The sequence below is a fragment of the Bradyrhizobium sp. 139 genome, from assembly GCF_023074175.1.
Classification (GTDB): Bacteria; Pseudomonadota; Alphaproteobacteria; order Rhizobiales; family Xanthobacteraceae; genus Bradyrhizobium.
Map to the genome: position 1 here is coordinate 1 of NZ_JADPKS010000163.1, position 57,671 is coordinate 57,671.

Here is a 57,671-nt window from a genome sequence, read left to right on the forward strand (position 1 = left end):
GTCCCGATGAAGTGCCGACCGCGATCTTGCTACGAAACGCAGCCCTCAAGGCTTCGGTGGGCATCGATCCGATCGATCGGCGGCCCAGCTCGGGTGGCCACCCGGGCTGGGCCATTCCTCACGGAACGAGGCCATCCTACCTCGGCGCGCTAATACAAGGGTGGGCAAAGGCGCACTTGCGCCGTGCCCACCATGATCCGCATCCGCGACGACAATGGTGGGCACGCTTCCGCTTTGCCCACCCTACGGCACCTTCCCTTGGGTAAACACTTAACCCTACCGCGAACAATCCTCACGGCCCCGGCCGCCCCACCCCATTTCTGCGCTACCTAATCGGCGCGGACACTCCCGCGTCCGCCGAAGGACGCGTCATGACCCTCAACCGCCGTCATCTCATCGGAGCCTCGGCCACCGGCATCGCCGGCGCGCTGGCCATGCCCGTCGATGCTGCGCGCGCAGCGCCGCTGACGTCCCTGCTCGGCCGCGATGCGACCCAATATGGCGTGCGTCCCGGCAGCAGCGAGGACCAGACCCGCGCACTCCAGCGTGCCATCGACGAGGCCGCGCGGGCGCAGGCGCCGCTGGCGCTGCCGCCCGGCGTCTACCGCAGCGGATTGCTGCGGTTGCCGAAAGGTGCGCAGCTGATCGGCGTGCGCGGCGCGACCAAATTCGTCTTCACCGGCGGAGCCGCGGCGATCCAGAGCGACAGTTCTGACGCAATCGGCCTCACCGGCATCACCTTCGACGGCGGCAGCATTGCGCTGCCGGCGCGACGCGGGCTGATCCATTGTGTCGGCGGCCGCGACGTACGGATCGTTGATTGCGAGATCAGAGGCTCCGGCGGCAGCGGCATCTGGCTTGAGCAGGTGTCCGGCGACATCTCCGGGAATATTTTCACCAACATTGCCGTGACGGCGGTAGTCTCGTTCGATGCACGGGGCCTCAGCGTATCCCGCAACACCATCGTCGGCACCAACGACAACGGCATCGAGATCCTGCGCACTGCAATCGGCGATGACGGCACGCTGGTCACCGACAACCGCATCGAGGACATCAAGGCCGGCCCCGGCGGCTCCGACCAGTACGGCAACGCCATCAACGCCTTCCGTGCCGGCAACGTGATCGTGCGCGGCAACCGCATCAGGAATTGCGACTATTCGGCGGTGCGCGGCAATTCGGCCTCGAACATTCAGATCACCGGCAACAGCGTCAGCGACGTGCGCGAGGTCGCGCTGTATTCGGAGTTTGCGTTCGAGGCCGCGGTTATCGCCAACAACACGGTCGATGGCGCCGCCGTCGGCGTCTCCGTCTGCAATTTCAACGAGGGTGGCCGCATCGCGGTGGTCCAGGGCAACATCATCCGCAATTTGATCCCGAAGCGGCCGATCGGCACCGCCCCCGACGACGATGCCGGCGTCGGCATCTACATCGAGGCAGACACCTCCGTGACCGGCAACGTGATCGAGAACGCGCCGTCCTACGGCATCGTCGCCGGCTGGGGCAAATATCTGCGCGACGTCGCGATCACGGGCAACGTGATCCGCAAGGCGCTGGCCGGCGTCGGCGTCTCCGTGGTTTCCGGCGCAGGCACCGCGCTGGTCAACAACAACATGATCTCGGAGACTCCGCGCGGCGCCGTGGTTGGGCTCGATCACGCGCGCGCGGTGACGTTGGATCTGTCGGCGGACGGCGCGCAGCGGTTTGCGCAGGTGGTGGTCGGTGGCAATGTGGTGCGGCGATAGGTGCAGCGCCTTGTATCTCGCTCCCAAACGCTAGAACGCGTTGCGCAGCAGCGGATATCTCGCTTCCAGGCCGTCGAGGCTGAAGGTGAATTCGACGACGCGCTCAGGGGCTGCGACGATTTCGGCGGCGGGCGGGGAGAACTGCGGCAGAAGCGTTGCCATCGCAGCAGGCGCCGTAGGCGGCGCCATGGCAGCGGGCACCTTGAGCAGTGTCACCGCAGCGGGCACGGCGAGCGGCGCTTCGGTGATTTCGGAAAGAACGTCCGGCTTGGGCTCGAGCCTGACCGGCACAGCGGTCTCTGCGGCGATGTGGACGGCCTTCGGCTGCACGGCCTGCGCCTGTTGCTCGCGCGGAAACATGCGGGGCATGGTCGCCGGCGACCAGCCGAATGCGGGAGAGACGCTCGCGGCCGCCGCGGCCACATCAGCGCCGGTCGCGAGCGCGCGCCAGGTCTGGACGGCGCGCTTGGCTTCCTGGATGTTTTCGAGGAATGCGATCTCGGAGTGATACCGGCGCCAGCGTCCGGTTTCGAACATTTCGGAAAGATGTTCCAGCCGCTGCTCGGCGAGAGCGCACCAGCGTGCCGCAATGGCGCAGCCACCAGCCACGTCGCGAACAGCCTCTTGGCGATGTGTCATAAACCAGCCCGTCAGGAGAAAGATACGGACGCGACGCAACGCACACGAATCAATTTAGAGGCGACATGAATATTTTGTGGAAAAGTTTTGACTTGTCCAGCAACGACGCGGCACTCGCCATCAAATACCGTAGTCGTGCGGAGATTTGCTGTGTTCTCGAGTCAAGCTCCGCACAAGCATAACCGGCTTGCGGGGCGCCCCACAGGACGCTGACCCTGGGCGCAGCCGCGATCGTTCAACCGGAAGCTGATCGCGCGCAGCGGTTCAAGAAATCAGCCCCCTAAAAAGAAAAGACCCGTCCGGGGGGACAACCGGACGGGTCGAGCCATATGGGCGCTTGGGGTGGATGGGCGCTCGCGCCTAATATGACTTATGGGGAGGGATGACCGCTCCCACATATTTTGGTCGTGGCAGGACGCTGAACGTTCAATGCGGCGATTGATTTTTTGGTCTTCGCGCCGCGTGCATCTTTGTCGCAGCCGCTATCGCGTCGCCGGCCTATCCGCCTGAGAAACCGTGGATTTATCGTCGGCGCTCGACAGCGGGGGTTGTTCAATTGCGCGGACGCCAGGCTCTTCGCGACGCTCCCGCATATCTTCACGTTTTGTTGTACCGGACGCAGCCGCAACTGGCGTCGCGCTGTCGGCGGGAACGGCCATGACCGCGGCAAACGCGTCAGCCTCACCGTCGCCGAAGAGATCATCACGCCCGGCTGAACCGAGGTCGCGCGCGGTCTTCGCCAGCGTCATGCGCAGCGCTTCCGGCTTCAGGGCGTAGTTGCGCTCGAGCAGCAGCGCCGCGACGCCGGAGACATAGGCGGCCGAAAACGAGGTTCCCGACGTCACCTGATATTTGCCGTCAGGCGCCGGCAGGAAGATGTCGACGCCAGGCGCCGCCAGCGCGATGTAATTGCCGCGGTTGGAGCCGGAGAACAGCTTGTCCTGCCGGTCGGTCGCGCTGACCGCGATCACGTTGGGATTGGCGGCCGGATAGAGCGGCGGCGATTTCGCGCCGGCATTGCCGGCGGCCGCGATCAGCACCAGCCCGCGCGCGGCAGTCGCCGCGATGGCGCGCTCGATCAGGGCATCCTTCGGACCGGCAAAGCTCATATTGACGATCTGCGCGCCGTGCTCGGCGGCGTAATTCAGCGAGCGCAGGATGATGTAGGACGAGCTCTGGGCTCCGCCCGTCGTGCCGCCGAAGGCGCGGATGGCGATGATGCGCGCCTCGGGCGCGCTGCCCATCAGCTTGGCATGCGCCACGATGGCGCCGGCAATGCCGGTGCCGTGGACATGCGGGCCGTCGCTGCTGCCGAGCGCATCAAAATTGTCGGCGACGGAATGGGCGAGCTCGGGATGATTGGCGTCGATGCCAGAGTCGATCACGGCAACGGTCACGTTGGCGCCGTGCGCCAACGTATGCGCCTGCGGCAGACGGAGCCTGGCCAGCGCATATTGCGCAGGATCGCCCTCGGTCGGCACGGACGATCTCTGGTCCTGCAGCAGGTAGCGGAAGTTCGGCTGGAGCGAGCGCACGCTGCCCTCGGCGGCAAACTCGCGCTGCACCGTCTCGGATGGCCGGCCGTCAGTGATGCGGAACAGGCCGAACGTCGCCCCAATCAGCGGGAAATTCTCGGATGCGACCCGCATCAAGCCGTGGCGACGCGCAAGCTCGTTGGCCTCGGTCACCGACAGCGCGCTGTCGATCTCGGCGACGAATTCATTGGCAAAGGTGCGCAAGTCGACGGCGGCGGGCATGTCGCGGCCCCGCCCCTTGCCGGCGCTCTTCTTGCCCGATTTGCCTGCGCCGTCGCCGCCTGCGTTCGGCTGCGCCAGGCATTCGCCGTCGGCATCGCGGTAGGGGGCGGTGCAGGCCGGATAGAGGTTCGGCGAATAGCGCGCATAGGGCAGGACCGGCGTCGGCCCCATCCGTGCGGTGACCCGGGGCGTCGTGGCAAGCGCACGCGGGCCGCGGTCGACACTGACCGCCCGCGCGGCAACACCGGGACCGATGCGCGGGGCGATGCCGGGAGAGATCGTCGGCATGCGCGAGGGGACGCTGATCGCCGGCGTGCGCATGATCGCCTGCGCCTGCGCAACCTCGGCGCCGAGACAGGCGGCGAGCAAGAGCGCAGCTCCAGCCGACGAAGCGTAGGCCCTGCCTCTTACCCCGCTCTCGGACTTGCGTGTCATCGGCCTGGAGGCGCCTTACGGCGCCGCGACGGCGAGATTGACGAACTTCTCGCGCTGCATCCTGCCGAGCAGCGAGGCGAGTTCGTCGTGGCTCATCGCCTTGTCGAACTGGAGACGGAACATGCCGCCCTTGGCATCACCGATGATCGAAGCCTGATAGCTGTCGAGCAGCGCGGTGATGTCCGCGACGCGCGCCTCGGGCGTGAAGCGCACCAGCGCGCGCGCGGGTGCAGCTCCAAGCTCGCGCGTGATCGGTGCGCCGACCGACAGCGAAGCGGTCTGGAAGGTCGCGGTCTGGGTCTTCATCAGCACGGCGCCGATGATGCCGGCCTGGAGCAGCAGCGCGACGGCACCCAAACTCGCCGACCAGGCCAGCGTGCGTGGCGACAGGCTCGCAAAGAAGGTCGCGATGCGCGCAGAGAGCGGCAGCGAACCGGCTGCCCGCGCCGGCTCGGCATCGATCGCAGCAAACAGCTTCTGCATCGCGCGCGCCGACGGAGCACCGAGGCTCTCGTTCAGATGGATGGTCTCTTCGTACTCGCCGCGGATCGCGGCATATTGCTTCGCGAGCTCGGGATCGCGCGCCAGCGCTTCCTCGACGCGGCGGGCATCGCGCGCGTTCAGCGTGCCGGCGGCGTGCCAGGGCAGCAGCAGTTCAATTTCACTGGGCTCGTGCTCCAGCATCTTCTTGCTCAATGCCATCATGGCCAGCCTCGCTCAACGCCGGCTGCCTTCAGCAGTTCGGCCAGTTTCTTGCGCGCATAGAACAAGCGCGTCTTCACAGTGTTCTCCGGGATGCCAACGATTTCGGCCACCTCTTCCACGGACTTCTCGTGGTAGTAGACGAGATCGACGATTTCCCGATGGTCCGGCGAGAGGCCCGTCAGACAGTCTCGCAACGCTTGACTGGTATCCTTCTTCTGCACCACCGTTTCCGGATCGTCGGACGTGTCCTCGATCGCGTTCGCGGCTTCGTCGTCCAACTCAAAATCCTTTCTGCGCCGGAGCGCAGACAGGGCCTTGAATCGGGTGATTGCCAGCAGCCAGGTTGAAACGGCGGACCGGCCCTCGAACTTGCCGGCTTGACGCCAGACGTCGAGAAACACCTCACTGATGAGGTCTTCCGCCGCCTGCTCGTTCCGCACGAGCCTCAGCCCAAACCTGTAAACCCTAACATGGTGCCGCCCGTACAGCACCTGCATGGCGAGGCGGTCACCTTGAGCGATCCTCGCGATCAGGACCTCGTCCGAAGCCGCCTGTGTCACGCTCAAAGCCCGTCTCGCAAAGTTGGTCGGGTCGACGCGGCGGACGGTTCGACGGGAGGAGCGAAATTCTTCAACCTACCGCAGTCACACGGGCGCTTGTGTGATCTACCCCACATACGCGAATTTTCCTTTTGCCACTCGCGGCGGTCGGCCGTATCGCCCGAGAACGGTAATATAGTAATGATGAACTTTCCTGCGCAGCGCTTCCGACATGATGGAACCATAGCAGCCCTGCACGACGTATGTCTCACCAAGCCTTGCCCTGTTGCGCGCTGCACCGTTTGGATTCGGTTACAAAGGATACCAAACCTAAAGGCTTGCCACGTAGATTTTTGGACTGACATCCACCATTGGCGGGACAATGAGCACGGCCGCGACGTCCTTACCGGAGAGGAATGCCGCTGAGGTCGCGGATCTCGTTATTGCGCCCGACGCAGCTGCACCCGAAGTGAGGGCACGCCGGGTCCGGCAGCGCCGGCAGATGTATGTCGGCCAGGTCGCAAGCTACTCGCTCGGCGCCTTCGTGCTGCTGCTCTATGCCCATGACGGCGCCATCCGGATCAACGTTCCGTCGCTGTTCTGGATCGGCGGCCTGATGATCATCGGCATCTTCGTCGTGATGTCGGAAGCCGGCGTCGGCGACGGTCACGCCGACCACTATCTCACCGTCTTCCAGATCTCGGCGCACATGGCGCTGCAGTTCATCTTCCTGGTGTCGGTGCCGACCATCGGCATCGCCTTCATCAGCGTGCTGTTCCTGATCTTCGCCTTCGGCACGCTGCGCATGACCTCGGCGCAGGCGATGTTGACCTGGGCGATCGCGACGGCCGGCCTCGCAGCCGTCTTCCTCGCCTCCGACCTGCCCATCGGCATGCCAGTTGCCACCAAGCTCCAGCGCACCGCCTCGATGCTGTGCTTCGTGCTGGTGATCGGCCAGTGCGCCACCCTCGGCCTGTTCGGCGCTACGCTGCGCAAGATCCTGTACCGGCGCAGCGTCGAGCTGAAATCCGCCTATCAGCGCATCGAGGAGCTCGCCGAGCTCGACGAACTCACCGGCTCCTACAACCGCCGCTGCATCATGCGGCTTCTCGACGCCGATATCGAAAAGTCGCGGCAGGCATCGACGCCTTGCGCGATCGCGCTGATCGACCTCGACTGGTTCAAGCGCATCAACGACACCCACGGCCACCCCGTCGGCGACGAGGTGCTGCGCACTTTCGCCATCACCATTTTTGCAAACATCCGCCCGGCCGACTGTTTCGGCCGCTACGGAGGCGAGGAATTTTTGCTGCTGCTGCCGGGCACCGACGGCGGCGCGGCGGCGCGCATGCTCGAGCGGCTGCGCGGCATCGTCGCCGATCTCGACTGGAGCGCATTTTCCCCCGGCATGCGGGTGACGATTTCCGCCGGCGTCGTGACGCTGCGCGACACCGATACTGCCGACACGTTTCTCGCACGCGCCGACAGGGCGCTTTATTCCGCCAAGGCGCAAGGGCGCGACCGAATTGCAACGAGCTGACCAATCCATTTCCTCCCGCCGCGTGAGAATCCGCCGCCGGGCCAAACGCTCCAGGACAGGGCAATGAGATCCAGATCCGCAAGACCATCGGAGAACCTGCTGGAGGAATTGCAGGCCGCGCTCTCGCACGGCACCGTCGCGCGCCGGGTCGAGGCCCTGCGCCGCGTCACCGATCTGTTCGTGGGCAACGCGATGGATTATTCCGACGAGCACATCAGGGTGTTCGACGACGTGTTCCAGTGCCTGATCGAGCGGATCGAGACCTCGGCGAGAGCGCTGCTCGCAGACCGTCTCGCGCCGATCGCGGCCGCCCCGCCCAAGATCATCCGCACGCTCGCGCTCGACGAGGTGATCGAGGTCTCCGGCCCCGTGCTCTCGAAATCGGAACGGCTGGACGAGGCGACGCTGATCGAGATCGCGCGCACCAGGGGCCAGGCGCATCTCAAGGCGATCTCGCTGCGGCGGGTGCTTTCGGAAGCGCTGACCGACGTGCTGGTGACGCGCGGCAACGAGGACGTGGTGCAATCGACTGCCGGCAATCCGGGCGCGCAGCTCTCCGAGGGAAGTCTCACCGACCTCGTCACGCGCGCCGAACGCGACGATGAGCTCGCCACCTGCATCGGCCTGCGGCCCGACCTGCCGCGCCATCACTACCTGAAGCTGGTCGCCAAGGCGTCCCTGAGCGTGCGCAGGAAGCTCGAGGCCGCGCATCCGGAGCTCGCGGACGAAGTGTCCAGCGTGGTCCAGGAAGCGACCCAGCGGGTCCGCGCCGCCGCCATGACCAAGCAGACCGAAATGGCGCGCGCGCTGGTGAAGTCGCTGCATGACGACGGCCGTCTCAACGAATTCCAGGTCACCACCTTCGCCGAGCAGGGCAAGTTCGACGAGACCAATGCAGGGCTCGCGGCACTCGCGGGCGTCGCGGTCGAGACCGCCGAAACCATGATGATCGAGAGCCGCACCGAGGGCGTGATGATCCTCGCCAAGGTCGCGGGCATGCAATGGTCGAGCGTCCGCGCGATCATCGCCATGCGCGAAAAGCTCTCGGGCGGCTCGCAAAGCGACATGCTGACGCTGCGCGATGCCTACGAGGCCCTGCGCAGCTCGACCGCGCAGCAGGTGCTGCGCTTCCACCGCATGCAGCAGGGCACGACGCCGGCGGCGTGAGGCCGGCGCGGCTAGTAGCGCAAGACTTTCGACCCCACCAGTGCACCAATCGCCGTCACCAACGCGGTCGCAAGCGTGTACCAGGTCGCGACGAACAGCGGGGAATCGTCGGTGCAGTGCGAGGCGTACAGCGTCGCGGCTAGGCCGGCTGACACCAGGCCGGCGAGCGCGCCGGCGAGCGCGGGGTGCGACGGCGCCCCGTGGCGCAGGCCGAACAGCGCCCCGGCAAGCAGCGGCAGCGACATCGCAGGGATCGCGAGCAGGCATACCCTGGAGTTCTTGCCCATCAGCCGCATCGTCATCGGCATCGCCGGGGCCATCATCGTCTCGCTGCCGATCGCAACCGCAAGCAGCCCGACGGGAAGCAGCAACAGCCAGCCCCAGCCGCGCATCAAGGCTTCGGGCCGCGACAGATGCAGGCTGACGATGATCGCAGGGATCGCGAGCGAGAGCGTGACCGCGAACTTCATGTCGAAGAACGGATTGTGCATCGCGCTCATCACGTCGTGACGCACGCCGAGAAACGTCGCGAAGATCAGGATCGACAGGGGCGCGGCGACCAGCAGCGCCATCGTCAGCACGGCGCCGACGCGCGGCGCGCGATGGGCGTTGTCGGCCGCGAGCGTGCGAATGAGTTGATCGGTATCCATGACTACTGGTCCCGCAGTTTGGCGGTCAGCGCCGCAAGTCCGCGATGCAGCGCGACCCGCACCGCGCCTTCGCTCATCGAATATTTCACGGCCGTGTCCTTGATCGATGCGCTGTCGACGGCGATCGACTGCAACACGTCGCGCTGGCGCTGCGGCAGCGTATTGAGCTGGCTGGCGACCTCGCCGGCCGAAGCGGTCTCGTGCGGCACCTCGCCCGGCAGCATCTCGGCGAAATCGTCGATGTTGACGAAGACCCGCCTGCCGCGCCGCCGGAGCGTATCGATCAGCTTGTTGCGCGCGATCGCAAACAGCCACGGGGCGAAGGGGGCTTCGCTGTCCCAGGTGTGCCGCTTCAGATGCACCGCCAACAAAATCTCCTGCACGATATCCTCGGCCTGATCGGGAGGCTGCCCGGCCCGCGCCAAGCCCCGCCTCGCGGCAGCGCGCAGCACAGGCGTGACCGCCTTCAACAGGCGATGATACGCCGCATCATCGCCCGCCATGGCCGACCGCATCAGGCCGGTCCACTCGTCCTCACGTCCGCGCACGTGCGCCCTCACCATGCAATTCGGCCGCTCTTTCAATTTGTTACGCCGGCAGCAGAAAAATCACGAATTCGTGATCTACGCGCGCGTCGTCACTCGATGCGGCCGCAAAACCCGCGACGGCTCATAACACCGATCGGTCCCGTCCGCATCCGGCGGCCGGCTGCGAGGGGCGGTTTGCCCCGCTTTTGCCCGGAGTAGCCCGAAGATTCCCATTTTCTGCCCCGCTGTGGTCACGCCCCAGGGTCTCTGTTCGGTCCCGGGACGGGCGGAATTGGGGAGATCGTCAACATGATGAAAGCCAGCGGGCGCGCGGCATTGATTCTTCTTGCCGGCCTTTTCGTGCTGTTCGGAGCCGCGGCACAGGCAGAACCGAACTCAGCGGCAAGCAGCAAATCGGACAACGCAGGCAAACAGGCCGAGGCAGTCAAGCCGAGCAAGCAGCGGCGCGATGCTTCGCGCCACCGCGACAGCGGCAAGACGGCGCAAAAGTCCGACGACAAGGCCGAGAAGCAGGACGGTGCGGCAAAGGCCGACAACGACGTGCCGGCCTCGAGCCAGATGCCGCCGGAAGTCGCCAACGCCAAGGCGCAGATCGCCGCAACCGATACGCCGACGGCTGCCGCTGCGTCCGCGATGACCGGCCGCGCCAACGACAACGTTCAGGCAGCGGCCGATAATACCGCCGCCCCGAATGACGAGACTCAAGTGGTGGCGCCCGATCAGCTCAATGACATCGACCGCGCCGTGCAACAGGGCAATCCGCCGGCACAGAAGGCGGCGATTGCCGCAGCCGACGCGCAGCCGCGGCCGGCCCCGGTGATGGCGAGTAGTCAGAACTCGGCCTGGGACCAGAGCTCCCTGATCGGCAAGATCTTCATCGGCGTCGGTACGCTGCTGACGCTGGCCTCTGCCGCGCGCATGTTCTTGGCCTGATTTTTGGCCTGAGGGGACCTCGTCCGGAACGCGCGTCTCGCCGCGTTCCGGCGGCCTTGTTCCGACGGCTTTGGACCCCCTTGAAGCTCACCGCGCCAGCGGGCACATTGCCTGCCCAATCAAAAGCGTGGGTGGAGCATGAGCACGTTCGAACACATCATCGTCGAGAGCAAAGGCGCGGTCGGCATTATCAAGCTGAACCGGCCGAAGATGCTCAACGCACTCTCCTTCGGCGTCTTCCGCGAGATCGCGGCGGCCGTCGAGGATCTCGAGGCCGATGACGCCATCGGCTGCATCGTCGTGACCGGCAGCGAGAAGGCCTTTGCCGCTGGCGCCGACATCAAGGAGATGCAGCCGAAAGGCTTCATCGACATGTTCTCCGAGGATTTCGCCGCGATCGGCGGCGACCGCATCGCGCGCTGCCGCAAGCCGACCATCGCCGCGGTTGCGGGCTATGCGCTCGGCGGCGGCTGCGAGCTCGCCATGATGTGCGACTTCATCATCGCCGCCGACACGGCCAAGTTCGGCCAGCCCGAAATCACGCTCGGCACCATTCCCGGTATCGGCGGCACCCAGCGGCTGACCCGCGCGATCGGCAAGTCGAAGGCGATGGACCTCTGCCTCACCGGCCGCATGATGGATGCGGCGGAAGCCGAGCGCAGCGGCCTCGTCAGCCGCATTGTGCCCGCTGACAAGCTCATGGACGAAGTCATGGCCGCCGCCGAGAAGATCGCATCGATGTCGCGGCCCGCCGTCGCCATGGCCAAGGAAGCGGTCAACCGCGCCTTCGAGACCACGCTCGCCGAGGGCATGAGCGTCGAGCGCAACCTGTTCCACTCGACCTTCGCGCTGGAGGACCGCTCCGAGGGCATGGCGGCGTTCATCGAGAAGCGTAAGCCGGTGAACAAGAACCGGTAACACCGCGAGCGGTCAGGCTAGTGTAAGACTCTGCCGCCCTCCTGCAGAAACCCTGTGACGCACCTGCAACAAGCACGGAATACATGGGGGTTTTCCCCGCGGCAGTTTGCCTGCGGGACCTCGGCTGGCTAAACAGTTAAGAGGGCGGCTGTCGGCGGGGGCGGACAGCCAGGATTTAGCGGGATTACATGATTGGGCGTGCCGCCAGAGCTGGTCGCGTGATGACGCGGCATCGATCGGGCGTGGGTGTTGTGCTTGCGACATGGACCACGCTGGCGCTCTGTTGCGCCCTGCCCTCCGCCGCACGGGCGGAAGCCCTGCCGGAGGCGCTCGCCAAGGCCTACCAGACCAACCCGCAGCTCAATGCCGAGCGCGCGCGGCAACGCGCCACGGATGAAAACGTGCCGCAGGCCCTCGCCGGCTACCGGCCGCAGATCGTGGCGAGCCTTAGCGCCGGCCTGCAATCGGTGCGCAATTTGCTGCCCGACAACACGATCCAGACCGCCAATCTGAAGCCGTGGGTCATCGGCGTCACCGTGACGCAGACCCTCTTCAATGGGTTCCGCACCGCCAACAGCGTACGCGCTGCGGAACTTCAGGTGCAGTCCGGCCGCGAGGCTCTGCGCAATGTCGGCCAGGGCGTGCTGCTCGACGCGGTCACCGCCTACACCAACGTGCTGGCCAACCAGTCACTGGTCGAGGCGCAACGCTCCAACGTCGCGTTCCTGCGCGAGACGCTCTCCGTCACCCAGCGCCGCCTCAACGCAGGCGATGTCACGCCGACCGACAGCGCCCAGGCCGAGGCGCGGCTCAACCGGGGGCTGGCCGATCTCAACGCCGCGGAAGTCGCGCTGGCGGTGAGCCAGGCGGTATACGCGCAGGTGATCGGCAATGCGCCATCGCAGCTTCGGGCCGCCGAAGTCGTCGACCGCTATCTGCCGAAGAGCCGCGAGGATGCGCTGACGACGGCGATCCGCCAGCATCCGGCAGTGATGGCGGCAGGCTTCGACGTCGATGTGGCCTCGACCAACATCCGCATCGCCGAAGGCGCGCTGCTGCCGAGCGCCAGCCTCCAGGGCAGCGCCAGTCGCAGCCGCAACAACGACCCGACGCTCGGAACGTTCGCCGAGGACCAGGCCTCGATCGTCGCCAACGTCACCGCGCCGATCTACGACGGCGGCCAGGCCGCCGCGCAGACCCGGCAGGCCAAGGAGATCACGGCGCAGAGCCGGCTCGTGCTCGATCAGGTGCGCAACCAGGCGCGCACGGCGGCGACCAGCGCCTGGGCTGCCAATGAGGGCGCCAAGATCGCGGTCTCCGCTTCCGAATCAGAGGTGAAGGCGGCGACCGTCGCGCTCCAGGGCGTGCAGCGCGAGGCCGCCGGCGGGCAGCGCACCACGGTGGACGTGCTGAACTCGCAGGCCGATTTGATCCAGGCCAAGGCCCGCCTGATCGGCGCGCTGCGCGACCGCGTGATCGCCTCCTACACGCTGCTCAGTGCCGTCGGCCATCTCGACGTCAAGACGCTCAGCCTCAACACGCCGGACTATCTGCCCGAGGTGCACTACCAGCAGGTCCGCGACGCCTGGCACGGCCTGCGCACACCGTCGGGGCAGTAGACGTTCGCCAATATCTGCTCAGGTTCTCGCGTCTCGACGCGACACCTGGCTCTGATTGATGCTCCCGCGACGATCGGGCGACCATCAAAGCGACGCCGGGTTGCGTAAGAGGCGCACCTGCTCCCGGGCGAAATATGATATCTATCCGGAAACGATAAATGCGGGAGAGAAACCATGCTCAACCGACGCAGCGTCCTGCTTGCCTCCCTTGCCGCCGGAGTTGCCATGACCAACAAAGCTCACGCCCGTGCGTCGCAGCCCGCGACGCCGGTCAATTTCGACGTCCCGGCGCATGCCTGCGACTGCCACACCCACATCCATGGCGATGTTGAAAAGTTTCCGTTCTTCGCGGGGCGCGTCTATACGCCGGAGCCGGCGAGCCCTGAAGAAATGGCCGCGCTGCACAAGGCGTTGCATATCGAGCGCGTTGTGATCGTGACGCCGAGCGTCTACGGCACCGACAACTCCTCCACCTCGTTCGGCATGAAGGCGCGCGGCGCGACCGCACGCGCAGTCGCCGTGATCGACGACAAGACGACGGAAGCCCAGCTCGATACGATGCAGCAGGACGGCTTCCGCGGCATCCGCCTCAATCTCGCGACCGGCGGCGTCAACGATCCCACCGTCGGCCGGCCACGCTTCACCGCCGCGGTCGAGCGCATGAAGGCGCGCGGCTGGCATGTGCAGCTCTACACCACGCTGCCGATGATCTCGGCGATCAAGGACCTTGTGCTGTCTGCGCCCGTGCCCGCTGTGTTCGACCATTTCGGTGGTCTCGAGGCTTCGCTCGGACTGGAGCAGCCGGGCTTTGCGGACCTGATCGAGCTCGTCAAATCCGGCAAAGCCTATGTGAAGATTTCGGGAGCTTATCGCTCGTCAAAGCTCGCGCCCGACTATCAGGACATGGTGCCCTATGCGCGTGCGCTGATCGCGGCCAATGCCGACCGCATCGTCTGGGGCACCGACTGGCCGCATCCGGATTCGAGCCGCGTCGAGGGACGCAAAGCCACCGACATCGCGCCGCTCTACCAGATCGACGACGGCCGCCTGCTCAATCAGCTTCCGGCATGGGCGCCGGATGCAGGCGTTCGCAAGAAGATCCTGGTCGACAATCCGGCGCGACTTTACGGATTCTGAGCCGTCAGCGCGCGCGGCGGGAGAAGAAGGAGATCAACACCGGCAGCGTCACCAGAATCACGATCGGGGCCAGTATCATGCCGGTCACCACGACTACCGCGAGCGGCTTCTGCACCTGCGAGCCGATGCCTTCCGACAGCGCCGCCGGCAGCAGGCCGACGCCTGCGACGACGCACGTCATCAGCACCGGACGGAGCTGCAATTCGCCGGTGCGTATCACTGCGCTCATGCGGTCCATGCCCTCGTCGATCAGCTGGTTGAACTGCGACAGGATGATGATGCCATCCATGACCGCGATGCCGAACAGCGCGATGAAGCCGATCGCGGCGGAGACACTGAAGGCGGTGCCGGTGATCAAAAGTCCGAGCACGCCGCCGAAGATCGCCATCGGGATCACGCTCATGGCGAGCAACGTGTCGGTCATCGAGCCGAAATTGAACCAGAGCAGGACGCCGATCAGCGCCAGCGAAATCGGCACCACGATCGACAGCCGCCGGATCGCGTCCTGAAGATTGCCGAACTCGCCGACCCAGTCCATGTGCGCGCCGGGCGGCAACTGCACCTGCTCGGCGATCTTCTGCTGCGCCTCGCGGATCGCGCTGCCGAGGTCGCGCTCGCGCACCGAGAACTTGATCGGCAGATAACGTTCCTGCTGCTCGCGATAGATGTAGGCGGCGCCGGAAACGAGGCTGATGCTGGCAACTTCGCTCAGCGGAATTTGCGTGACGGTCCCGTTCGGCCCGGGCGCGCCGATCCGCAAATTCTGGATCGCCTCGGCGCTCCTGCGGAATTCCGGCGCAAGGCGAACGATGATCGGGAAGTGACGATCGGAGCCGGGCTCATAGAGATCGCCCGCGGTATCGCCGCCGATCGCGACCTTGATGGTGGCGTTGATGTCGCCGGGAGCGAGCCCATAGCGCGCGGCCTTGGCGCGGTCGATGTCGATCTGGACGGTCGGCTGGCCGAGCGAGGTGAACACCGCAAGGTCGGTCACGCCCTGCACGGTCGCCAGCACCGACTTGATCTTGTTGGCGGTGTCGGTGAGCGCCTGGAGATCGCTGCCGAACAGCTTGATCGAGTTCTCGCCCTTCACGCCGGAGACGGCTTCGGAGACGTTGTCCTGGAGATATTGCGAGAAGTTGAACTCGACTCCGGGGAAGCGGTCATCGAGCTGCTTGAGCAGTTGCGCTGTCAGCTCTTCCTTGTCGTGCGTGCCGGGCCATTGGCTGGCGGGCTTCAGCGGCGCGAAGAATTCGGCGTTGAAGAAGCCGGCGGCGTCGGTGCCATCGTCGGGGCGGCCGTGCTGCGACACCACGGATTCCACCTCGGGCCGGGCGCGGATCACCTTGCGCATCTCGTTGACGTAGGAATTGCCTTCCTGAAGCGAGATGGTCGGCGGCAGCGTGGCGCGGATCCAGAGATTGCCTTCTTCCAGCTTCGGCAGGAATTCGAGACCGAGCAGCCGGCTGAGCGCAACCGTCATCAGCACGAGGCCGATCGCGCCGCCGAGCACGATGTTGCGATTGGCGACCGCCCAATTCAGCAACGGCATGTAGAGCCGGTGCAGGATCAGCATGACTTTGGTCTCGGTCTCCCTGACATGCGCGGGCAGGATGATCGCGGATAGCGCAGGAGTCACCGTGAAGGTGGCCAGCAGGCCGCCGGCCAGCGCGTAGGCATAAGTGCGCGCCATCGGCCCGAAGATATTGCCTTCGACGCCGGAGAGCGTGAACAGCGGCAGGAAGGCCGCGATGATGATCGCCGCGGCAAAGAAGATCGAGCGCGAGACGTCGGCCGCGGCGCTGAGGATGGCATGGCTCTTCATGCCAAACAGCGTCTCGGACGACATCTGCTCGGACTCCGACATAGGTGTCGTCTGCGTCAGGCGGCGGAAGATCGCCTCCACCATGATGACAGTGGCGTCGACGATCAGACCGAAATCGATCGCGCCGACCGACAGCAGGTTCGCCGATTCCCCGCGCAGCACCAGGATGATCACCGCGAAGAACAGCGCGAACGGGATGGTGGCGCCGACGATCAGCGCACTGCGGAGATCGCCGAGGAATATCCATTGCAACAGCACGATCAGCAAGATGCCGACCACCATGTTGTGCAGCACGGTGTGGGTGGTGAGGTCGATCAGATCTCCGCGGTCGTAGATGCGCTCGATGCGCACACCGGGCGGCAGGATGCTGGAGTCGTTAATGGTTTGAACGAGTTGGTGGACGCGCTTGATGGTCGGCGTGCTCTGCTCGCCGCGACGCATCAGGACGATGCCCTGCACGATATCGTCGGCCTCGTCGAGACCGGCGATGCCGAGACGCGGCCTCTGCCCGACGGTGACGGTGGCGACGTCCTTGACCAGCACCGGATTGCCGCCGGTCTGCGCCACCATGGTGTTGGCGAGGTCGTCGATCGAGCGGATCAGGCCGACGCCGCGCACCACGGCCGATTGTTGGCCGATATTGACGGTGTTGCCGCCGACATTGACGTTGGAATTGCCGATCGCCTGGAGCAATTGCGGCAATGTCAGGCCGTTGGCGACCAGCTTGTTGAAATCGACCTGGAGCTCGTAGGTCTTGCTCCTGCCGCCCCAGCCGGTGACGTCGATCACGCCGGGCACGGCGCGGAAGCGGCGCTGGAGGATCCAGTCCTGGATGGTCTTGAGGTCGAGCACGCTGTAGTTTGGCGGACCGACCAGACGGTAGCGGAAGATTTCGCCGATCGGGCTGAGCGGCGAGATCTGCGGCTGCACATTGCCCGGCAGCGGCGCGAGCTGCGCCAGGCGGTTCAACACCTGCTGCAACGCCTCGTCATAGGTGTAGGCGAAGGAGAACTGGAGTTTGACGTCGGAGAGGCCGTAGAGCGAGATGGTGCGAATAGTCGTGAGGTTCTTCAGACCTGCGACCTGGGTCTCGATCGGTATCGTGATGTAGCGCTCGATCTCTTCCGCCGACAGGCCCGGGCTCTGCGTCACGATGTCGACCATCGGCGGCGTCGGATCGGGATAGGCCTCGATGTTGAGCTGGTTGAACGCGATCAGGCCGCCGATCAGCACGGCGACGAACATGCCGACCATCAGGAAGCGCCGGTTGACGGCAAGGGCGACGAGACGATCCATTCAGGTCTTCAGGCTTCTCCCTCTCCCCGCTTGCGGGGAGAGGGTTGGGGTGAGGGGGATTCTCCGCGAGGACGGTGAGAGTTCGACTCGCCGAGCGTCCTCCTCACCCGGATTGCACTGGACGACGCCTTGCGTCGCCAGGCGCAATCCGACGTCTCCCCGCAAGCGGGGTGAAGTGAAATCGCGCGCTGAGCAACTGATTCAATCAAGCGTCACTGCTCTAGCTGCCGGACGCCGCGCGGTCGATGAACAGGCTGCCCCTGGTGACGATCTGCTCGCCGGGTTGCAGGTTGCTGGTGACCTCGACGAGATTGCCATTGATGAGGCCGATCTTGATCTGGCGCAGCTCGACCGACTTGTCCTCGCGCGCGACCCAGATGCGGACCTTGTCGGCCTCGTAGATCAACGCCTGTTTCGGCACCGCCGGTGCGGCACGGTCGCCGGCCGAATAGATCGTGACGTTGGCGAACATCTCGGGCTTGAGCAGCCCGTCCTTGTTGTCGATGGTGGCGCGAACCAACAGGCGGCGGGTGCTGGGATCGATCGCGGCGGCGACGTAGTTGATCTTGGCGGTCAGCGGCCGGCCCGGCAACGCCATCACGTTGACGGTGATGTCCTGCCCGATGCACACCGCGGCAGCATCGCTCTCGCGCACGAAGGCGGTGAGCCAGACCGTGGAGAGGTCGCCGATCACGAAGACCGGATCGCTGGCACCGGAATTGACGTACTGGCCGGGACCGATCTTGCGCTGCACGACCGTGCCGGAGATCGGCGAATAGATCGTGACCTCGGGATTGATGGCGCCCTTGTCCTGGAACGCCTTGATGGTCTCGTCGGTGAAGCCGAGGATGCGCAGCTTGTTGCGCGCAGCCTCCAGCGCCGTCGCCGAGGAGCGCATGTCGTTCTGCGCCTGAACCTGGGTCGCTTCGGCCTGCTGATAGTCCTTCAGCGGGATGGCATGGCCCTCATAGAGGTCCTTGGCGCGCTTGAACTGGATGTCGGCGAGATCGATCGCAGACTTCGCCTTGTTCTGCGAGCTCATCGCCGCGATGAAATCGTTCTGGGCCTGCACGGTGTCGGCGGCCTCGATCGTGAACAGCGGTTGACCCTGCTTCAGCATCTCGCCCGGCTTGGCGAGCAGCTTGGTCACCCGTCCTGCATAGGGCGAGAACACCGGCGTCGAACGATCCTCGTCGACCGCGACCTTGCCCTCGGTGACATATTCGGCCCGGAAGGTCTTGGCCTTGACCGGCTCGATCGTCAGCGTCGCCCATTCGGACGGCGTCGGCGTAAAATTCTGCGCATTCCTGCGCGACTGGCTGGAGATCTCGGAGTGGCTCTTCTCCTTGGCCCCCGCACGCAGGAAGCCATAGGCACCGGCGCCGGCGAGTGCCAGTAAAACTACGGATGCGATCACCCGTTGTTTTGTAAACACCTGCAATCTCTTGGTATTCTCAACTACCATGGGGCCCGGTCTAGTCTGCGACGATCCCGGCAAATGACTGCCTCATCGGTCGCGCTAATAGTGCCGAATTGAGATTTCAAACAACCTAAAAAGTACCGATCGCCTCGAGGTTTGCGTTAAAACTTTGCGCCGCGTCAGCTCCACGTCAGGTTCGCTCCGGCCACTCAGGTGGATGAGCGCCGAGAGGCATCGCGGGACGGCTCCATCGTGCCGGCGTCTTCGACAGCAGCGCTGAATGGCGCACCGTCTTCAAGGTGCCGAAGCCAGATGGCATGGTCTCGATGAATGCAGCATGTACAGCCTCGTCCGCAATATCCGGGGTGTTCAGGCCGCCGTCGAGCCGGCCGAGATTCCACAGCCAGCGCCCGGTCTGGGCCAACGACACGCGCACGTGCCAGCTCCCGCCTTCGCCGGCCTGGCGCACCTTGGCCATCATCGCGCCGAACGCCATCAGATAGCCGGTGGCGTGATCGAGCATCTGCGCCGGCAATTCCTTCGGCTCGTCGATTCCGGCGGCCTGCCCCTCGGCGTGGTTGAAGCCGGTCGTGGTCTGCACCAGCGAATCGAAACCGCGCCGCTCCGCCCAGGGGCCGGCATGGCCATAGGCCGACAGCGTGACGTAGACGATGCGCGGATTGATTTTCGCTGCGTCCTCGGGCGCGAAACCGAGGGCAGCAAGCGCGCGCGGGCGATAACCTTGCGAGAAGATGTCGGCCTCTTTCAAGAGCTCGCGCAGTTGCGCACGCCCGGCCTCGCTCTTGAGCTCGACGAAACTGGTGAGCTTGCCGCGGCCGGTGTCGATGGTGAGCCAGGGAATTGCGGGCAGCTCGGGCCCGGAGACAAGCAGCACATCCGCGCCGTGCGCGGCGAGCGTTCGGCCGGCGACGGGGCCCGCTATGACGCGGGAGAGATCGAGCACGCGCAGGCCGGAAAGCGGACGATCGCTGTTCGACAATCCTCGAGGCCACGGCTTTGGCGGGGCATCGCCGATCTTCTCGATCGAGATCAGCGGCAGCTCAGCCAACGCACGTGCCTGCGGCAGCGCGGACCATTCGTCGTAAGAGCGCATCAGGGCAACGACGCCGCCCGCGCCGTAGGCCGCAGTTTCAAAATCCTCGCCCTTCCATTGCATCAGCGCTGCCTGCACCTTCTCACGTTCGGGTTCGCAGGCGAGCACCTTGCAGACGGCGTCGCGGTGATGCGGGAAATTGGTGTGGCACCGGACGAAGCGGCCGTCGCCGGTCCGATAGACGCCGGCGATGGCGTCCCAGGCCGGGGGCGGCGGCTTGCCCTCGAGGCGCAAATAACGTTCCGAGCGGCATTCGACGATGGCGTGGCGCACGTCGACATGGACGTCCTGCGCCTCTTCGCTGCGCAGCCTCCAGATTTCGGCAGCGGCAAGACCGGCCGCAGCGATCGTCGTTTGTCCGGCAACGGCAACACGACACGAGGATGGGATCTGCGGCTCCTCGCCCGTCAACCGCACACGGCCGAGCGCGGCAGGATCGCCGCCGACGGAGGTCCAGATATCGCTGAGAATGTCGGCGGGGCTTTGCATGTCCGCTTCTCTCCCTTACTTTTGCGACCATCCATCAGCACATAAGGGAAAGCAATGGCCGCCATCGATCCCCTCACCGCGGGCGCCGTGTTCATCGCAACGGCGGCCACCGACGCGGTCTATGTCATGTTCACCTCGGCCGTGATCGCGCGCAAGCGCGTGCCGGCGGCGAACTGGAGCGCGGTCTGGTACCTGCTCTCCTCCTATGCGGTGATCAGCTACACGGAAAACGCCTTCTATGTCGCTTTCGCGGCGATCGGCTCCTGGGCCGGCGCCTATGTCTCGCTGACCTTCCTGCACCGCCCGCCCGGCGGCCCGCCGGTGGGCGCGGCGCCGGAGTAAGGGGGAAATCGTAGGGTGGGCAAAAAGCGAAGCGTGCCCACCGCTTTCGTGCACGTTGGTGGGCACGGCGCTTATGCGCCTTTGCCCGCCCTACAGCTGTCTCCACATCGTCATTGCGAGCGCAGCGAAGCATCCAGAATCTTTCCGCGTGACAGTCTGGATTGCTTCGCTGCGCTCGCAATGACGGCGTCGCAGCAGAGTGCACTACATTCCTCAACGAAAATCCCGCGACGGCGGCAGGATGCGGACGTTGCGGGGGTGGCGGATTTTTTGCGCAGGTGTATCGGCGTGGTCGCGGCGGTCGTCGTTGAGCGGCTCGATCAGGGCGGCGCCTGATGGCACCGGGTGCTTGCGGCTCAGGGCGTCATTGGCGAGGCTGACCAGATCGTGCGAGCGGTCGATCATGCGCTGGGCGATGAGATGCGTCACCTTCTCGGGGCTGCTCTGGATATAGCCTTCGACCAGAATGAGGCGCGCGCCCATCACCTCTTTGCGGTACTGCTCCATGATCTTGGGCCACACCACGACATTGGCGATGCCGGTTTCGTCCTCCAGCGTCATGAACACGACGCCGCTGGCGCTGCCCGGCCGCTGCCGCACCAGCACAACGCCGGCGCAGCGGACGCGGCGCCGCTCGTTCGCATAACTGATGTCCTTGCAGGCGACAACACGCTCGCGCGACAACATTTCGCGCAAAAATTCCATCGGATGGCCTTTGAGTGAAAGGCGGATGGTCTGGTAGTCGGCGACCACCTGCTCGGCCCGCGGCATCTCCGGCAATGGTTTTGCGTGCTCGTCCGGCTGCTCGCGCGCAGTGGCCGCCTCGAACAGCGGCAGCGGCACGTCATCGGGCAGCCGCCGCACCTGCCACAGCGCCTCGCGGCGATCGAGCCCGAGCGAGCGGAACGCGTCGGCATCGGCGAGCAGGATCAGGGCACGCTTGGGCAGGCCGGTGTCGCGGGCGAAGTCTTCCAGCGAGGTGAAGGGCCAGCGGCTACGCGCGGCGACGATGCGGTCGGCCCAGTCCTGGGCTGTCCCCACATTGACATTCCGAGGCGCGCCACTTGGCACGAGCCCGGAATTCATTGAGCCGCTTGCGCCTGGATAAATGGATTCCAGGTTCGCGCTTTGCGCGCCCCGGAACGACGATTGAATTTGCTTCAGTCTCTCCTCATCCGGATCGAGCCAGTGAAAACCGTCGATCTGGCGGAAACCGAGGCGCACGGCGCAGTATTTGCCGTTCCCCTCCTCCAGCATGTTTTGCGCAAAACTGTATGACACGTCGATGTCGCGGACATCGACGCCGTTCTTGCGGGCGTCGCCGACGATCTGCGCCGGGGCATAAAAGCCCATCGGCTGCGAATTCAACAAGCCGCAGCAGAATGCATCAGGATGATAATGCTTCAGCCACGACGAGATGTAGACGAGCTGCGCGAAGCTCGCTGCGTGGCTCTCCGGAAAACCGTAGGAGCCAAAGCCCTTGATCTGGTCAAAGCAGCTTCTGGCGAAGTTAGCATCGTAGCCGCGTGCAACCATGTTGCCGATCAGCTTCTCCTCATATTGGCCGATGGTGCCGACATTGCGGAAGGTCGCCATCGAGCGGCGCAGGCCATTGGCCTCCTCGGAGGTGAATTTTGCCGCCTCGATCGCGATGCGCATGGCCTGCTCCTGGAACAGGGGCACCCCGAGCGTTTTGTGCAGCACCTTGTAAAGCTCGTCCTTGTCGCCATGATCCGGCGACGGCGATGGATAGCTCACTTTTTCCAAGCCGTTTCGCCGCCGCAAGTAAGGATGCACCATGTCGCCCTGGATCGGACCCGGGCGCACGATCGCAACTTCGATCACGAGATCGTAGAAGGTCCGCGGCTTCAGGCGCGGCAACATGTTCATCTGGGCGCGGCTCTCGACCTGGAACACACCGAGCGACTCTCCATCACATAGCATGTCGTAGACCTCAGGATCATCCTGCGGGACGCTCGCCAAAACCCAGCGTTCGCCCTTGTGCTCGTCGATCAAATCAAAACATTTCCGGATGCAGGTCAGCATGCCCAGCGCGAGCACGTCGACCTTCATCATGTTGAGCGCGTCGACGTCATCCTTGTCCCATTCGATGAAGGTGCGGTCGTCCATCGCCGCGTTGCCGATCGGCACATAGGTATCGAGCCGGTCCTGCGTCAGCACATAGCCGCCAACATGCTGGGAGAGATGGCGCGGGAAATCGATCAGTTCGGTCGCAAGCTCGACCGCGAGATTGATCATGGCATTGTTGGGATCGAGCCCGGCCTGCCTGACCTGCATGTCGTTGAGGCCCTTGCCCCAGCTACCCCAGACGGTGTCGGCGAGCGCGGCAGTGACGTCCTCGGTCAGGCCCAGCGCCTTGCCGACGTCGCGGATGGCGCTGCGCGGACGATAATGAATGACGGTGGCGATGATTGCGGCGCGGTGGCGGCCGTAGCGGCGATAGACATATTGCATCACCTCCTCGCGCCGGGAATGCTCGAAATCGACGTCGATGTCCGGCGGCTCCAGCCGCTCCTTGGAGATGAAGCGCTCGAACAGGAGATCGACCTTGGTCGGATCGACCGAGGTGATGCCGAGCATGTAGCAGACGGCCGAGTTCGCCGCCGATCCCCGCCCCTGACACAAGATGCTCTGGCTGCGTGCGTAGCGCACGATGTCGTGCACGGTGAGGAAGTAATGCGCGTATTTCAGCTCGGCGATCAGCGCGAGCTCCTTCTTCAGGGTCGTGCGAAGCTTGTCATCGATCCTGCCGCCGAAGTATTTGTCGACACCGGCCCAGGTCAGATCCTCCAGATGTCCTTGCGCGGTCTTGCCCCGCGGCACCGGCTCGTCCGGATACTGGTATTTGAGCTGGTCGAGCGTGAAATCGATCTTGTCCGCAAAGCGCATGGTCTCCGCGATCGCCTCGGGAAAGTCGCGGAACAGCCGCGACATTTCTCTGGGAGTCTTCAGGAAGCGCTCGGCATTGGCTTCCAGCTTCCGTCCGACAGCTTCAATGGTGGTCTTTTCCCGGATGCAGGTGAGCACGTCCTGAAGCGGACGGCGGCCGGGATCGTGATAGAGCACCTCGTTGGTCGCGAGCAGCGGCACTTTTGCTTTTGCGGCGAGATCGTCGAGCCGCGCCAGGCGGCGGCGGTCGTCGCCGCGATAGACCAGGCTCGCCGCCAGCCACACGCCCTCGGCGCGGCTCGCCCTGAGCTTGGCGAGAACATCCAGCGCCTGCACTGGCTCGAAGCGATGCGGCAGCGTCAACGCCAGGAGCTGGCCTTCCGAAAACTCAAGAAGATCGGCAAAAGTGAGACGGCATTCGCCCTTCTCGATCCGCGTGATGTCGTCGCCGCGCTTGCCCCTGGTGAGGAGCTGGCACAGCCGGCCATAGGCGGCGCGGTCGCGCGGATAGACAAAAATGTCGGGCGTGCCGTCGATGAAGACGATGCGCGCGCCGATCAGGAGTTTTGGCTTGTGCAGCACCTTGTCATTGTCGAGCTCGTTGTAGGCGCGCACCACGCCGGCGAGCGTGTTGTGATCGGCAATGCCGATCACGGGAATGCCAAGGATGCTGGCCTGATGCACATAGGCGCGCGGATCCGAGCCGCCGCGCAGGAAGGAGAAGTTGGTGGTGATGCCGATCTCGGCATAAGCTGATATCTTCATGCAAAGAGACCGTGCACATACCAGTTGGGAGGAATGGGCTTGCCTTCTTTGTCGAAACACTCCCCTTCGTAAAGACCGTCGCGAAAAATCCAGAAGCGCAGGCCTTCGGCATCCTCGATGCGGAAATAATCCCGGGTCAATTGCTTGCCGTCCTGCCACCATTCCATCGCGATGCGCTCGGGCCCTTCCACCCGCGCCACTGAATGTTGCGCGCGGCGCCAGGTGAATTGATGCGGCGGGCCGTCGGGCACGGTCGCGAACGGCACCTTGATCGGCTCCGGCTTCTCGAACAGCCTGAGCGGGCGCAGCGGTGGCTCGCTCTCGGCGCGCGCCGGCCATGCGGCCTGCATGGCCACGGCGAGATGGTGTTGGGCAGGCGCGGCCAGCACCGCACACTCGGGAATATGGGTGTCCTGCGGCAGGTGCACGACAACGCGCTTTCCGCCGATGCGGGCGGCGATGCGGTCGATCAACGCGGCGATTTCGTCATTGTCGTGGACATGGGCGTCGAGATCGCGCTGCTCCTGCACCACAATCTCGGTGCGGCTCGCCGACAACCGCACCATGTCGAAGCCGAAGCCGGGGTCCAGCGGATCGGCGAGCGCGTCGAGGCGCTCGCGGAACAGACGGTCGACGACGGCGCTTCGCGTCACGGGACGTCCGGTCTCGACCATGATCGCGCGCACCACGCCGTCGGTGCGAAAGAAGGCGGCCTCAAGCCTCCGCGCGCCCTTGCCCTGCTTCTCCATGGACGCGATCAGCGTATCGGCGAGCCGCGACAGCGTCATCGCGATCATGGTGTCGGTCGCGATCGGTTCGGCAAAGCGCTTCTCCACGATGTAATCCGGCAGCGGTTTGCGCGGATTGATCGGGGCATCGCCATGCCCCAGCGCATGCGCGAGCAGCGTGAAGAACCGCGCGCCGAACCGCGCCGTGATCTCATGTGGCTCGCGCGAGGCGACATCGCCGATGGTTTTCAAGCCGGCGCGGCGCAGACCAGTGGTGATGGCCTCGCCCGCACCGAGCGCGGATACCGGCAGGGCGCTGATCGCCGCCGCCTCCCTGCCATCGGCGACGATGGTGCCAGAGGCCTGCCGCGTCAGCGTGCGCGCGCAGACCGAGGTGCCGGCGATCGCCGCGCTGACGGCAAAACCCTGCCGGGCGAGCGCGCGGACGAGTGTCTGCAACAACGCAGCTTCCCCGCCGAACAGATGCGCGCAGCCGGTGATGTCGAGGAACAGACCATGCGGCGGATCGAGCGCCACCAGCGGCGTGAAGCGGTCGCACCAGTCTGCGATGTCGCTAAGCGTCTTCGCATCGGCCACGACATCGGCGTCGAAAACTTTCAGATCCGGGCACATCGCCCGGGCATTGGCGAGTGGCAGACCAATGTGCAGGCCGAGGCGCTCAGCGGCCTCATCCAGCGCATGGATCACCAGCGCATTGTTGTCCTTGATGACGACGATGCTAGGTTCGTCTTTTTGTTTTGACGCGTTTTCTTCACGCGAACCGGCGTCCACTTCGCTTGAAAACGCTTTGCCTTTATCCAGCCCGACGTTGCTGAAAAACCGCCTGATCCGGTCGATGGGCAGGCGCGGCAGCCACAGGCTGAGAATGCGCCGACGATTCAGAGAACTGGCACTCATCACATTTCCATTCCATGATCCACCGGCCACATGGGCCGTGACGATTGCGCAAGAGTTCGGCATCGAAGCGCGGCGCGCCCCAGGCACTCCACATCGCCCCCGACGGCGAATGCGCCGCGCGCAACATCCATCGTGTCTCCGCGGTCGACGGCAAAGGTTGCGCGGCCATCCGCAACAACAAGCCGGTGACACCGGAAGACTGCGCTGCCAGCGTCAGCTTGCGGCTCGCCACGAGATCGAACTGTCTGCTCTCGCCCCAGAGCTCGAGCACGACGGCGCCCAGGGCATCGCAGGCGAGCGCGTCGGCCGAGGTGCGCAGCGCGCTCTCCACATCGGCGGCACGCACCATCACCACGCGGCGCGGATCGAGGCCGAGCTCGGCGAGCCCGCTCATCGACAGCGCGCCGGTTTCAATTTCCGAAAAATCCTGCCGCACCCACAGCAGCGGTTTGCGTGCCGTCATGCGGCCCGCAAGTCCCGTGACAAAACCCGTCGCGGTCGCGCCCTGGCGACCCTCGCAAAACACCTCGTGGATCGCCGCGCGCGCGAGCCCGCCCTTCAATGCGCTATCGACCTCGCTATGGCCGAGCGCCACGCGATTATGCTGATGCACGACCTCCGCCGTCTCGATGTGCTCGATCTGGGCGCGCAAGATCGCAAGCGCGCGCATGCGTGCGCTGCTCATGGCCGCCGCTCCTTCAGGGGTGATTGCCGATGGCTCTCGCAAGAGAACCAACGGCTGGCTCATTTGTTCATGATATGTTCTAATATAAAGCTAACGGGCGCACGAGAGTCAATCGAATTGGCGCCTCCACAGATTCATGAACAGAATCAAGAGGATTCAGTGCCATGTACCTCATCACCCTCGACAGCGAGACCGATTTCGACGGCTGGCGCAAAGCTGCGCGCGCACTTGCGCTGCATCAGGTCGCGCCGGCGGACGTGACCTGGGGCGTGCAAGGCCAAATGCAGGACCGGATGCCGCTCGGCCTGTCGGAAGCGCCAAGCCTTCCGCCGATCGAGACCGAAACCACATTCAGCGTGCCGGCCAATTTCATCGAGCTCGCACGCATCGCGATCCTGCATCGCGACAACGAACGCTTTGCGCTGCTCTATCGTGTGCTGTGGCGGTTGAAGGCCGATCACGATCTTCTGGAAACGATGGCCGATCCTGACGTGGCGCAGGCCGCCGCGATGGCCGGCAGCGTGCAGCGCGACGCGCAACGGATGCGCGACATCGTCCGCTTCCGCGAGATCGGGCGCGAGCAGAAGGCGCATTACGCCGCCTGGTTCGAGCCGGAGCACCACATCGTCGCTTTCACCGCGCCGTTTTTCGCCCGCCGCTTTGCCGACATGCCCTGGTCGATCCTCACGCCTGACATCTGCGCTCATTGGGACGGTCATGCGATCTCCTTCACGCCGGGGATCAGCCGGACGGAGACGCCCGCGCCGGGCCGCCTGGAGGAAACCTGGCGTCGCCATTTCCAGCCGGACCGGATGCCGACGCCTGAAGCACCGAGGACATTCCCGAGGAACCTCCAGGAAGCGTCGATACTTGGACCCCTGCTCGCTGATGCCGAACGCTGGACCGGCGGGCGGATTTCCCCGCGTCCGGAGGTTCCGATGAAACGCAAGACCGCAGCCAACGATCTCGAAACGCTTCGGGAGGAAGCCGCCCATTGCCGCGCCTGCCATCTCTACAAGGACGCGACGCAGACCGTGTTCGGCGAAGGCCCGACCTCCGCCAACATCATGCTGGTCGGCGAGCAACCCGGCGACAAGGAAGACCTCGCCGGCCATCCCTTCGTCGGTCCGGCCGGCCAGATGCTCAATCGGGCGCTGGAGGAGGCCGGCGTCGACCGCAAGAAGGTCTATGTCACCAACGCGGTCAAACATTTCAAATTCGTGCCGCGGGGCAAAATCCGCCTGCACCAGAAGCCGGCGACGCCCGAGATCCGGGCATGCCGGCAATGGTATGAGCGGGAAGTTTCGGCCATCCAGCCCGATCTCATCGTCGCGATGGGCGCCACCGCCGCGCAAAGCGTGTTCGGAAAGATCACCCCGATCGGCAAAAACCGCGGCCGGCTCATCGACCTTCCCGATGGACGCAAAGCGCTGGTGACGGTGCACCCGTCCTATCTCCTCCGGCTGCCGGATCCGAAGGCCAAGATGCTGGAATATCAGCGCTTCGTCGAGGATATGAAGATCGCCGCCGGCTTGCAGAAGAAAGCCGCGCGGGCGGCCTGAATACTGGCGGGAAAACGGCTTTCAAGCCTCGGTTGTCATCCAGCCTTCAAATCCATCGCGGACAATACCTTTACTTGAAAGTTAAGGGGCGTCCAGACATGACCGATATTGCATTCGACCGCGCGGTAGGCGATCCGGCGCCTGTCCAGCCGGCCTCGCGGCCAAATCTCGACAAGGGTTTTAACCCGCTCACGATGATCCTGTTCTTCGGCATTCTCGCCGCGGGCCTGCTGTTCGTCGCCTACAGCATCTATGTCGACGTCAACGCGACCGGCGTGCGGGTCACAACCTATCTGCCCTACATCCTGCTGTTCGTCGCGCTCCTGATTGCGCTCGGCTTCGAGTTCGTCAACGGCTTCCACGACACCGCCAACGCGGTGGCAACCGTGATCTACACCCATTCGCTGCCGGCCGAGATCGCGGTGATGTGGTCGGGCTTCTTCAACTTCCTCGGCGTGCTCATGTCCTCCGGCGCGGTCGCCTTCGGCATCGTCTCGCTGCTGCCGGTCGAGCTGATCCTCCAGGTCGGCTCCAGCGCCGGGTTCGCCATGGTGTTCGCACTGCTGATCGCCGCGATCCTGTGGAATCTCGGCACCTGGTTCTTCGGCCTGCCCGCCTCCTCCTCGCACACGCTGATCGGCTCGATCATCGGCGTCGGCATCGCCAACGCCGTCATGCGCGGCCGCGACGGCACCTCGGGCGTGGACTGGAGCAAGGCGACCGAGATCGGCTATGCGCTGCTGCTGTCGCCGCTGGTCGGCTTCATCTGTGCTGCCGTGCTGCTGCTCGTGCTCAAGATGATCGTGCGCAACCTGGCGCTCTATGGCGCGCCCGAAGGCAACAAGGCGCCGCCGCTCTGGATCCGGGGCCTCCTGATCGCGACCTGCACCGGGGTGAGCTTCGCGCACGGCTCGAACGACGGCCAGAAGGGCATGGGCCTGATCATGCTGATCCTGATCGGCACCGTACCGACGGCCTACGCGCTCAACCGCGCGCTGCCGGAATCCCAGATCGTCCAGTTCCAGAAGACCTCGGATGCCGCCTCCAAGGTGATCTCGGCGAAGGGCGCGGGCCACAGCATCATCGGCGATCCCCGTCCGGCCGTGACGCAGTACATCGCACTGCATCAGCTCAGCGACGGCACCTATCCCTCGCTCGCCGCGCTGGTGAAGGACGTCGGCGACCAGGTCGCCAAATACGGCTCGCTGACCAAGGTGCCGGCGGAAGCCATCGGCAACACCCGCAATGACATGTACCTGACCTCGGAAGCGATCCGTTTCCTGATGAAGGACAAGGAAAACGATCTCAGCAAGGACGAGGTCGCGGTGCTCAACACCTACAAGGGCTCGCTCGATGCCGCCACCAAGTTCATCCCGACCTGGGTGAAGGTTGCGGTTGCGATCGCACTCGGCCTCGGCACCATGATCGGCTGGAAGCGCATCGTGGTTACGGTCGGTGAGAAAATCGGCAAGACCCATCTCACCTATGCGCAGGGCGCCTCCGCCGAGCTCGTCGCCGCCGCAACGATCGGCGCCGCCGATGTGTTCGGCCTGCCGGTCTCGACCACCCATGTGCTGTCGTCGGGCGTCGCCGGCACCATGGCCGCGAACGGCTCCGGCCTGCAATGGTCGACCATCCGCAACCTGCTGATGGCCTGGGTTCTGACGCTGCCCTGCGCGATCGCGTTGTCGGCCACGCTCTACGTGATCTTCTCGCGGATATTTTTTGACGTCTCCTCTCCCTCGCCCCGTTCTTACGGGGAGAGGGTTGGGGTGAGGGGCTGTATCCGCGAAGACGGTAACAGTTGGACTCGCGGAGAGTCCCCCTCACCCGATCGCTTCGCGATCGACCTCTCCCCGCAAGCGGGGCGAGGTGAATGACGAGCCGAGCCTATGACGCCGCGAGCGATTCCTCGACCAGCTTGACCCAATAGGACGTGCCGAACACGATCGCCTCGTCGTTGAAATTGTAGGCGGGGTGATGCAGGCCGGCGCTATCGCCGTTGCCGCAGAAGATGAAGGCGCCAGGGCGCGCTTCCAGCATGTAGGCAAAGTCCTCGCCGCCCATCAGCGGCGGCATCTCGAGCACATTGGCGTCGCCCGCGACCTGCTTGGCGATCCGCTTCGCCACCTCGGTCTCCGCGGCGTGATTGACCACCACCGGATAATTGCGCTTGTAGTGCAGGTCGATCCTCGCACCGGTCATCTGCGCGACGCCGGCGACCACCTCATGCACCCGCTTCTCGACCAGCTTGCGCACGTCCGGCGACAGCGTGCGGATGGTGCCGCGCAGTGTCGCAGTCTGCGGAATGACGTTGCGGGCATTGCCGGCGTGGAATTCGCAGATCGAGATCACGGCCGATTCCAGGGGATCGACGCTGCGCGCAACGATCGATTGCAGCGCCGTGATCACCTGTGCGCCGACCAGAACGGAATCGACGCATTTGTGCGGACGCGCGGCATGGCCGCCGACGCCCTCGATCAGGATGTCGACCTCGTCGGTCGCAGCCATGATCGGACCCGGCCGGATCGCGAAGGAGCCGATCGGAATGCCCGGGCCGTTGTGCATGCCGTACACCTGCTCGATGCCGAAGCGCTCCATCAGACCGTCCTTGACCATGGCCGCGCCGCCGGCGCCGCCCTCCTCGGCCGGCTGGAAGATCACCACCGCCTCGCCGGCAAAATTGCGGGTCTCGGCGAGGTAGCGGGCTGCACCGAGCAACATCGCAGTATGGCCGTCATGGCCGCAGGCGTGCATCTTGCCCGGGTTCTTGGAGGCATAAGGCAGGTTGGTCTGTTCCTCGACAGGCAACGCATCCATGTCCGCGCGCAGGCCGATGGTCTTGAGCCCCTCGCCGGCCGGCTTGTTGCCCTTGATGACGCCGACCACGCCGGTCTGGCCGAGGCCGGTCACAACCTCATCGCAGCCGAACTCGCGCAGCCGATCCGCAACGAATGCTGCAGTGCGGTGGACGTCGTACAGCAGCTCCGGATGCTGGTGGATGTCCCGGCGCCAGGCCTGAATATCGGGTTGAAGGTCGGCGACGCGGTTCACGATGGGCATGGAGGGGTCTCGAGCTTTGTTGGGAATACAGGACTGTCTACCATGCAAGCGCCGGTCCACCTAACTGCCGCAGATCGACGGTCGCCCTGTTCTCTGGTCATGGACGGGCTTGTCCCGATCCGCCGCGTCTGCCTATTAGGACGGAACGTTAAGTGACCATCCGGGTGGAAGTAGAATGCCAAGGCGGCTCGAAGGTGAGTTTGACTACATTGTCGTCGGAGCCGGCACGGCCGGCTGCATCGTCGCCAACCGGCTGTCGGCCGATCCCAAGAACCGCGTGCTGATCCTGGAGGCCGGCGGCGACGACAATTGGATCTGGTTCCACATTCCGGTCGGCTATCTCTTCGCGATCGGCAATCCGCGCTCGGACTGGATGTTCAGGACCGAGGCCGAGCCGGGCCTGAACGGCCGCTCGCTGGCTTATCCCCGTGGCAAGGTGATCGGCGGCTCTTCGGCGATCAACGCCATGATCTCGATGCGCGGGCAGGCTGCAGATTACGACCATTGGCGCCAGCTCGGCATGACCGGCTGGGGTTATGACGACGTGCTGCCGCTGTTCAAGCGGCTCGAGGATCACTTCCTCGGCGCGAGCGAGCATCACGGCGCAGGCGGCGGCTGGCGCATCGAGGCGCCGCGGCTGTCATGGACCGTTCTCGATGCCGTCGGCGATGCCGCCGAACAGATGGGCATTAAGCGCATCCCGGATTTCAACACCGGCGATAACGAAGGCACCAGCTATTTCCACGTCAACCAGAAGCGCGGCCGGCGCTGGTCGTCGGCGCGCGGCTTCCTCAAGCCCGCGCTGAACCGCCCGAACCTGCGGCTCGAGAAGCATGTGCTGGTCGACCGCCTGATCATCGAGCAGGGCCGCGCCGTCGGCGTGCGCTTCATCCAGAACGGCGAGATCATCGAGGCGCGTGCCAAACGCGAGGTGATCCTCTCGGCCGGCGCCATCGGCTCGGTGCAGGTGCTGCATCGTTCCGGCATCGGGCCCGCCGACTGGCTGTCTCCGCTCGGCATCGACACCGTGATGGACAGGCCCGGCGTCGGCCGCAACCTCCAGGACCATCTCCAGCAGCGCGCGATCTATAAGGTCGAGGGTGTGCGCACACTGAACGAGACCTATTACAATCTGGTCCGCCGCGGCCTGATGGGGCTCGACTACGCCTTCCGCCGTCGCGGGCCTCTGACCATGGCGCCGTCGCAACTTGGCATCTTCACGCGCTCGGACGCGACGCGCGCGCGCGCCAACATCCAGTTCCACGTGCAGCCGCTGTCGCTCGATAAGTTCGGCGATCCCCTGCATCGCTTCCCCGCGATCACGGTGAGCGCCTGCAATCTCCAGCCGACTTCGCGCGGCACGGTGCGGCTGCGCTCGGCGATCCCGGACGAGAAACCGATCCTCGCGCCGAACTATCTGTCGACCGACGACGATCGCCAGGTCGGCGCCGACGCCATCCGCACCACGCGCCGCCTGATGCAGCAGAAGGCGCTCGCAAAGTACCGCCCGAGAGAATATCTGCCCGGCCCCTCCGTCGGCGACGACGATGCGTCGCTTGCCAAAGCCGCCGGCGACATCGGCACCACCATCTTTCATCCCGTCGGCACCGCGAAGATGGGCGCGGCGAACGATCCGATGGCGGTGGTCGACGAGCGCCTGCGCTTCTACGGCCTCGGCAATCTCCGCATCATCGACGCCTCGATCATGCCGACAATCACGTCCGGCAACACCAACACGCCGACGGCGATGATCGCCGAGAAAGGCGCGACGATGATTCTGGAGGATGCGAAGTGAAGAAGCCCGGATGGAGCGCGCAGCGCAATCCGGGATTCGTGACCGACCCCGCATTCCGCTTTGGTCCATGCGGGCTACACCCCATCTCCGCTCACGAAAAGGTCATCGCCTTCCCCGAATAAACCTGCCCCTCCCCCAATCACCTCCCCGAAGCCCAATTCCGGGCGAGTGGAGCTGCGCGATGAGCGGACACGATCACGGCGAAGACGGCCTAAGCCGCCGTAAGGTGCTGGAATGCATGACCTGGGCCGGCACCGGGGTGCTCTGGACCATCACGGGCGGCGTGCCGCGCTCGCTCGGCATCATCGATTCCGCACAAGCTGCAACCACGGCCGTGCCGGGCATGACCTTCCTCCAGATCAGTGACAGCCATGTCGGCTTCGACAAGCCGGCGAATCCCAACGCGCTCGGCACGCTGGAAGAAGCCATCAACAAGATCAACGCGATGCCGGCAAAACCCTCCTTCATGATCCACACCGGCGACATCACGCATCTGTCGAAGGCCGCCGAGTTCGACAATGCCGACCGCATCATCTCGCAGAGCAAGCTGGACGTGCACTATGTGCCCGGCGAGCATGATTTCCTCGACGAGAATGTGAAGTTCTATCGCGAGCGTTACGGCCGCGGCACCAAGGGCGCGGGCTGGTACTCGTTCGACGCCGGCGGCGTGCACTTCATCGGCCTCGTCAACGTCGTCGACCTCAAGGCCAGCGGCCTCGGCAATCTCGGCGCCGAGCAACTCGCCTGGCTCGAGGACGATCTGCGCGGCAAGTCGAAATCGACGCCGATCGTGCTGTTCGCCCACATCCCGCTCTGGACCGTTTATCCCGAATGGGGCTGGGGCACCGAGGACGGCGGCCGCGCGCTCGAATACGTCAAGGGTTTTGGCTCGGTCACCGTGCTGAACGGCCACATCCACCAGGTCATGCAGAAGGTCGAGGGCAACGTCACCTTCCACACCGCGCGCTCAACCGCCTTCCCGCAGCCGGCGCCGGGGGCCGCCCCCTCGCCCGGACCGATGAAGGTCGAGGACGCAAAACTCCGCTCCATGCTCGGCGTTGCCAGCATCAACTTCAAGCAGAACGAGCAGCGGCTCGCGATCATCGACACGCCGATCCAGGGCTGATTCAGGCTGAACGGAAGCTGACAATGAAGACTCTCAATCGCCGCGACTTCGGTGTCGATCTCGGTCTCGCTTTGGCCGCGGCTATCCTGTTGCCCGCAACAACTGCCCGTGCCGACGACATGGAAGTGCATATCGACAATTTCGTTTTCCAGCCGGCCGAGCTCAGGATCAAGGTCGGCACCACCGTGACCTGGACCAACCGGGACGACATCCCCCACACCGTAGTGTCGGCCGGCAAGTTCAGGTCCAAGACCCTGGACACCGACGACAAGTTCTCGTTCACCTTCACCAATGCGGGCGACTACAAGTATTTTTGTTCGCTGCACCCGCACATGACGGGGATAATCAAGGTTGAGTAACGTCTCCAACCAAGGCATCAACGTCTTGCCCGGCCGGTGGTCCCACGCCGGCCGGGCTCGTGTGCCCTCGGTCACACACGCCGACGAAACGAGCAGGGACGAAACAACGCGACGCGCGGAAGCGGAAGAGGCAAAGCGAGGAGCGATGCCCGTGAGCGACGATTTGCAGAAGACGCAACGTTTCCGCGAGGCGGCGCTGCCCTATCTCGACGACGTCTACACGCTCGCGCGCTATCTCCTGCGCGATGCCTCCGATGCCGAAGACGCGGTGCAGGAATGCTATCTGCGCGCGCTGAAGCATTTTGACAGCTATCGCGGGCCGGCGATGAAGCCCTGGTTGTTCGCGATCCTGCGCAACGTCTGCAATGCAGAATATGCGCGGCGCGCCCACAAGCACAGCGCGATCGAGGATACGCCCGGTGCCGCCGAGCAGACGCCGCTATGGCAGGAGAGCGAGGCGAGCCCGGAAACCGAAGTGTTGCGCAGTCGCGATGCCGGCGCCATCCGCAAGCTGATCGACGCGCTCGCCGAGCCGTTCAAGGAAACATTCGTGCTGCGCGAGATCAACAACCTGTCCTATCGTGAAATTGCCGAGGCCGCCGGCGTGCCCGTCGGCACCGTGATGTCCCGCCTCGCCCGCGCCCGCGCCATGCTGCGCGCGGCCTGGATGGCGGAAGAGGAGCAAGCAAGATGACCTGCGACGAAGCAAAGATCCTGCTTCACGCGCTGCTCGACAACGAGCTCGATGCCGGCCACGCGCGCGAGGTCGAAGCCCATATCGCAAGTTGCCCGGCCTGCGCCGCCGAGTTCGCAGCGCAACGCGACATGCAGCGCGTGCTCGCTGACGCCGATTTGCGCTATACCGCGCCGGCGAGCCTGCGCGCCCGGATCGAGGCGTCGCTGCCTCAGCCGCAGCGCCAACGGCCGACCCGCCGCTCCGTGCTGCGCGGTTTTGCGATGGGCTCGGCCGTCTCCGCGCTCGCCGCCTCCGGCGTCGTCGCCGTGGTGCTGCGCCAGGACGACCAGCAGCGCATCCTGTCGGAGGTGGTCTCCGCGCATCTGCGCTCGCTCCAGGCCGGACACCTCATCGACGTGGTCTCCACCGACCAGCACACGGTGAAGCCGTGGTTCAACGGCAAGCTCGACGTCGCCCCGCCCGTGATCGACCTCACCGCACAGGGTTTTACGCTGGTCGGCGGCCGACTCGACTATGTCGACGCACGCGCCATCGGAGCGGTCGTCTACAAGCGCCGGCAGCACGTGATCAACCTGTTCGTGGCGCAGACCGCCAGCACCGAACACCGGCCGCCGAAGACCCAGACCATGCAGGGCTTCAACTGCCGCCGCTGGGGCGAGCGCGGCCTGAACTTCTGGGCGATCAGCGATCTCGGCGCCGACGAGCTCGCCGAGTTCGTCGACAAATTTGAGGCGGCGATGAAGGCGAATGTGGAGGGGTAGCCGGCCTCAAGGTGTATCATTTGTTGATACGCCTTAACCTTGAATGGTGTATCAGACAATGATACACCACTTGAGTGATCAAGAGCTTCCGGGATAAGACAACTGAGGCGGTCTTTGACGGCGAAAGTCCTAAAGGTTTTCCAGCCGATCTGGTGAAGGTTGCGCGCCGGAAATTGCGCTATCTACACGCAGCGGGCGAACTTGGTGACCTAAGGGCGCCCCCCGGCAACCGCCTCAAGGCCCTGGCAGGCGATCGCAAGGGACAGCACTCGATCAGAATCAACGATCAGTTCCGAGTGTGTTCGTCTGGACAACGCAAGGCCCCGCCGAAGTCGAGATCGTGGACTATCGCTAGGAGATGCGACGATGGCCAAAAAACTAAAGCCCATGCATCCTGGTGAGGTTCTTCGGGAGGAATTTCTCGTCCCGCTGGACATGTCCGCTGGCGCCCTTGCGAAGGCATGCAGCTTGCCTCGCACCCGAATTGAGCGGATCGCGAACGAGCAGACCGGGATGACCGCCGACACGGCACTTCGGCTGGCGAAGGCGCTCGGCACGACGGCGCAGCTTTGGCTCAATCTTCAGAACGATTACGACATCCAGATCGCCAAACGCGATCTAGGCAAGGCTCTCGATCGCATCGAGACCGTGAACAAGCCGAAAGCAGCCTGAACGCTCCGCCTAAGCCGACCGCCTCACCGCGTTGTCCACCAAGGTCTTGCCGAGCGACCAGATCGCGCCGGGGACCTTGTGGCTGCCGGCGATGACGTCGTCGAAGGCACGCTCGATCCAGCCGCAGTCTTCCTCGGTGATGGTGAGCGGCGGCAAGAGCTTGATGGTGTGGCTGCCGTGACCGGCAACCTGGGTCAGGATCTTGTGGTCCTTGAACAGCGGCACGGTAATGAGCTGGCAGAACAGGCCCTTGTTGGCGGCCTCCAGCACGTTCCAGGAAGCGCGGAGGCGCAGCGATTTCGGCGGACCGAACTCGACGCCGATCATCAGGCCCTTGCCGCGCACTTCCTTCATTAGCTCGTAGCCGGGCACCATGCGCGTCAGCGCGAGGCGCAGCTCGGCGCCGCGCTTGGCGGCGGACTCGATCAGCTTCTCGGATTCCATGACGTCGAGCGTGGCGATGCCGGCAGCCATTGCGAGATCGTTCTTGGAGAAGGTGGAGCCGTGCACCACCGCGCGGTCCATCTGGTTGAATATCTTGTCGAAGATGCTCTTGCGCGTCAGCACCGCGCCGACCGGCACGTGGCCGCCGGACAGCGACTTCGACAGCAGCACCATGTCGGGCTCGACGTTCCAGTGCTCGACCGCGAGGAAGCGGCCGGTGCGGCCCATGCCGGTCTGGATCTCGTCGGCGACGAACAGCGTGCCGTATTTCTTGCAGAGCGCGGCCGCGCCGGGCAGGAACTCGTCCGTGGGCATGTTGACGCCCTTGCCCTGGATCGGCTCGACGACGAAGGCCGCGACCTCGCGCGAGGCCAGCGCCTTTTCGAGCGCGGCCAGATCGTTGAACGGGATCGAGGTGCAGCCCGGCAGCAGCGGCTCGAAGCCGGTGCGGAAATTCGAATCGCCCGTCAGCGACAGCGCGCCATAGGTCAGGCCGTGATAGCCATGGGCGCAATAGACGATGCCGGGACGACCAGTCGCGCCGCGGGCGAACTTGATCGCCGCTTCGACGCATTCGGCGCCGGAATTGGCGAAGAATACCTTGTCGAGATAGGGGACGTACTTCAAAAGCCGCTCGGCGAGCACGCCGGCGAGCACCGAGACGTCGAACTGGACGAGGTTGGGCAGGTCGGCATCGAGCACGCTCTTGAGCGCCTCGCGCATGACGGGATGATTGCGCCCGATCGCAAACACGCCAAAGCCGGACAACAGGTCGAGATAACGCGCCCCATCCCGATCGAAGAGGTACTGCCCCTGCCCCTTCTGGAAGCCGACATCGTAGCCGATGGTCTTGAGGACCCGAACGAACTGCTCGTTCAGATGCCGATTATGCAGGGCGCTGCGCTGGGCCTGACGGTCCACGAACAGCTGATACATGTCTGGATTTGGGCTGTGCATCCGCTACATACTTCGGTTGAGGGCCGTCTCGTCAACTGAAAACGGACCGTTCCTGAAAACGGTCTGTGCGGCCTTTTGCCCTTTTTCGGACCATCTTCGCAAGCACAGCTTTAGACCATGTTGCACTGCCGAGGAACTATCATGCGTTTGGCCCTTTACACCGGATTAATACTGGCTGGCGGTTACACCGGCCTGACTCCCGCGCTCGCCGTTGATCCCACCGGCGACTGGCGGGTCGCCGACGGCGTCGCCAACATCCGCGTCGCCCAGTGCAGTGGCAGCATGTGGGGCGCGGTTTCCTGGGAAAAGCAGCCCGGTGGCCGCGACGAGAACAACCCGGATGCGTCAAAAAAGAACAGGCCGACGCTGGGCATGCCGACCCTGATCGACATGAAGAAGAAGCCCGGCGCCGATCAGTGGGAGGGACAGGTCTACAACGCGAAAGACGGCCAGCTCTACAGCGCGACCATCACGCCTGTTGGCACCGACCAGCTCGAAATCAAGGGCTGCGTGATGGGCTTCCTTTGCGGCGGCGAGACCTGGACCCGGGTCGGCCCGCCGATTCCTTTGAGCCCCGCCAACGCCATGGCCAAGGGCGCACCGAAGCCCACCGGCGCGGCGCCGAAAGCCCAAGGCACGACAGGCGGCACGACGGGCGCCACCGCTCCGGCCCCGGCCCCTGCCGCCCCGAAGACCGCCGCGACCGTCAAGCCCGGTCAGAAGAGCGCCGCCGATCCGGTCGGCGACATCTGCCTACTCTCTGAGATTGCGGGGTTTGCCCATTAGGGCTGGCTGGAACAGCAGCACAGCGGCAAGCGTCGTCACCAGCGAGAGTGCGAGCAGCTTGCCCATGCTGGACGTTCCAGGGTGGCTCGACAGCCACAGGCTGCCGAACGCGGTTGCTGTCGTCAGCGCGCTGAAAAAGATCGCGCGCGTCAGGCTGGTCTGGAGCAGGTTCGTCCTGCCCGAGCGCCAGGCCACGACATAATAGATCTTGAAGGCGACGCCGACGCCGAGCAGCAGCGGGAACGCGACGATGTTGGCGAAATTGAGCGGCAGGCCGATCAACACGCAGATTTCGAGCGTGACCGCGCCGGCCACCAACAGCGGCACCAGCGTCATCAGCACGTCGACGAACCGCCGCAGCGTGATCCAAAGCAACAGGCCGATCACCAGCAACGCGTAGATGCCGGCGTGGATGAACGCCTTCACCACGGTGTCGCCGGATTTCAGGATCGAGACCGGGCCGCCGATCGCGGTCGGCTCGGCAACGAGCACCGCCGCTGCAAACTTGCGCAGCGTGTCGTTGTCGTTCGGATCGCCCTTGGGCAGCGCCTCGACGCGGATGATGCCATCCTTGCTCTTCCAGGCACTCACGAGATCTGGCGGCAGTGACTTCTGGGTGACCGTCTCGGCCTGCAACGCGTTCCGGAGCTGGTCGAACACGATCTTCATCGGCGTGACGAACACGTCCTGCGCCTTGTTCCGCGTCGCCTCGTCGCCATTGGCGAGCTTCTCGAGGCCATCGGCAAGCCGGCGCGAGGCGACCGCACCCGGACCCTTCGCGTCACCCGCGGTCCGGCGCAGATTCTCGACCGAGGATTTCAGCGAGTCGACGTTCTCCTTGTCCGTCGGCGCCGCGTCGATCTGGTCCGGATTGAGCGCGGGGTTCAGCACCTTGGCGCCCTGCGCGAGCAGCTTCAGCTTCGGCGGCTGATCTTGCGGCACGAAACTGTCGAGCGACATCACCCGCAGCACTTCCGGCACCTTCTCGAGCTTCGCCTCGACCTGCCTTGCCTGCTCTTCCGAATTGGTCATCACGTTGATGGCATTGGCGCCGGTGTTGGGGTCCTTGCGCAGGTCGAGGAAAGTCGCGATCGACTCGGCCTTCGGGTTGCGCAGGTTCATCGGGTTGAAGTCGAACTTCATGAAGTAGAGCAGCGGCAGGCCGGCGAGCGCCAGCAGCAGCGTGCCGCCGACGACCAGCACACGGTGCTTCTCCAGAAAGTGATCGAGCGGCGCCAGGAAGGCGTAACCGACCGGCTCCTGCTCGCCGGGCGGATTCAGCAGCTTCAGCAGCGCCGGCAGAATAGTGATGCTCGAGAGGAAGGCCACCAGCATACCGACGCCGGCGATCTGGCCGAGTTCGGAGATGCCCTTGTAGTCGGTCGGCATGAAGCAGAGGAAGCCGGCCGCGGTCGCCATCGCCGCGAGCGACAGCGGCACAGCCGAACGCTTCGCCGCCAGCACCAGCGCACCCGAGAGGTCGTTGTGCTTGTAGCGCTCCGAACGGTAGCGGACGCTGTACTGGATGCCGAAATCGACGCCGAGACCGACGAACAGCACCGCGAACGCGATCGACAGCAGGTTGAGCGAGCCGACCATCATCAGGCCGGCAGCGGTCGTGATCGCAAGTCCGACGAAGAGATTGATGAACACGGCGAAGATGATCTTCGCCGAATGCAGCGCCAGCCACAGGATGAGCAGCACGACGAGGACGGTACCGATGCCGTTGACGACGGCGCCTTCCTGGACGGTAGCGTATTCCTCGTTCGCGATCGGGACCGGGCCGGTCAGCCGCACCCGCGCCTGGTATTTGGTCGGGAAATCCAGATCGGCCGCCGCTTTCCGGATCGCGTCGGTGGCGCCCTTGCCGGGCTCCAGCGCGTTGTAGTCGAGGATCGGCTTGAACTCGATAAAGGCGCGCTTGTCGGAATCCGACAGCGGCTCGTCGCTGACGAGCTCGCGCCAGGAGAAGCTCGCATTGCCCTTGTTGAGCACGGTCTCGACGGTCTGCGCGATCAGGTTGAAAGGCCGCGCGGTATTGTCGAGCTTGACCTGGCCGCGCTTGACGCCGGCAAGTCCCGTCTCCAGCGCGCCGGTCAGGCCGCGGATCGAGGGATCGCCCGCCATGATCTCGATCAGGGGCGCGGCGGATTCGAACTGGCCGGTGACCTTGGCGACCTCCTCGGTCGGCAGGAACAACAGGCCGTTCTTCTCGAAGAACTCGCCGGTGCCGAGCTGCTGCATCGACTGGAAGTCGGTTTTGTCGTCCTTCAGCTTGGCATAGAGCGCGTCCGACGCCGCAGTAGCCATCTCCGGCGTTTTGGCTTCGACCACCGCCGTGATCGTCGCATCGCGGTCGAAAGCGCGATCGAATTGCTGGTCGCGTTGGCGCCAGTCCAGATTTTGGGCAATCAGCGAATTGATGTCGGTGTTGATGGCGAAATGCTGCGACGTGTAATAGCCGGCCCCCACCGCCAGCAGGAGCCCGAGAACGACGACGAGGGGGGCAAACCGGGTGCAGGCCCTGACGATGGCAACGACTACGCTTTGCAGCACTTCTTTTCTTTCTGTGTGAACAGCTTGCCGAAAACGCCCGCTGTTTATCGGAGTTCCGAGGCGAAACCTATTGCTGTTTTGAGTGGTTCTCGCCGCAACAAGGTTCGAGGTAAACGGCGACAGGCCGCGGAAAAATCATGCGGGGCGGTCGGTATAGCCGGGAAGTTGAGGCGAGAACGTGACGAAGAACTGGGCACAAATGTTGCCATTTTGCGCGCCGGGAAGGTGTATTCTAATACCGCATCGTTCTGCCGGCACGGAACCCGGCTTCATCCCACCTTTCCTTTTTGCCGATTTTTTGACACAAAGCGATGCGCCTCCAGGCGCCGGGGCCTCGTAGGTGGGCAGTTACCGCCTGCGCGAACCCCCTGGTGCGGTTATTGCAACCATTAGGCAGTATCGAGGTGCCGCCGGGAACTTGAGAAGCGGAGTGGTGCAACTTGCGTGATGGGCGTCCTATGGAAGTTTATCTGGCGCAGCCGCGTGGCTTTTGCGCGGGCGTGGTGCGTGCGATCGAGATCGTGGAACGGGCGCTGGAGAAGTATGGCCCGCCCGTCTATGTGCGCCACGAGATCGTGCACAACAAATACGTGGTCGAGAGCCTGAAGAACAAGGGCGCGATCTTCGTCGAGGAATTGTCCGAGGTGCCGCCGAAGGCGGTGACGGTTTTCAGCGCCCATGGCGTCGCCCGCAGCGTTGAGGAGGAGGCCGCCGCGCGCGACCTTCCGGTGCTCAATGCCACCTGCCCCCTGGTCACGAAAGTTCACAATCAGGGGAAGCGCTACATCACCAAGGGACGCACCCTGATCCTGATCGGCCATGCCGGCCACCCCGAGGTCGAGGGCACGATGGGCCAGGTTCCCGCCCCCGTGCTGCTGGTCCAGAGCGTTGATGAGGTTAATGCCCTTACGCTGCCGGCAGATACGCCAATGGCCTACATCACCCAGACCACGTTGTCGGTCGACGACACCAAGGACGTTATTGCGGCCCTCCAGGCCCGCTTTACAGATATTCAAGGCCCGGATATCCGGGATATCTGCTATGCGACACAAAACCGCCAATCTGCGGTAAGGGACTTAAGCAAGCTGGTCGACGTGATCTTGGTGGTGGGCGCTGCCAATAGCTCGAACTCGAACCGGCTCCGCGAAATCGGCACTGAGGCCGGCGTCGCGAGTTATTTGATTGCCGACGGCAGCGCGCTCAATCCGGAGTGGTTGGAAGATGCCAGGACCGTCGGCGTCACGGCCGGCGCTTCGGCGCCCGAGGTACTCGTGGATGACGTAATCGAAGCGATGCGGCGGATCGGACCGGTCAAGGTCTCGGTGCTGCCGGGCCGCGAGGAAAAGATCGAATTCCGGCTTCCGGCCCAACTGGCTGCGAGCTGACCCACCCGAATTTCAAGCCCAGAGAGAAACTTGTAATGGCTATCCCCTTCTTCAAGGAAATGCGTATCGGCGGCTATTTGCTCAAGCAGAAACTGCTTGGCCGCAAGCGCTATCCGCTCGTTCTGATGCTGGAGCCGCTGTTTCGCTGCAACCTCGCCTGCGTCGGCTGCGGCAAGATCGATTATCCGGATGCGATCCTCAATCGCCGCATGACCGCACAGGAGTGCTGGGACGCGGCCGACGAGTGCGGCGCGCCGATGGTTGCCATTCCCGGCGGCGAGCCGCTGATCCATAAGGAGATCGGCGAGATCGTGCGCGGCCTCGTCGCGCGCAAGAAGTTCGTCTCGCTCTGCACCAACGCGCTGCTGCTCGAGAAGAAGCTCGATCTGTTCGAGCCCTCGCCCTATCTGTTCTTCTCCGTGCATCTCGACGGCCTGAAGGACCATCACGACAAGGCCGTGTCGCAGAAGGGCGTGTTCGACCGCGCCGTCTCGGCGATCAAGGCGGCCAAGGCGCGCGGCTTCACCGTCAACGTCAACGCCACCATCTTCGACGGTCATCCGGCCGAGGAGATCGCAAAATTCCTCGACTTCACCACCGAGCTCGGCGTCGGCGTGTCGATGTCGCCCGGCTACGCCTATGAGCGTGCGCCGGACCAGGAGCACTTCCTCAACCGCACCAAGACCAAGAAGCTGTTTCGCGACGTCTTTGCGTTGGGCAAGGGCAAGAAGTGGAATTTCATGCATTCCGGCCTGTTCCTGGACTTCCTCGCCGGCAACCAGGAATACGAGTGCACGCCGTGGGGCATGCCCGCGCGCAACATCTTCGGCTGGCAGAAGCCCTGCTATCTGCTCGGCGAAGGCTATGCCAAGACCTTCAAGGAGCTGATGGACACCACCGACTGGGAGACCTACGGCACCGGCAAGTACGAGAAGTGCGCCGACTGTATGGCCCATTGCGGCTACGAGCCGACGGCGGCCACCGCAGCGTTCAACAATCCGCTGAAGGCGATGTGGGTGTCGCTGCGCGGCGTCAGGACCACCGGCCCGATGGCGCCGGAGATCGACATGTCCAAGCAGCGCCCGGCGCAGTACATCTTCTCGGCGGAAGTGCAGAAGCGCCTGTCGGAGATCCGCAAGGACGAGGCCGCCGCCGCGCAGGAGAAGGCCGCACGGAAGGCGTCGACTGCTGCGTAAGAGCGCGAGTCGGCACGAACGAAAAAAGCCCGGTCGCGATGGCGACCGGGCTTTTTCATTTGTTCAGCCAAGTCCCGGAGCAAAAGGGGAGCGGTGTGCGGGCTACGCTCCCCTCCTTACTGGGCCGGGCTGCCCTTACGCAGAAAAATGAAAAACAACCCCATGCACAGTAGAGGCGCGACTGCTGGCCGGCACAGAGGCCGGTCGGTCAAATGATTGACGCGTCGAGCAAATCAGCAGCAAACCGGCAAGGCTCGCGGCATCTGCGGCGTGGGTTCGTTTTCGCAGCCAGATATGCCGTCAGCCGGGCGCGATTCACGGTGGCACGAATTTCGTATTTTACGAATACCGTTTGACCCGTCGGGCAAAACAGTGGCAATATGCGATGCTGGCCCATTTTGGAAATCGCTACCGGCCTAGCTGCCCTGCGCCACGCGCGCGCTCCCTGCTTTTCCGAAATCCAATGGACGGGCGATCCTCACTCCATGTTTGCTTCGTCGAGGATCCGGCGGAACTGTGCCAGCGCACTTTCGCCTTCATTTTAGAAGCCATTGGAATCTGACGGTTCTTTCTCATGCTGCCCGCAGGTCACCCTCGAAATGCCTGTCACTGCGACTATCGTGTCTCGCTTTAGGGGGCAGTTCAGCGCTGTCACCACAATTCCATGATCGCCATGTGCTGCTAACCTGCTGATAGCGAATCGAGCTCCCTCTTTCATCAGCTTATGCGTAGCAACGTGATGCCTCAAAGAACAGATTCCTCCGTCACTCCACCAGCCATCCAGCGTTCTTTTCGAGACCTGTCTGACGTCGAGGTCGCCGATATCGAAAGAGCCTCGATGCTTGCTCGCATTGGTTGGCGCGGCAATTTCGGCTGGGACGAGCTCTTGCTCTCGCAACGCGTCATCATGGTCTCGGAGGCTGGGGCGGGAAAGACGTATGAGTGCCAGGCACAGCAGGCCAGGCTCTGGAGCGCGGGAGAGCCTGCGTTCTTTCTGGAACTTGCGACCCTGTCAGGAAGCTCAGTTCGCGACATGCTTAGCCATGAGGAGGATTGCGCTTTGACGCGTGGCTACGATCTCAATCCGAAACAGCGACGTTCTTCCTAGATTCCTACGATGAGCTGAAGCTTACGCTTGGTAGCTTCGAGCAGGCACTTAAGCGGCTCAACAAGGCGCTGGCTGGTCAGTTGAGCCGTGCGCGCATCGTCGTCACAACCCGGCCGGTGCCGATCGATCGTGAGCTTTTCAGGGAGCATCTGCGATCAGCTCCTGGCCAAATACATGACGGCCGATGAGTGCCGCGCGGGCTGTCTACTCGTGACCATCGCAAGGCATCGTCAGTGGGAACATCCAAAAACGGGGGAGCGTCTAAGCTTCGAGCAGTTAATCGCTGTTCTTAACGACGAGGCTGAGCGGCTGGCAAATGGGCTCGGCGGTACCGTGAGGCTGATGGCGAGAGGATTGGATCTCAGACCCAGGCTTTCGAAGGAGAAGGATACCCGATCAGGAGATCGGTAAGTGATGCCAGGCGTTCGATGCGGACTTGTGTGAGAGGCGGCGGATCACCACATGTTGGTGTTCGAAGTCCTTGGAGTTTGTGTCCGTGAGTACCCGTCAACAAGTCACCTCCACCGAATTGAAGCAGATTATCCAGCAACGGCTTGGTTTTGCTGCCTTCGTTACAATCCATCGGAATGCGCAGCTTGGTTTCACAGCCACAGTAATCGCCCCGATAAAGGCAGTCGCCGTGCAGCAAGCAATCGATACGATCGTGCAAGATCTGCGGCTTGCCTACGAACTCGTCGATCTGAAGGCTCATTCTTCAGCCTCCGATCTGTGACGGACAATCAGCTACCTCAATAGCACAAATACCCAGATCAGTGCGGCCAACACGAACGGTGCCGCAGCAGCAGAGTTACGGTGACTGTCGCCGAAATTGGTCCTTATTGCTCCATCGGGCTATAGGCATCAAAAAGAGAAGGCCCGGACGCCATGGCAACCGGGCCTTTTTATCTTTTGCCAGATCGAAGAAGCCGCTCAGACCGTCTCCGGGACCAGCGCCTCGCTGTCGGCGAGCTCGGTGCCGATCAGGAAGTCGCGGCAGCCGCGCAGGGAGCGCAGCGCGCGGTTGAAGTCGATGCCGGTCGAGACCAGCGCATGCAGCGTTGCCGGATTGCGCACGATGCCGCGCAGCACGGCCGCGAGGTCGATCTGGCCGTTCGGCTTGATGGCGGCGCGGGCGAGCGCCGGCAGCGCGCGGTGGGCGGGATCGCTGATGACCCGAACCGCGGCAAAGGGCAGCCCGGCCTCGGCGGCATAGGCGGCCGCGATGTGGCTTTCCATGTCGACGGCAGAGGCTCCGGTCTCCGAATGCAGCGCCGCCTTGCAGGACCGCCCCGTAACCACTTGCTCGGCGCCGGCGAGGCTGCCGCGCACCACGCGGCGGCGCCCCGACGTCAGGCGGTCGATGAGGTCGTCGCCGAGCGACAGCCCGGCGGCCCAGCGGGTATCGCCGGAGAGCACTTCGCTCGCCAGCACGACGTCGCCGGGGCGCAGCGTCGGGTCGAGCCCGCCGGCCACGCCGAAGGAGATGACGCCGCGAATCGTCTCGGGATCCACCACCGTCAGCAGCGCCCGCAACTGAGTGGGGCTGCTCGACGAACAAATGACCGCCATTCCGGGCCCGGCCGCGATGCGGGCCTCCTGAACCAGTCCGGTCACGATAAGTATCGGCCGCGGGTCGATGGCATTACCCGCGGTAATATAGTCCCCCGTCCCCAAAGTCACATTCCGACCCCTACCACCCTGCTGTTGGTGCTCCGCAAGTTCCGATACCGCGCCAATGCCCACAGCGGAAAGAACTTCGGATAACCATGGTACCGTAGATAGAATACACGGGGGAAGCCTGTGGCGGTGTACCGCTGCTCCTCCCACAGTCCTTTTTTGTTCTGTGTGGCAATCAGGTACTCCACCCCGCGGGCGACGGCCGGGTGATCAACCTCGCCAGCTGCCATGAGGGCAAGCAAGGCCCATGCCGTTTGCGAGGCGGTCGAGGGGGCGGCCTGCCATCCCCGGTAGTCCAGACGGTAGCTGACGGCGTCCTCGCCCCAGCCGCCGTCCTGATTCTGGATCGAGACCAGCCAGTCGGCTGCCTTGCGCATCGTCGCGTCGTTGTGGCTGACACCGGCCATGTTGAGGGCTGAGAGCACCGACCAGGTTCCATAGATGAAGTTCATGCCCCAGCGGCCGTACCAGGACCCTTCCGGGTGCTGGGTCCTCCTGAGATAGGCGACCCCGTCGGCAACATGCTTGCTGGTCTTCTCGGTCTCGCCAAGCTGGGCCAGCATCGAGATGCAGCGCGCGGTGACGTCCTCGGTCGGCGGATCGAGCAGCGCGCCATGGTCCGAGAACGGGATATTGTTCAGATAATATTCGAGATTGTTCACGTCGAAGGCAGCCCAGCCGCCGTCGTCGCTCTGCATGCCCTCGATCCATTCCCGGCCGCGGTCGATCGCGGCATCATAGCCGGTCGCACCGTGCTCCCGCCGCATGCGGTCCATCGACATCACCACGACAGCGGTGTCGTCGAGATCGGGATAGTGCGGGTTGTTGTACTGGAAGGCCCAGCCGCCCGGGCGCACGTCGGGCCGCTTCACCGCCCAGTCGCCCTTCACCTCGAGCTCCTGCTTCGGGATCAGCCAGTCGAGGCCCTGCTTGGCCGCAGGCAGAGCCTTGTCACCGCCGGCTTCCAGCAGCGCGTGGGCGGTCAGCGTCGTATCCCACACCGGAGAGACGCAGGGCTGGCAATAGGCCTCGTCGCCCTTGATCACGAGCAGCTTGTCGATGCCCCGGCGCGTGATCGCGCGCGGCGGATAGGTTTCGTCCTTGCCGAGCGCGTCATACATCATGACGATGTTGGCCATCGGCGGATAGATCGCGCCCATGCCATCCTCGCCGTTGAGCCGTTCCTCGGTGAAAGCGAGAGCCGCATCGATGGCGCGCTTGCGCAAGCTCTTGGGAAACATCGGCTCGATCACGCGCAGGATGCCGTCGAGCGCGCGGAACAGCACGAACCAGGCCATGCTCTGGTGCGGCGCCTTTGCGGTCATGCCGATCGAGCGCGGATCCTGGAGAAACAGCTCGTCGATGCCGACGCCCTTCGGATTCTTTGCGCGCGGCTTCAGCGCGGCAAGCACCATCAGCGGCACCATGGTGGTGCGCGCCCAGTACGAGATCTTGTTGAGGTGGAACGGCGACCAGAATGGCAGCAGCACGATCTCGATCGGCAGCACCGGCACCGCGCGCCAGGTCACGACGCCGAACATCGCGAGCATGAAACGCGTGAAGACGTTGCTGTTGATGGCGCCGCCGCGCGAGTGGATCGCCTCGCGCGCACGCACCATGTGCGGGCTATCTGTGGAATCGCCGATCATCTTGAGCGCGAAGTAAGCCTTCACACTCGCACTCATGTCGAACTCGCCCTCATGCACCAGCGGCCAGCCGCCATGCGCGCCCTGGACGCGGCGGAGATAGTTGCCGATCCTGGCCTCGAGCGCCGTGTCGACGGGCTCTGCGAGATAATGGCGCAGCAGGATGTATTCGGCCGGAATCGTGGAGTCGGCCTCGAGCTCGAAGACCCAATGGCCGTCGGATTGCTGGAAGCCGAGGACGCCTTGCGTGGCCGACGCAATGCTCGATTCCAAGTTCCTAGATCCTTGGGCTTCGCGGGCCGTCGCGTTCACGGAATCCATCTTGCTCGATTGCTCCGATAGTTGCTTGGAATTGACCGGGACGAATGCCCGTCAGGGCCGCTGCGCGGCCAGAACCAGATCGGCGGCGCGATCACCGGATCGGACCGATCCCTCGATGGTTGCAGGCAATCCCGTAGCAGTCCAATCGCCGGCAAGAAACAGGTTTTTCAGCGCAGTGACCGGCCCCGGACGCAGGGCATTCTGTGCCGGCGTGGCGGCAAAAGTGGCCCGGCGCTCACGCACGATCTGCCAAGGAGGCAATTGAGCCGGCAACTCGCCGGAAACGCCGCCCGCCTTGCAGACGTCGTTCCAGATCGCCTGCGCGAGTTCCTCGCGCGGCATGTCGACCAGGCGGTCGCCATTGCTGATGGTCACGGACAGCCGGTTCGGGAACGCGAACAGCCATTCCACGACGCCGCCGATCACGCCCAGGATCGGCGCCGAACCCGGCGGCGGTGTGATGCGGAAATGCGCATTCACGATGGCGCGGAATTCGGTCGGCGTCTTCAGGCCGGGCAGCAGGCTGGAGGCGGCACGCGGCGGCACCGCCATCACGACGACGTCGCCTTCACCGATATGGATCACATCCTCGCCGCCGAAATCCAGCGCGCCGACCTTGCCATCACTGGTCGCAAACGGGCGTAGCTCATGGCCGAGCTGAACGGTGTGGCCGCGCTCCTGCAAGAATTTGACGGCAGGCTCGATCAGCACGGCGCTCAAGCCGTCGCGCGCGATCAGCGGTCGGCACGCCTGTCCGCCGGCGAGCAGCGTCTCGCGCACGATCGCGCCGGCAAGCCCGGCCGAGCCCTCGGGCGGATCGACGTTGAGCGCCGCAAGCAGCAGCGGCTGCACCAGGCGCTGGTAGAGGACGCCCTCGCAGGGAATGGACTTGCCGACCAGCGTCTCCTCCGACGCCCAGATCAGCGGCGCCAGCTTGAGATAGTCCGTTAGCCCGGTGTCGGGAACGCGGCGGCTCTCGTCGAGCACCCAGGTCGGCAACCGGCCATCGCCGAGATCGATCTGCCAGCGCTGCCCGGTCTTGATATCGACGAACGGAAACTGCGCGCGTTCGGGGCCGACGAGGCCCGCCTCGGTGCCGATCGAGCGGGCATAGGCGCGCGCATGGCTGTTGCCCGACAGCAGCAGATGATTGCCGTTGTCGATGGTGAGATTGGTGGCGCCGTCGAAATAGGAACGGCAGCGGCCGCCGGCCTGCTGCGTCGCTTCGTGCACGGCGACCTTGAAGCCGGCATTGGCGAGCCGCACGGCGGCGGAGAGGCCGGAAATTCCGGCACCGATGATGTGAGCTGTCTTTTGCATCAGATGAAAGCGTAACGGAGCAGGATCAAGGCGCGTGTGACCTTCGACACACGCACCGGCTCACGCGGCGCGTTGAAGCCGCGCGCGATCAGCAGGTCCAGAATGGAATGATAGTATTTCGACATGATCCGCGGCGCGCGCACGGCGCGGCGCTTGTTGCGGTTCATGATCTCGTCCGACTTCTCGAAATGCGCTTTGGCACGCTGCGTCAGCGGCAGACAGACCTTTGGCAGCGCTCGCTCGGTGATCACGCGGTTCGGCTCGTCCGAGGTGATGCCGGCATGCAGCAACGCCTCGCGCGGCAGATAGAGCCGGCCGAGGCCAGCGTCCTCGTCGATGTCGCGCAGGATGTTGGTGAGCTGGAGCGCGCGACCGAGATGATACGCGAGCAGGACGCCGTCTTCCTCGGGCAGGCCAAACACCCGCACCGACAGCCGTCCTACGGCACTGGCGACACGATCGCAGTAGAGATCCAGCGTCGCCATATCCGGCGCGCGGATGTCCTGCGGCACGTCCATCTCCATGCCATCGACGATGGCAAGGAAATCTTCCCGCTTGAGATTGAAGGCCTTTACCGAGGCGACGTAGTCCTTCAACCGCGGCGGCGGATTGCCCTGATAGAGCGCATCGATGTCGTTGCGCCACGCCTGAAGCGCGGCGAGCCGCTCGTCGCGCGGGCCGTCGGAATCGGCGATGTCATCGACCTGGCGGCAAAAGCTGTAGATCTGGAACATCGCCTCGCGCTGGTCGCGCGGCAGGATGCGCATCGCGGCGTAGAAGGAACTGCCGGATGCGGCCGAGCCATAATTGGCGCCGGGCGAGGTCGCCTCAAGCGTCATGAGCAGTCCCCGGTTTGGTAATGGCCTTGCGCCCGATCGCGCGGCGGCCGACTTCGCCGATCATCCCGGCGAAGCTAAAAGCGAGGAGCTCGAACTTGTTGAGATGCACCCGCTCGCGCAGCGGATCGCGTACCTTCAGGAGGCGGACGATGCGGTCGGCATAGGCGTGGATCACCGAAATATCGACGCCGAGGCGAAAATCCTTCACCTCCGCGCTGAGCGGCTTGCTCTCGTTAAGCAGCGCTTCGTTGCGAACGGCGAGTGCCTGAAGGCAGGCCAGCAACGCCGGCGGCGACTGCGTCAGCCCGAGCTGCTCGACCGAGGCGCCACTTGCCGCAAGCGCATCGCGCGGCAGATAGACGCGATTGAGCTCGCGAAAATCCTTGCCGCAATCCTGGAGGTGGTTGTTGATCTGAAGCGCCGCGCAGAGCGCGTCCGATGCGACCCAGGTCGAGGTGCTCTCGCCATGGACGTCGAGCATGAAGCGGCCGACCGGCATCGCCGAGTAACGGCAATAGTGGATGACCTCGTCCCAGTTCTCGTAGCGCAGCTTGGTCACATCCATGCGGAACGCGACCAGCACGTCAAGCGCGTGGCGCGGTGCCATGCCCCGCTCGGCCAGCGCGCGCCGCAGAATGACGGCTTCGGCCTGGGTATCGCCCTTGCCGAGCAGTTCGGCCTCGAGCAGGTCAAGATAAGCTAGCTTCTCGTCGGGCGGCAGCGTCGCGTGATCGGCAATGTCGTCGGCGGTGCGGACGAAATTGTAGTAGGCCAGGATCACCGCGCGATGGCGCGGATGAATGATCCAGGACGCAACGGGAAAATTCTCGTCGCGGTCACCCTTGCCGGATCGCAATTCGCTCGCAGAGGTCATCGAGGGCTGGTTTACAATCGTTTGGACAGGAAGGGCTTTCTCGCTCGCGCGAGCTCATGCCGGCGATGCCGCCGCGGCCCCATATAGGGGAATACGGCCGCAAAACCAATCCTGTCTCTCGATGGCCGCCCTTCCGGATCCGGCCGAAAAGGCGGCCGCGGGGCCGCCCTTGTGAGCCAGTGGCCGAGCTTACTGATTGTGGTTCTTCAGGACCTGGTCGCAGGCCTGCGAGATCTTGGCCCGGTTCTCCTTGAGGCAGGCCAGGACGGTGAAATCGCCTTGATCGATGACCGGACGGCAGAACTTCTGCACATCGCGTGTGCAGGCCTTCTGCTCGCTGTCCGTGCCGCGTCCTGCCTGGGCGAATGCCGCCGTCGAAAGGGATGCCGACAGCAGGGTGAGAGCGACGAGAAGCTTACGCATTGTATTCCTTCATTCTGACGGCAGAATCGCACCGATCCCGGACAGCACAGGGCGGACAACCGGAACGGATTGTTCTGATGGCAAGTCGCCGCGGAAAGTGCGGCCTCGGAGAAGGCACAAGCGCTGGCAAATGCGGCCAAATTGGCGCCACATCCACCAAATCAGGTCTTCCCTCGATGTTCATTGGCAGATGTAAGAGATTGATACCACGTCACAATTCAGGAATGCTGCGTTTTGCTGCGCACCTGTTGCAGAGCTGCATCTCTCCGCCCTGCTTTCCCCGCCAGAAACACACCGAAACAGAGGGAATCGAGGGGTCTGAGCCGGGCGCGAGGGTGTCGTGAACCGCCATCCCTGCCTGTCGGGCTTTGAACCTGACACAGCCTTGGAACACTAAACCTTCGATGTGGCGAGACGTTCTCCATCGCAAGCGAACGTCGCTCGAAAACGGGATATTCAAAATGCAATTCATTGGGCGATCTGGACAGGCAATCAAGGCGGCCGGCATCGGGGCTGCGCTGCTCTTCTCGGTTTCGGCAAGCCATGCTCAGTCGTCCGGGCCGTTTGCCGGTTTCGACGGCGCGTGGGCCGGCACCGGCACGGTGTCGCTGTCCGACGGTTCCACCGAGCGCATCCGCTGCAAGGCGGACTACAAGGTCGCCGGCAGCGGCCTCAACCTGAAGCAGGCCCTGCACTGCGCGTCCGACAGCTACAAGTTCGACCTCACCAGCGACGTGACGAGCCAGGGCGACCGCATCTCGGGCAACTGGAGCGAAGCGAGCCGCAACATCTTCGGCAATCTCCAGGGCACCGCCGGCGGCGGCCAGATCGAGGTGTTCGTCGAGGCCAACGGCTTCGCCGCCAACCTCTCGCTGCGCACCAACGGCACCAAGCAGACCGTGCAGATCAGCTCCAAGGGCGAGATCCGCGGCGTCAACATCACGATGACGAAGAGCTGATAGCCCTTCCAGCTTCGAAAGCAACAAGCCCCGGTTCTCGCGAACCGGGGCTTGTTTGTTTTTCGAAAAACGCGGGCGCAGTCGCCCGGACTGCGCCGATTCCATGTCCGATGGATGACCCGGTTCAGATCGCGCGCTTGTCCGCACCCTGCAGCTTTGCGTGCAGATTGATCAGCCACATCGCGGTCGGCCGCAGGATGAAGAGGTCGGCGACGAGCGCCATCACCATCGAGAAGGCGCTGAGCCAGCCGAACAGCCGCAGCGACGGCAGATCGGAGAACACGGTGACGACGAGACCGCAGGCCAGCACCAGCGTGGTCAAGATCAACGCCGGGCCGACCAGCACGGTGGCGCGCTCCACCGCGAGCGCCGAGCCGACGCCCGGCTTGCTCTCGAGCCTGAGGCGATTGAGGAAGTGGATGGTCGCGCTCAGCCCCAAGCCGAACGAAACGGTCAGCGCCACGACACTGGCGAATTGCAGGCCCTCGTCCATCGCCCACAGCACCGTTCCCGACATCACCACGGGGAAGATGCCCGGCAGGATGCAGGCGAACATCACAACCCAGGAGCGGAAGGCAAGGCCGATGAAGATCGCGACCAGCGCGAATTCGACGGTGAGCCCGCGGTTAAGCTTCTCGATCATGCCGGCCGAGTTGCGCGCGGCAATCGCGGCAAGACCAGTGACCGCCACTTCATACCCGGGATGCTTCTTGCGGACGGCGTCGAGCTCGGAATCGAGCTTGTCGACGATCGGCAGGAGCTGGCTGGAATCCTTGTCCGGCACGCGGCCTGCGACCACGACGGCGTCCTGCTCGGCATCGATGAATCGACGCACCAGATGCTCCGGGATGACGCTGACATATTCCTTCAGCGTCGCAACGTCGGCATTGCCGGCCTTTTCCGCAAGCCAGCGGCGCAGGGTCTCGACCGACCAGACATTGCCGACACCGGCCGTCTTCTCCACCGTCGCGTGCACGTCCGCGATGGTCTGGAGCGTCTCCGGCGAATAGAGCGATTCACCCTTGGGGAACTGGATCAGCACGTTCACCGGATTGGCGCCGGTGAGCTTGGCATCGAGCCGGTCGCTGGCGGCGACCGCCTGGCGCTTGTCCGGCACCTGGTCGGCGAGCCGGTAGCGCGGCTCCAGATTGGCGTAGATGACGCCAAGGCTGCCGACGAACAGCACCGCGATCAGGCTGAACAGGCCGGGACGGCCCACCATGCGCACCGCGATCCAGTAGCAGAAATTGCGCAGCGCCTGCACGCCGGCATCCGCGGTCTGGAACTTGGTGGCAAAGACTTTCTCGTTGCGCACGAGCAGCACGCCGAACACCGGAACCAGCGACAACACCGCGACCAGCGCGATGATGGTGGCGGCGAGCCCCGCCTCGCCGAACTTGCGGATCAGGTCGGAGTCGGAGAACTGGAGCGCGATGAAGGAGATGCCGGCGGTGCCATGCGTCAGCACGCACGCCGGTCCCACCACCAGCACCGCGTTCTTGAACGCGGTGAACTTGTCCTGGCCTGCGATCAGCCGGTCGCGCGCGGCGAAGGTGAGCTGCATCGAATCCGAGAAGCTGATGACCATGATGAGCGGCGTCATCACGTTCAGGAACATGTTGAGATTGAAATTGGCCCAGCCGAGCGCACCAAGCGCCAGCAGGATCGCGATCATCGGCGGGAACGCCGCCGCCACCATGAACGAGATTTTTCTGAAGAAGATGATGGCGATGACGCAGCCGGCGAGAATACCGAGGATGTTGTAGGTGAGCCCGTCGCGCTCGACCGCGTTGCGGATCTCGAGCTGCATCACCGGCACGCCGGAGAGCTGCACGTTGAGCCCGGTCTCGCTGAGGTCTTCCTTCATCAGCGCACGGATGTCGCCGACGGTCTTGGTCAGTTTGTTGGAGGCGACCACCTCCGGATCGAGCGAGAGCACGATCAGCGCCAGCGTACCGTCCTCCGACAACAGCTTGCCGCGGATGATCTCGTTGGCTTTGACGGTCTCGATAAACTTGTCATAGGCCTCGCCCTCGGGCAGATCGCCCGGGAACAATGCGGCCGGCAGCTTGCCCGGCGCCGGCGCCTGCCGCGCCGAGAACAGCGAGACCAGCCCGCGCGTGCCTTCGACCAGCTGCATGTCGGTGACGAAGTCGCGCAGCTTCTCGAGATTGTTTCGCGCCAAAAGGTTCTTGCCCTCGACCACGACGAGAACGTCGAATTCCTCGGCCGGGAACTTCTTGGTCACCTCTTCATACTGGCGGAATTCGCGCGTGTTGGAGCGGAACAGCTGCGACAGCGAATCGTCGATCTTGATCCGGTGGATGCCGAACACGGCCCCGACGATCAGCACGAGCAGAACGATGCAGGAAACGATCGGCGCCCGGACGGCGATCAGCCCGATGCGCTCCAGCCCGAAGGCGATGGAGGACGCAGGTCCCTGCTCGACCTTGTCGACATGAACCTCACTCTCGCTGTGCTTTTCGAGCATGCCTTGTCCAGTTCCTAAATCGATTCGGTCTGTGAGCTTATTGCGCCCCGCGAACGGCTTGAAAATGCCATACCAATGGGAGGCTTGCCCTTTGAAAATGCGCGGAAAATCGCTGCGGGGGGTTTAGCAGGTCACGAGGCCCCCTCGCAAGCAGGCGAAGTGTGGCCAAATCGATCAAGATGTGGCGATTTTGCCGGAATGCCCGTCATTCGGGCAAAGCCGTGCCAATTCGGCGCGGGGCGCGGTCGGCGCTCTCGTCTTTCAGTGCCACGCCGGTGACCTCCCGGGCCATCCCCTCACGGACGAGCCAGACGATCTTAAAGGCGGCCTCGTCATAGCTCAACCCGGCATTGTGGATGTTCGAGACGCAATTGCGCTCGGCATCGGTGCGGCCCGGCTTTGGCGCGAAGGTCAGATAGACGCCGAGGCTGTCGGGCGCGGACAGGCCGGGCCGCTCGCCGATCAACGTCACGACCATGCGCGCGCCGAGAATGGCGCCGATCTCGTCGCCGAGCGCGACGCGCGCGCCTGAGGCGACAACGACACATCCGATCGCGACATCGTCCTCGTCCGCGAGCAGCGGCAGCAGGTGGGACACCAGCGCCGCCGCATGGGCGTGGACCGCCGCCGTCGACAGGCCGTCGCCGATCACGATCGCGAGCTGGCACGGCTCCGAGGCATTTCGTGCCAACAGTTCGGCCGAGCCGGCATCGAGTTGCCGCCCCAGATCCGGCCGCCGCAGATAATCCCTGCGGTCGACCGCCCGGCTCCGCGCCTCCACGACGACGAGGCCGAGCTCGCGGAGATCGGCGGCCAGCAGCGGCGCATCGAAGACGGCATGCACGGCATCGCGGGCGCGGGCATGGTCCAGCGTGAAATCGAGCAGCGCCCTTGTCGGCAGGCTCGCGCCGCTGCGGCCGAGCGCGACGCGCGCAGGCGTGAGCGACCGCAGATCGAGGGTGGGGCGGCGCGGAGCGGCCGGATCAGACATGTCGCGTCATTCGGCGGGAATGGCGGCCTCGCGCAGCCGCAGCGAATAGTTCGACGCGTTTTGCTGGCCACTGGAGGCCGCGCGAGCGAACTTGATCAGATGGTGCGCGATCATCGCGGAGCCGATCAGGCCTTCGAGGTCGCCGCGCCTGATCCGCCCCAGCGCGAACTTCCAGAATACCTTCTTGTAGTCGCCGAGCACGCCAACCTTCCAGAAGATGTTTCGCAGCATGATCAGGGCGCGCTTGATGTTGGCCCAGGTCTTCATCTCCGGGGCCACCGGCACCTGGAGGCGGTTGGCATAGGTGTAGTCGCATTGATGCTGATAGCGGGCGTAGACCTTTTCGGGCTCGTAGGCGACCTCCATGCAGTGCCTCCAGGAGGCCACGACCTCGTCATAGGGCAACAGAAAGTTGACGTTGGAATCGCGGCCTTCGTCGCTGACGAGCCGCCCCTCGCGCTCCAACCGGTCCCACAGCGGCGTCTTCGGCAGTGCCTGCAACAGATTGATCGTGAGCAGCGGAATCCTGGATTCTTCGACGAAGTTGATGAGCGCGTCGGCAGTGTTCGGCTTGTCGGTGTCGAGCCCCATGATGATGCCCGAGACGACTTCCATGCCGTAGGCGTTGATGGTGCGCACGCCCTCCAGGATCGGGACCATCATATTGTGGTCCTTGTGCATCGCGTGCAGCGCGTCGGGATCGGGGGTCTCGATGCCGCAGAAGATGGTGACGAACATGGCCTCGCGCATCTTCTCGAGAATTTCCGGGCGCTTTGCGATATTGAGCGTCGCCTCGCAGGCAAGCCGCATCACATAATTGTTCTTCTTCTGCCACTCGATCA

Annotated in this window: 44 protein-coding genes and 2 pseudogenes (1 of these 46 running past the window's edge); 22 read left to right on the forward strand and 24 right to left on the reverse strand. The window is 64.3% G+C overall.

Annotated elements, in window-relative coordinates:
* Window positions 1–371: 371 nt before the first annotated feature.
* A complete protein-coding gene (locus tag IVA80_RS34645) occupies window positions 372–1,742 on the forward strand; it encodes a TIGR03808 family TAT-translocated repetitive protein (protein WP_247439608.1) in 1,371 nt (456 codons plus the stop codon).
* 30 nt (window positions 1,743–1,772) lie between these two features.
* On the opposite strand, the gene IVA80_RS34650 is transcribed toward IVA80_RS34645, so the two are convergent.
* The 4 genes from IVA80_RS34650 to IVA80_RS34665 all read right to left on the reverse strand — a co-directional run bounded on the left by IVA80_RS34650 (window position 1,773) and on the right by IVA80_RS34665 (window position 5,844).
* Window positions 1,773–2,381 (reverse strand): TIGR03809 family protein, encoded by a 609-nt coding sequence (locus tag IVA80_RS34650; protein WP_247439609.1) that lies wholly within the window; start codon window positions 2,379–2,381, stop codon window positions 1,773–1,775.
* Window positions 2,382–2,863: 482 nt separating this feature from the next.
* Window positions 2,864–4,573 carry a S8 family serine peptidase gene (locus IVA80_RS34655; protein WP_247439610.1) on the reverse strand — a complete coding sequence of 570 codons (1,710 nt, stop codon included), beginning with the start codon at window positions 4,571–4,573 and terminating at the stop codon, window positions 2,864–2,866.
* 15 nt (window positions 4,574–4,588) lie between these two features.
* On the reverse strand, window positions 4,589–5,278 hold the full coding sequence (locus tag IVA80_RS34660; protein ID WP_247439611.1) for a hypothetical protein: 690 nt from the start codon (window positions 5,276–5,278) through the stop codon (window positions 4,589–4,591).
* On the reverse strand, window positions 5,275–5,844 hold the full coding sequence (locus IVA80_RS34665; RefSeq protein ID WP_247439612.1) for a sigma-70 family RNA polymerase sigma factor: 570 nt from the start codon (window positions 5,842–5,844) through the stop codon (window positions 5,275–5,277). Before IVA80_RS34665 ends, IVA80_RS34660 begins: the two co-directional genes overlap by 4 nt.
* 355 nt (window positions 5,845–6,199) lie before the next feature.
* Here IVA80_RS34665 and IVA80_RS34670 point away from each other — a divergent pair, with 355 nt between their 5' ends.
* The gene (locus tag IVA80_RS34670) at window positions 6,200–7,357 is read left to right on the forward strand and encodes a GGDEF domain-containing protein (RefSeq protein WP_247439613.1); all 1,158 of its coding nucleotides are present in this window, start codon (window positions 6,200–6,202) and stop codon (window positions 7,355–7,357) included.
* Window positions 7,358–7,420: 63 nt separating this feature from the next.
* On the forward strand, window positions 7,421–8,524 hold the full coding sequence (locus tag IVA80_RS34675) for a DUF2336 domain-containing protein (RefSeq protein ID WP_247439614.1): 1,104 nt from the start codon (window positions 7,421–7,423) through the stop codon (window positions 8,522–8,524).
* 11 nt (window positions 8,525–8,535) lie between these two features.
* Here IVA80_RS34675 and IVA80_RS34680 read toward each other — a convergent pair whose 3' ends face one another.
* Window positions 8,536–9,174, reverse strand: a complete 639-nt coding sequence (locus IVA80_RS34680) for a DUF1109 domain-containing protein (RefSeq protein ID WP_247439615.1) — start codon at window positions 9,172–9,174, stop codon at window positions 8,536–8,538.
* A 2-nt stretch (window positions 9,175–9,176) separates the two neighbouring features.
* Entirely contained in the window at window positions 9,177–9,722 is a 546-nt protein-coding gene (locus IVA80_RS34685; protein WP_247439616.1) for a sigma-70 family RNA polymerase sigma factor, read from the reverse strand.
* A gap of 288 nt (window positions 9,723–10,010) precedes the next feature.
* On the opposite strand from IVA80_RS34685, the gene IVA80_RS34690 reads away from it, so the two are divergent.
* The 4 genes from IVA80_RS34690 (at window position 10,011) to IVA80_RS34705 (ending at window position 14,329) form a co-directional block, all read left to right on the forward strand.
* A complete protein-coding gene (locus IVA80_RS34690) occupies window positions 10,011–10,655 on the forward strand; it encodes a hypothetical protein (protein WP_247439617.1) in 645 nt (214 codons plus the stop codon).
* A gap of 138 nt (window positions 10,656–10,793) precedes the next feature.
* Window positions 10,794–11,573 (forward strand): enoyl-CoA hydratase, encoded by a 780-nt coding sequence (locus tag IVA80_RS34695; protein ID WP_247439618.1) that lies wholly within the window; start codon window positions 10,794–10,796, stop codon window positions 11,571–11,573.
* Window positions 11,574–11,761: 188 nt separating this feature from the next.
* Entirely contained in the window at window positions 11,762–13,192 is a 1,431-nt protein-coding gene (locus IVA80_RS34700) for a TolC family outer membrane protein (RefSeq protein ID WP_247439619.1), read from the forward strand.
* Window positions 13,193–13,366: 174 nt separating this feature from the next.
* Window positions 13,367–14,329, forward strand: a complete 963-nt coding sequence (locus IVA80_RS34705; RefSeq protein ID WP_247439620.1) for an amidohydrolase family protein — start codon at window positions 13,367–13,369, stop codon at window positions 14,327–14,329.
* A 4-nt stretch (window positions 14,330–14,333) separates the two neighbouring features.
* Here IVA80_RS34705 and IVA80_RS34710 read toward each other — a convergent pair whose 3' ends face one another.
* The 3 genes from IVA80_RS34710 to IVA80_RS34720 form a co-directional block, all read right to left on the reverse strand.
* On the reverse strand, window positions 14,334–17,450 hold the full coding sequence (locus IVA80_RS34710; protein ID WP_247439621.1) for a CusA/CzcA family heavy metal efflux RND transporter: 3,117 nt from the start codon (window positions 17,448–17,450) through the stop codon (window positions 14,334–14,336).
* A 220-nt stretch (window positions 17,451–17,670) separates the two neighbouring features.
* Complete coding sequence (locus tag IVA80_RS34715; protein WP_247439622.1) at window positions 17,671–18,915, reverse strand: efflux RND transporter periplasmic adaptor subunit; 1,245 nt, start codon at window positions 18,913–18,915, stop codon at window positions 17,671–17,673.
* 145 nt (window positions 18,916–19,060) lie between these two features.
* On the reverse strand, window positions 19,061–20,473 hold the full coding sequence (locus IVA80_RS34720) for a CoA transferase (protein ID WP_247439623.1): 1,413 nt from the start codon (window positions 20,471–20,473) through the stop codon (window positions 19,061–19,063).
* 54 nt (window positions 20,474–20,527) lie between these two features.
* Between IVA80_RS34720 and IVA80_RS34725 the strand changes: the two genes are divergently transcribed.
* The gene (locus IVA80_RS34725) at window positions 20,528–20,815 is read left to right on the forward strand and encodes a hypothetical protein (RefSeq protein ID WP_211379005.1); all 288 of its coding nucleotides are present in this window, start codon (window positions 20,528–20,530) and stop codon (window positions 20,813–20,815) included.
* Between the two features lie 213 nt (window positions 20,816–21,028).
* On the opposite strand, the gene IVA80_RS34730 is transcribed toward IVA80_RS34725, so the two are convergent.
* Genes IVA80_RS34730 through IVA80_RS34740 form a run of 3 tightly spaced genes read right to left on the reverse strand, consistent with a single transcriptional unit; the run spans window position 21,029 to window position 26,821 of the window.
* Entirely contained in the window at window positions 21,029–24,490 is a 3,462-nt protein-coding gene (locus IVA80_RS34730; protein ID WP_247439624.1) for an error-prone DNA polymerase, read from the reverse strand.
* Window positions 24,487–26,136, reverse strand: a complete 1,650-nt coding sequence (locus IVA80_RS34735; RefSeq protein ID WP_247439625.1) for a DNA polymerase Y family protein — start codon at window positions 26,134–26,136, stop codon at window positions 24,487–24,489. Before IVA80_RS34735 ends, IVA80_RS34730 begins: the two co-directional genes overlap by 4 nt.
* Window positions 26,033–26,821 (reverse strand): DNA repair protein, encoded by a 789-nt coding sequence (locus tag IVA80_RS34740; protein WP_247439626.1) that lies wholly within the window; start codon window positions 26,819–26,821, stop codon window positions 26,033–26,035. Before IVA80_RS34740 ends, IVA80_RS34735 begins: the two co-directional genes overlap by 104 nt.
* A gap of 164 nt (window positions 26,822–26,985) precedes the next feature.
* Between IVA80_RS34740 and IVA80_RS34745 the strand changes: the two genes are divergently transcribed.
* Together IVA80_RS34745 and IVA80_RS34750 are read left to right on the forward strand one after the other, a co-directional pair.
* Window positions 26,986–28,383 (forward strand): UdgX family uracil-DNA binding protein, encoded by a 1,398-nt coding sequence (locus IVA80_RS34745; protein ID WP_247439627.1) that lies wholly within the window; start codon window positions 26,986–26,988, stop codon window positions 28,381–28,383.
* Between the two features lie 98 nt (window positions 28,384–28,481).
* Window positions 28,482–30,107: pseudogene (locus IVA80_RS34750) on the forward strand (inorganic phosphate transporter); the annotation flags it as partial.
* Window positions 30,108–30,273: 166 nt separating this feature from the next.
* On the opposite strand, the gene IVA80_RS34755 reads toward IVA80_RS34750, so the two are convergent.
* Complete coding sequence (locus IVA80_RS34755; RefSeq protein WP_247439628.1) at window positions 30,274–31,446, reverse strand: M20 aminoacylase family protein; 1,173 nt, start codon at window positions 31,444–31,446, stop codon at window positions 30,274–30,276.
* A gap of 175 nt (window positions 31,447–31,621) precedes the next feature.
* Between IVA80_RS34755 and IVA80_RS34760 the strand changes: the two genes are divergently transcribed.
* The 7 genes and pseudogenes from IVA80_RS34760 (at window position 31,622) to IVA80_RS34790 (ending at window position 36,856) form a co-directional block, all read left to right on the forward strand.
* Entirely contained in the window at window positions 31,622–33,241 is a 1,620-nt protein-coding gene (locus IVA80_RS34760) for a GMC family oxidoreductase N-terminal domain-containing protein (protein ID WP_247439629.1), read from the forward strand.
* Window positions 33,242–33,422: 181 nt separating this feature from the next.
* Complete coding sequence (locus IVA80_RS34765) at window positions 33,423–34,367, forward strand: metallophosphoesterase (protein ID WP_247439630.1); 945 nt, start codon at window positions 33,423–33,425, stop codon at window positions 34,365–34,367.
* 23 nt (window positions 34,368–34,390) lie between these two features.
* Window positions 34,391–34,726, forward strand: a complete 336-nt coding sequence (locus IVA80_RS34770) for a cupredoxin family copper-binding protein (RefSeq protein WP_247439631.1) — start codon at window positions 34,391–34,393, stop codon at window positions 34,724–34,726.
* Between the two features lie 145 nt (window positions 34,727–34,871).
* Complete coding sequence (locus tag IVA80_RS34775) at window positions 34,872–35,420, forward strand: sigma-70 family RNA polymerase sigma factor (RefSeq protein WP_247439632.1); 549 nt, start codon at window positions 34,872–34,874, stop codon at window positions 35,418–35,420.
* Window positions 35,417–36,184 (forward strand): anti-sigma factor, encoded by a 768-nt coding sequence (locus IVA80_RS34780; RefSeq protein ID WP_247439633.1) that lies wholly within the window; start codon window positions 35,417–35,419, stop codon window positions 36,182–36,184. The genes IVA80_RS34775 and IVA80_RS34780 overlap by 4 nt, the downstream gene beginning before the upstream one ends.
* Before the next feature lie 74 nt (window positions 36,185–36,258).
* Window positions 36,259–36,539 (forward strand): annotated as a pseudogene (locus IVA80_RS34785) (type II toxin-antitoxin system RelE/ParE family toxin).
* 11 nt (window positions 36,540–36,550) lie between these two features.
* Entirely contained in the window at window positions 36,551–36,856 is a 306-nt protein-coding gene (locus IVA80_RS34790; protein WP_247439634.1) for a HigA family addiction module antitoxin, read from the forward strand.
* 9 nt (window positions 36,857–36,865) lie between these two features.
* Here the strand turns inward: IVA80_RS34790 and hpnO are convergent, their stop codons facing one another.
* Window positions 36,866–38,257 carry an aminobacteriohopanetriol synthase HpnO gene (gene hpnO / locus IVA80_RS34795; RefSeq protein WP_247439635.1) on the reverse strand — a complete coding sequence of 464 codons (1,392 nt, stop codon included), beginning with the start codon at window positions 38,255–38,257 and terminating at the stop codon, window positions 36,866–36,868.
* 141 nt (window positions 38,258–38,398) lie between these two features.
* Between hpnO and IVA80_RS34800 the strand changes: the two genes are divergently transcribed.
* Entirely contained in the window at window positions 38,399–39,043 is a 645-nt protein-coding gene (locus tag IVA80_RS34800; protein WP_247439636.1) for a DUF2147 domain-containing protein, read from the forward strand.
* Here IVA80_RS34800 and IVA80_RS34805 read toward each other — a convergent pair.
* Window positions 39,011–41,599: an MMPL family transporter gene (locus IVA80_RS34805; RefSeq protein ID WP_247439637.1), complete on the reverse strand. Its 2,589-nt coding sequence runs from the start codon at window positions 41,597–41,599 to the stop codon at window positions 39,011–39,013. The genes IVA80_RS34800 and IVA80_RS34805 overlap by 33 nt on opposite strands.
* Window positions 41,600–42,057: 458 nt before the next feature.
* Between IVA80_RS34805 and ispH the strand changes: the two genes are divergently transcribed.
* From ispH to IVA80_RS34820, 3 genes are all read left to right on the forward strand, one after another.
* A complete protein-coding gene (gene ispH, locus IVA80_RS34810; protein WP_247439638.1) occupies window positions 42,058–42,984 on the forward strand; it encodes a 4-hydroxy-3-methylbut-2-enyl diphosphate reductase in 927 nt (308 codons plus the stop codon).
* A 35-nt stretch (window positions 42,985–43,019) separates the two neighbouring features.
* Window positions 43,020–44,180, forward strand: a complete 1,161-nt coding sequence (gene hpnH / locus IVA80_RS34815; RefSeq protein WP_247439639.1) for an adenosyl-hopene transferase HpnH — start codon at window positions 43,020–43,022, stop codon at window positions 44,178–44,180.
* Window positions 44,181–45,784: 1,604 nt separating this feature from the next.
* Window positions 45,785–46,021 (forward strand): hypothetical protein, encoded by a 237-nt coding sequence (locus IVA80_RS34820; RefSeq protein ID WP_247439640.1) that lies wholly within the window; start codon window positions 45,785–45,787, stop codon window positions 46,019–46,021.
* A 197-nt stretch (window positions 46,022–46,218) separates the two neighbouring features.
* Here IVA80_RS34820 and IVA80_RS34825 read toward each other — a convergent pair whose 3' ends face one another.
* From IVA80_RS34825 to IVA80_RS34850, 6 genes are all read right to left on the reverse strand, one after another.
* Window positions 46,219–46,968: a phosphorylase gene (locus tag IVA80_RS34825; protein WP_247439641.1), complete on the reverse strand. Its 750-nt coding sequence runs from the start codon at window positions 46,966–46,968 to the stop codon at window positions 46,219–46,221.
* Complete coding sequence (gene shc / locus IVA80_RS34830; protein WP_247439642.1) at window positions 46,965–48,932, reverse strand: squalene--hopene cyclase; 1,968 nt, start codon at window positions 48,930–48,932, stop codon at window positions 46,965–46,967. The genes IVA80_RS34825 and shc overlap by 4 nt, the downstream gene beginning before the upstream one ends.
* Before the next feature lie 51 nt (window positions 48,933–48,983).
* Window positions 48,984–50,252 (reverse strand): hydroxysqualene dehydroxylase HpnE, encoded by a 1,269-nt coding sequence (gene hpnE / locus IVA80_RS34835; RefSeq protein WP_247439643.1) that lies wholly within the window; start codon window positions 50,250–50,252, stop codon window positions 48,984–48,986.
* Window positions 50,252–51,091, reverse strand: a complete 840-nt coding sequence (hpnD, locus tag IVA80_RS34840) for a presqualene diphosphate synthase HpnD (RefSeq protein WP_247439644.1) — start codon at window positions 51,089–51,091, stop codon at window positions 50,252–50,254. The genes hpnE and hpnD overlap by 1 nt, the downstream gene beginning before the upstream one ends.
* Entirely contained in the window at window positions 51,081–51,965 is an 885-nt protein-coding gene (gene hpnC / locus IVA80_RS34845) for a squalene synthase HpnC (protein ID WP_247439645.1), read from the reverse strand. The genes hpnD and hpnC overlap by 11 nt, the downstream gene beginning before the upstream one ends.
* Before the next feature lie 189 nt (window positions 51,966–52,154).
* Window positions 52,155–52,388 (reverse strand): cysteine rich repeat-containing protein, encoded by a 234-nt coding sequence (locus IVA80_RS34850; protein ID WP_247439646.1) that lies wholly within the window; start codon window positions 52,386–52,388, stop codon window positions 52,155–52,157.
* Between the two features lie 461 nt (window positions 52,389–52,849).
* On the opposite strand from IVA80_RS34850, the gene IVA80_RS34855 reads away from it, so the two are divergent.
* On the forward strand, window positions 52,850–53,347 hold the full coding sequence (locus IVA80_RS34855; RefSeq protein ID WP_247439647.1) for a hypothetical protein: 498 nt from the start codon (window positions 52,850–52,852) through the stop codon (window positions 53,345–53,347).
* Window positions 53,348–53,471: 124 nt separating this feature from the next.
* Here the strand turns inward: IVA80_RS34855 and IVA80_RS34860 are convergent, their stop codons facing one another.
* The 3 genes from IVA80_RS34860 to IVA80_RS34870 all read right to left on the reverse strand — a co-directional run.
* Window positions 53,472–55,838 carry an MMPL family transporter gene (locus IVA80_RS34860; protein ID WP_247439648.1) on the reverse strand — a complete coding sequence of 789 codons (2,367 nt, stop codon included), beginning with the start codon at window positions 55,836–55,838 and terminating at the stop codon, window positions 53,472–53,474.
* 205 nt (window positions 55,839–56,043) lie between these two features.
* Window positions 56,044–56,829 (reverse strand): ethanolamine ammonia-lyase subunit EutC, encoded by a 786-nt coding sequence (gene eutC / locus IVA80_RS34865; RefSeq protein ID WP_247439649.1) that lies wholly within the window; start codon window positions 56,827–56,829, stop codon window positions 56,044–56,046.
* A 6-nt stretch (window positions 56,830–56,835) separates the two neighbouring features.
* On the reverse strand, window positions 56,836–57,671 hold the 3' portion of the coding sequence (locus tag IVA80_RS34870; RefSeq protein WP_247439650.1) for a B12-binding domain-containing radical SAM protein. Its footprint extends 751 nt past the window's final position; the window shows 836 of its 1,587 coding nt (coding positions 752–1,587); its start codon lies beyond the right edge, outside the window; it ends in the stop codon at window positions 56,836–56,838.

Bases quoted from the DNA above. Each gene is read 5' to 3' on its own strand.
- hpnH (WP_247439639.1), top strand. From the start codon at position 43,020: ATGGCTATCCCCTTCTTCAAGGAAATGCGTATCGGCGGCTATTTGCTC.
- IVA80_RS34790 (WP_247439634.1), top strand. From the start codon at position 36,551: ATGGCCAAAAAACTAAAGCCCATGCATCCTGGTGAGGTTCTTCGGGAG.
- IVA80_RS34715 (WP_247439622.1), bottom strand. From the start codon at position 18,915: ATGGTAGTTGAGAATACCAAGAGATTGCAGGTGTTTACAAAACAACGG.
- eutC (WP_247439649.1), bottom strand. From the start codon at position 56,829: ATGTCTGATCCGGCCGCTCCGCGCCGCCCCACCCTCGATCTGCGGTCG.
- IVA80_RS34645 (WP_247439608.1), top strand. From the start codon at position 372: ATGACCCTCAACCGCCGTCATCTCATCGGAGCCTCGGCCACCGGCATC.
- IVA80_RS34770 (WP_247439631.1), top strand. From the start codon at position 34,391: ATGAAGACTCTCAATCGCCGCGACTTCGGTGTCGATCTCGGTCTCGCT.
- IVA80_RS34860 (WP_247439648.1), bottom strand. From the start codon at position 55,838: ATGCTCGAAAAGCACAGCGAGAGTGAGGTTCATGTCGACAAGGTCGAG.
- IVA80_RS34780 (WP_247439633.1), top strand. From the start codon at position 35,417: ATGACCTGCGACGAAGCAAAGATCCTGCTTCACGCGCTGCTCGACAAC.
- hpnO (WP_247439635.1), bottom strand. From the start codon at position 38,257: ATGCACAGCCCAAATCCAGACATGTATCAGCTGTTCGTGGACCGTCAG.
- hpnD (WP_247439644.1), bottom strand. From the start codon at position 51,091: ATGACGCTTGAGGCGACCTCGCCCGGCGCCAATTATGGCTCGGCCGCA.
- IVA80_RS34680 (WP_247439615.1), bottom strand. From the start codon at position 9,174: ATGGATACCGATCAACTCATTCGCACGCTCGCGGCCGACAACGCCCAT.
- shc (WP_247439642.1), bottom strand. From the start codon at position 48,932: ATGGATTCCGTGAACGCGACGGCCCGCGAAGCCCAAGGATCTAGGAAC.
- IVA80_RS34855 (WP_247439647.1), top strand. From the start codon at position 52,850: ATGCAATTCATTGGGCGATCTGGACAGGCAATCAAGGCGGCCGGCATC.
- IVA80_RS34695 (WP_247439618.1), top strand. From the start codon at position 10,794: ATGAGCACGTTCGAACACATCATCGTCGAGAGCAAAGGCGCGGTCGGC.
- IVA80_RS34710 (WP_247439621.1), bottom strand. From the start codon at position 17,450: ATGGATCGTCTCGTCGCCCTTGCCGTCAACCGGCGCTTCCTGATGGTC.
- IVA80_RS34655 (WP_247439610.1), bottom strand. From the start codon at position 4,573: ATGACACGCAAGTCCGAGAGCGGGGTAAGAGGCAGGGCCTACGCTTCG.
- IVA80_RS34675 (WP_247439614.1), top strand. From the start codon at position 7,421: ATGAGATCCAGATCCGCAAGACCATCGGAGAACCTGCTGGAGGAATTG.
- IVA80_RS34700 (WP_247439619.1), top strand. From the start codon at position 11,762: ATGATTGGGCGTGCCGCCAGAGCTGGTCGCGTGATGACGCGGCATCGA.
- IVA80_RS34725 (WP_211379005.1), top strand. From the start codon at position 20,528: ATGGCCGCCATCGATCCCCTCACCGCGGGCGCCGTGTTCATCGCAACG.
- IVA80_RS34705 (WP_247439620.1), top strand. From the start codon at position 13,367: ATGCTCAACCGACGCAGCGTCCTGCTTGCCTCCCTTGCCGCCGGAGTT.
- IVA80_RS34670 (WP_247439613.1), top strand. From the start codon at position 6,200: ATGAGCACGGCCGCGACGTCCTTACCGGAGAGGAATGCCGCTGAGGTC.
- IVA80_RS34850 (WP_247439646.1), bottom strand. From the start codon at position 52,388: ATGCGTAAGCTTCTCGTCGCTCTCACCCTGCTGTCGGCATCCCTTTCG.
- IVA80_RS34800 (WP_247439636.1), top strand. From the start codon at position 38,399: ATGCGTTTGGCCCTTTACACCGGATTAATACTGGCTGGCGGTTACACC.
- IVA80_RS34745 (WP_247439627.1), top strand. From the start codon at position 26,986: ATGTACCTCATCACCCTCGACAGCGAGACCGATTTCGACGGCTGGCGC.
- IVA80_RS34730 (WP_247439624.1), bottom strand. From the start codon at position 24,490: ATGAAGATATCAGCTTATGCCGAGATCGGCATCACCACCAACTTCTCC.
- IVA80_RS34775 (WP_247439632.1), top strand. From the start codon at position 34,872: ATGCCCGTGAGCGACGATTTGCAGAAGACGCAACGTTTCCGCGAGGCG.
- IVA80_RS34765 (WP_247439630.1), top strand. From the start codon at position 33,423: ATGAGCGGACACGATCACGGCGAAGACGGCCTAAGCCGCCGTAAGGTG.
- IVA80_RS34735 (WP_247439625.1), bottom strand. From the start codon at position 26,136: ATGAGTGCCAGTTCTCTGAATCGTCGGCGCATTCTCAGCCTGTGGCTG.
- IVA80_RS34650 (WP_247439609.1), bottom strand. From the start codon at position 2,381: ATGACACATCGCCAAGAGGCTGTTCGCGACGTGGCTGGTGGCTGCGCC.
- hpnE (WP_247439643.1), bottom strand. From the start codon at position 50,252: ATGCAAAAGACAGCTCACATCATCGGTGCCGGAATTTCCGGCCTCTCC.
- IVA80_RS34660 (WP_247439611.1), bottom strand. From the start codon at position 5,278: ATGATGGCATTGAGCAAGAAGATGCTGGAGCACGAGCCCAGTGAAATT.
- IVA80_RS34740 (WP_247439626.1), bottom strand. From the start codon at position 26,821: ATGAGCAGCGCACGCATGCGCGCGCTTGCGATCTTGCGCGCCCAGATC.
- IVA80_RS34690 (WP_247439617.1), top strand. From the start codon at position 10,011: ATGATGAAAGCCAGCGGGCGCGCGGCATTGATTCTTCTTGCCGGCCTT.
- IVA80_RS34720 (WP_247439623.1), bottom strand. From the start codon at position 20,473: ATGCAAAGCCCCGCCGACATTCTCAGCGATATCTGGACCTCCGTCGGC.
- IVA80_RS34755 (WP_247439628.1), bottom strand. From the start codon at position 31,446: ATGCCCATCGTGAACCGCGTCGCCGACCTTCAACCCGATATTCAGGCC.
- hpnC (WP_247439645.1), bottom strand. From the start codon at position 51,965: ATGACCTCTGCGAGCGAATTGCGATCCGGCAAGGGTGACCGCGACGAG.
- ispH (WP_247439638.1), top strand. From the start codon at position 42,058: ATGGAAGTTTATCTGGCGCAGCCGCGTGGCTTTTGCGCGGGCGTGGTG.
- IVA80_RS34760 (WP_247439629.1), top strand. From the start codon at position 31,622: ATGCCAAGGCGGCTCGAAGGTGAGTTTGACTACATTGTCGTCGGAGCC.